The organism is Rhizobium yanglingense, assembly GCF_977109285.1.
This window is the reverse complement of sequence record NZ_CDSAWY010000005.1, coordinates 596,068-652,344: the sequence shown is the minus strand read 5'-3', so window position 1 is coordinate 652,344 and position 56,277 is coordinate 596,068. Positions and strand designations below refer to the sequence as shown.

The 56,277-nt window shown below is 60.4% G+C and carries 52 protein-coding genes and 11 pseudogenes (1 of these 63 only partly in view); 46 read left to right on the top strand and 17 right to left on the bottom strand.

Annotation, left to right across the window (positions count from 1 at the left end; translation table 11 throughout):
* Window positions 1–199: 199 nt before the first annotated feature.
* Both ACW4PC_RS12825 and ppa read left to right on the top strand, forming a co-directional pair.
* Window positions 200–706: an N-acetyltransferase family protein gene (locus tag ACW4PC_RS12825; protein ID WP_455874053.1), complete on the top strand. Its 507-nt coding sequence runs from the start codon at window positions 200–202 to the stop codon at window positions 704–706.
* A 178-nt stretch (window positions 707–884) separates the two neighbouring features.
* A complete protein-coding gene (gene ppa, locus ACW4PC_RS12820; protein ID WP_022717389.1) occupies window positions 885–1,418 on the top strand; it encodes an inorganic diphosphatase in 534 nt (177 codons plus the stop codon).
* Window positions 1,419–1,422: 4 nt separating this feature from the next.
* Here ppa and ACW4PC_RS12815 read toward each other — a convergent pair whose 3' ends face one another.
* The 8 genes from ACW4PC_RS12815 to hemC all read right to left on the bottom strand — a co-directional run bounded on the left by ACW4PC_RS12815 (window position 1,423) and on the right by hemC (window position 8,062).
* Window positions 1,423–1,737, bottom strand: a complete 315-nt coding sequence (locus ACW4PC_RS12815) for a DUF167 domain-containing protein (RefSeq protein ID WP_455874052.1) — start codon at window positions 1,735–1,737, stop codon at window positions 1,423–1,425.
* The gene (locus tag ACW4PC_RS12810) at window positions 1,734–2,024 is read right to left on the bottom strand and encodes a YggT family protein (protein ID WP_028739981.1); all 291 of its coding nucleotides are present in this window, start codon (window positions 2,022–2,024) and stop codon (window positions 1,734–1,736) included. Before ACW4PC_RS12810 ends, ACW4PC_RS12815 begins: the two co-directional genes overlap by 4 nt.
* A 189-nt stretch (window positions 2,025–2,213) precedes the next feature.
* Entirely contained in the window at window positions 2,214–2,972 is a 759-nt protein-coding gene (locus ACW4PC_RS12805; protein ID WP_074069930.1) for a glutamine amidotransferase, read from the bottom strand.
* The gene (locus ACW4PC_RS12800) at window positions 2,962–3,447 is read right to left on the bottom strand and encodes a tellurite resistance TerB family protein (protein WP_074069929.1); all 486 of its coding nucleotides are present in this window, start codon (window positions 3,445–3,447) and stop codon (window positions 2,962–2,964) included. Before ACW4PC_RS12800 ends, ACW4PC_RS12805 begins: the two co-directional genes overlap by 11 nt.
* 17 nt (window positions 3,448–3,464) lie before the next feature.
* Complete coding sequence (locus tag ACW4PC_RS12795; RefSeq protein WP_455874051.1) at window positions 3,465–5,075, bottom strand: heme biosynthesis HemY N-terminal domain-containing protein; 1,611 nt, start codon at window positions 5,073–5,075, stop codon at window positions 3,465–3,467.
* Between the two features lie 3 nt (window positions 5,076–5,078).
* Window positions 5,079–6,353 (bottom strand): COG4223 family protein, encoded by a 1,275-nt coding sequence (locus ACW4PC_RS12790; RefSeq protein WP_455874050.1) that lies wholly within the window; start codon window positions 6,351–6,353, stop codon window positions 5,079–5,081.
* A gap of 68 nt (window positions 6,354–6,421) precedes the next feature.
* Window positions 6,422–7,126, bottom strand: coding sequence for a uroporphyrinogen-III synthase (locus ACW4PC_RS12785; protein WP_455874049.1), 705 nt, complete (start codon window positions 7,124–7,126; stop codon window positions 6,422–6,424).
* A 6-nt stretch (window positions 7,127–7,132) separates the two neighbouring features.
* A complete protein-coding gene (gene hemC, locus ACW4PC_RS12780; RefSeq protein WP_455874048.1) occupies window positions 7,133–8,062 on the bottom strand; it encodes a hydroxymethylbilane synthase in 930 nt (309 codons plus the stop codon).
* 72 nt (window positions 8,063–8,134) lie between these two features.
* Between hemC and tsaD the strand changes: the two genes are divergently transcribed.
* From tsaD to ACW4PC_RS12755, 5 genes are read left to right on the top strand one after another with little or no spacing between them, the layout of a single operon-like run.
* Window positions 8,135–9,232, top strand: coding sequence for a tRNA (adenosine(37)-N6)-threonylcarbamoyltransferase complex transferase subunit TsaD (tsaD, locus tag ACW4PC_RS12775; RefSeq protein ID WP_455874047.1), 1,098 nt, complete (start codon window positions 8,135–8,137; stop codon window positions 9,230–9,232).
* Window positions 9,229–10,212: an NAD(P)H-dependent glycerol-3-phosphate dehydrogenase gene (locus ACW4PC_RS12770; RefSeq protein WP_455874046.1), complete on the top strand. Its 984-nt coding sequence runs from the start codon at window positions 9,229–9,231 to the stop codon at window positions 10,210–10,212. The genes tsaD and ACW4PC_RS12770 overlap by 4 nt, the downstream gene beginning before the upstream one ends.
* Window positions 10,213–10,221: 9 nt before the next feature.
* Window positions 10,222–10,515 (top strand): YciI-like protein, encoded by a 294-nt coding sequence (locus ACW4PC_RS12765; protein ID WP_455874045.1) that lies wholly within the window; start codon window positions 10,222–10,224, stop codon window positions 10,513–10,515.
* 3 nt (window positions 10,516–10,518) lie between these two features.
* Window positions 10,519–10,950, top strand: coding sequence for an EVE domain-containing protein (locus ACW4PC_RS12760; RefSeq protein WP_039846363.1), 432 nt, complete (start codon window positions 10,519–10,521; stop codon window positions 10,948–10,950).
* A gap of 5 nt (window positions 10,951–10,955) precedes the next feature.
* Window positions 10,956–11,603, top strand: a complete 648-nt coding sequence (locus ACW4PC_RS12755) for a class I SAM-dependent methyltransferase (RefSeq protein WP_455875001.1) — start codon at window positions 10,956–10,958, stop codon at window positions 11,601–11,603.
* Here the strand turns inward: ACW4PC_RS12755 and ACW4PC_RS12750 are convergent.
* The gene (locus tag ACW4PC_RS12750) at window positions 11,593–12,069 is read right to left on the bottom strand and encodes a hypothetical protein (protein ID WP_455874044.1); all 477 of its coding nucleotides are present in this window, start codon (window positions 12,067–12,069) and stop codon (window positions 11,593–11,595) included. The two genes, ACW4PC_RS12755 and ACW4PC_RS12750, sit on opposite strands and share 11 nt — an antisense overlap.
* A 311-nt stretch (window positions 12,070–12,380) precedes the next feature.
* On the opposite strand from ACW4PC_RS12750, the gene sdhC reads away from it, so the two are divergent.
* From sdhC to ACW4PC_RS12725, 5 genes and pseudogenes are all read left to right on the top strand, one after another.
* Window positions 12,381–12,776: a succinate dehydrogenase, cytochrome b556 subunit gene (gene sdhC, locus ACW4PC_RS12745; protein WP_455874043.1), complete on the top strand. Its 396-nt coding sequence runs from the start codon at window positions 12,381–12,383 to the stop codon at window positions 12,774–12,776.
* A 10-nt stretch (window positions 12,777–12,786) separates the two neighbouring features.
* Window positions 12,787–13,167 (top strand): succinate dehydrogenase, hydrophobic membrane anchor protein, encoded by a 381-nt coding sequence (gene sdhD, locus ACW4PC_RS12740; RefSeq protein WP_455874042.1) that lies wholly within the window; start codon window positions 12,787–12,789, stop codon window positions 13,165–13,167.
* Window positions 13,168–13,174: 7 nt separating this feature from the next.
* Window positions 13,175–15,016, top strand: coding sequence for a succinate dehydrogenase flavoprotein subunit (gene sdhA, locus ACW4PC_RS12735; RefSeq protein ID WP_455874041.1), 1,842 nt, complete (start codon window positions 13,175–13,177; stop codon window positions 15,014–15,016).
* Window positions 15,017–15,018: 2 nt separating this feature from the next.
* On the top strand, window positions 15,019–15,261 hold the full coding sequence (locus ACW4PC_RS12730; RefSeq protein ID WP_455875000.1) for a hypothetical protein: 243 nt from the start codon (window positions 15,019–15,021) through the stop codon (window positions 15,259–15,261).
* Between the two features lie 9 nt (window positions 15,262–15,270).
* Window positions 15,271–16,052, top strand: a pseudogene (locus ACW4PC_RS12725) (succinate dehydrogenase iron-sulfur subunit).
* On the opposite strand, the gene ACW4PC_RS12720 reads toward ACW4PC_RS12725, so the two are convergent.
* Entirely contained in the window at window positions 15,944–16,426 is a 483-nt protein-coding gene (locus ACW4PC_RS12720; protein WP_455874040.1) for a hypothetical protein, read from the bottom strand. The pseudogene ACW4PC_RS12725 and the gene ACW4PC_RS12720 overlap by 109 nt on opposite strands.
* Here ACW4PC_RS12720 and ACW4PC_RS12715 point away from each other — a divergent pair.
* The 12 genes and pseudogenes from ACW4PC_RS12715 (at window position 16,350) to lpdA (ending at window position 29,068) form a co-directional block, all read left to right on the top strand.
* Window positions 16,350–16,857: pseudogene (locus tag ACW4PC_RS12715) on the top strand (protease inhibitor Inh/omp19 family protein). The gene ACW4PC_RS12720 and the pseudogene ACW4PC_RS12715 sit on opposite strands and share 77 nt — an antisense overlap.
* 48 nt (window positions 16,858–16,905) lie before the next feature.
* Window positions 16,906–18,069, top strand: a complete 1,164-nt coding sequence (gene zapE / locus ACW4PC_RS12710) for a cell division protein ZapE (protein WP_455874039.1) — start codon at window positions 16,906–16,908, stop codon at window positions 18,067–18,069.
* A gap of 178 nt (window positions 18,070–18,247) precedes the next feature.
* A pseudogene (gene mdh, locus ACW4PC_RS12705) lies at window positions 18,248–19,211 on the top strand (malate dehydrogenase).
* A gap of 19 nt (window positions 19,212–19,230) precedes the next feature.
* Entirely contained in the window at window positions 19,231–20,427 is a 1,197-nt protein-coding gene (sucC, locus tag ACW4PC_RS12700) for an ADP-forming succinate--CoA ligase subunit beta (protein ID WP_455874038.1), read from the top strand.
* 3 nt (window positions 20,428–20,430) lie between these two features.
* Window positions 20,431–21,336: a succinate--CoA ligase subunit alpha gene (gene sucD, locus ACW4PC_RS12695; RefSeq protein WP_455874037.1), complete on the top strand. Its 906-nt coding sequence runs from the start codon at window positions 20,431–20,433 to the stop codon at window positions 21,334–21,336.
* A 168-nt stretch (window positions 21,337–21,504) separates the two neighbouring features.
* Window positions 21,505–24,489 (top strand): 2-oxoglutarate dehydrogenase E1 component, encoded by a 2,985-nt coding sequence (locus tag ACW4PC_RS12690; RefSeq protein WP_455874036.1) that lies wholly within the window; start codon window positions 21,505–21,507, stop codon window positions 24,487–24,489.
* Window positions 24,490–24,501: 12 nt separating this feature from the next.
* Entirely contained in the window at window positions 24,502–24,819 is a 318-nt protein-coding gene (locus ACW4PC_RS12685; protein WP_455874035.1) for a YciI family protein, read from the top strand.
* A gap of 29 nt (window positions 24,820–24,848) precedes the next feature.
* The gene (odhB, locus tag ACW4PC_RS12680) at window positions 24,849–26,111 is read left to right on the top strand and encodes a 2-oxoglutarate dehydrogenase complex dihydrolipoyllysine-residue succinyltransferase (protein ID WP_455874034.1); all 1,263 of its coding nucleotides are present in this window, start codon (window positions 24,849–24,851) and stop codon (window positions 26,109–26,111) included.
* 53 nt (window positions 26,112–26,164) lie between these two features.
* Entirely contained in the window at window positions 26,165–26,719 is a 555-nt protein-coding gene (locus tag ACW4PC_RS12675) for a hypothetical protein (protein WP_455874033.1), read from the top strand.
* Complete coding sequence (locus tag ACW4PC_RS12670; RefSeq protein WP_455874032.1) at window positions 26,716–27,468, top strand: SDR family oxidoreductase; 753 nt, start codon at window positions 26,716–26,718, stop codon at window positions 27,466–27,468. The genes ACW4PC_RS12675 and ACW4PC_RS12670 overlap by 4 nt, the downstream gene beginning before the upstream one ends.
* A gap of 24 nt (window positions 27,469–27,492) precedes the next feature.
* Window positions 27,493–27,635 (top strand): annotated as a pseudogene (locus ACW4PC_RS12665) (LysE family translocator); the annotation flags it as partial.
* Window positions 27,636–27,661: 26 nt separating this feature from the next.
* Window positions 27,662–29,068, top strand: a complete 1,407-nt coding sequence (lpdA, locus tag ACW4PC_RS12660) for a dihydrolipoyl dehydrogenase (protein ID WP_455874031.1) — start codon at window positions 27,662–27,664, stop codon at window positions 29,066–29,068.
* Window positions 29,069–29,240: 172 nt separating this feature from the next.
* Here lpdA and ACW4PC_RS12655 read toward each other — a convergent pair.
* Together ACW4PC_RS12655 and ACW4PC_RS12650 are read right to left on the bottom strand one after the other, a co-directional pair.
* A pseudogene (locus tag ACW4PC_RS12655) lies at window positions 29,241–30,318 on the bottom strand (TraB/GumN family protein).
* An 86-nt stretch (window positions 30,319–30,404) separates the two neighbouring features.
* Complete coding sequence (locus ACW4PC_RS12650; protein WP_455874030.1) at window positions 30,405–31,340, bottom strand: tyrosine recombinase XerC; 936 nt, start codon at window positions 31,338–31,340, stop codon at window positions 30,405–30,407.
* A gap of 141 nt (window positions 31,341–31,481) precedes the next feature.
* Here ACW4PC_RS12650 and ACW4PC_RS12645 point away from each other — a divergent pair, with 141 nt between their 5' ends.
* The 10 genes and pseudogenes from ACW4PC_RS12645 (at window position 31,482) to ACW4PC_RS12600 (ending at window position 40,835) form a co-directional block, all read left to right on the top strand.
* Entirely contained in the window at window positions 31,482–32,429 is a 948-nt protein-coding gene (locus ACW4PC_RS12645) for a GNAT family N-acetyltransferase (RefSeq protein ID WP_455874029.1), read from the top strand.
* A 21-nt stretch (window positions 32,430–32,450) separates the two neighbouring features.
* A pseudogene (locus ACW4PC_RS12640) lies at window positions 32,451–32,576 on the top strand (AAA family ATPase); the annotation flags it as partial.
* Between the two features lie 155 nt (window positions 32,577–32,731).
* Window positions 32,732–34,949, top strand: a pseudogene (locus tag ACW4PC_RS12635) (primosomal protein N').
* Between the two features lie 82 nt (window positions 34,950–35,031).
* On the top strand, window positions 35,032–35,328 hold the full coding sequence (locus tag ACW4PC_RS12630) for a hypothetical protein (RefSeq protein WP_455874028.1): 297 nt from the start codon (window positions 35,032–35,034) through the stop codon (window positions 35,326–35,328).
* A gap of 352 nt (window positions 35,329–35,680) precedes the next feature.
* Window positions 35,681–36,250: pseudogene (locus ACW4PC_RS12625) on the top strand (F0F1 ATP synthase subunit delta).
* Window positions 36,250–37,779 (top strand): F0F1 ATP synthase subunit alpha, encoded by a 1,530-nt coding sequence (atpA, locus tag ACW4PC_RS12620; protein ID WP_455874027.1) that lies wholly within the window; start codon window positions 36,250–36,252, stop codon window positions 37,777–37,779. The pseudogene ACW4PC_RS12625 and the gene atpA overlap by 1 nt, the downstream one beginning before the upstream one ends.
* A gap of 29 nt (window positions 37,780–37,808) precedes the next feature.
* Window positions 37,809–38,693, top strand: a complete 885-nt coding sequence (locus tag ACW4PC_RS12615) for a F0F1 ATP synthase subunit gamma (protein ID WP_455874026.1) — start codon at window positions 37,809–37,811, stop codon at window positions 38,691–38,693.
* A gap of 23 nt (window positions 38,694–38,716) precedes the next feature.
* Window positions 38,717–40,189 carry a F0F1 ATP synthase subunit beta gene (gene atpD, locus ACW4PC_RS12610; RefSeq protein ID WP_039847025.1) on the top strand — a complete coding sequence of 491 codons (1,473 nt, stop codon included), beginning with the start codon at window positions 38,717–38,719 and terminating at the stop codon, window positions 40,187–40,189.
* Window positions 40,189–40,428, top strand: coding sequence for a hypothetical protein (locus ACW4PC_RS12605; protein WP_039846341.1), 240 nt, complete (start codon window positions 40,189–40,191; stop codon window positions 40,426–40,428). The genes atpD and ACW4PC_RS12605 overlap by 1 nt, the downstream gene beginning before the upstream one ends.
* Window positions 40,428–40,835: a F0F1 ATP synthase subunit epsilon gene (locus ACW4PC_RS12600; protein WP_455874025.1), complete on the top strand. Its 408-nt coding sequence runs from the start codon at window positions 40,428–40,430 to the stop codon at window positions 40,833–40,835. The genes ACW4PC_RS12605 and ACW4PC_RS12600 overlap by 1 nt, the downstream gene beginning before the upstream one ends.
* A 60-nt stretch (window positions 40,836–40,895) precedes the next feature.
* Here ACW4PC_RS12600 and ACW4PC_RS12595 read toward each other — a convergent pair whose 3' ends face one another.
* On the bottom strand, window positions 40,896–42,080 hold the full coding sequence (locus ACW4PC_RS12595) for an acyltransferase family protein (RefSeq protein WP_455874024.1): 1,185 nt from the start codon (window positions 42,078–42,080) through the stop codon (window positions 40,896–40,898).
* Window positions 42,081–42,302: 222 nt separating this feature from the next.
* Entirely contained in the window at window positions 42,303–42,812 is a 510-nt protein-coding gene (locus ACW4PC_RS12590) for an NADPH-dependent FMN reductase (RefSeq protein WP_455874023.1), read from the bottom strand.
* Window positions 42,813–42,945: 133 nt separating this feature from the next.
* Here ACW4PC_RS12590 and soxR point away from each other — a divergent pair, with 133 nt between their 5' ends.
* Entirely contained in the window at window positions 42,946–43,473 is a 528-nt protein-coding gene (gene soxR / locus ACW4PC_RS12585) for a redox-sensitive transcriptional activator SoxR (protein ID WP_455874999.1), read from the top strand.
* Between the two features lie 180 nt (window positions 43,474–43,653).
* Here the strand turns inward: soxR and ACW4PC_RS12580 are convergent, their stop codons facing one another.
* A complete protein-coding gene (locus ACW4PC_RS12580; protein ID WP_455874022.1) occupies window positions 43,654–44,100 on the bottom strand; it encodes a hypothetical protein in 447 nt (148 codons plus the stop codon).
* A gap of 396 nt (window positions 44,101–44,496) precedes the next feature.
* Window positions 44,497–44,706, bottom strand: coding sequence for a hypothetical protein (locus ACW4PC_RS12575; protein ID WP_455874021.1), 210 nt, complete (start codon window positions 44,704–44,706; stop codon window positions 44,497–44,499).
* 151 nt (window positions 44,707–44,857) lie between these two features.
* Here ACW4PC_RS12575 and ACW4PC_RS12570 point away from each other — a divergent pair, with 151 nt between their 5' ends.
* Window positions 44,858–45,409, top strand: a complete 552-nt coding sequence (locus ACW4PC_RS12570) for a TetR/AcrR family transcriptional regulator (protein WP_455874020.1) — start codon at window positions 44,858–44,860, stop codon at window positions 45,407–45,409.
* A gap of 85 nt (window positions 45,410–45,494) precedes the next feature.
* On the opposite strand, the pseudogene ACW4PC_RS12565 reads toward ACW4PC_RS12570, so the two are convergent.
* Window positions 45,495–46,272 (bottom strand): annotated as a pseudogene (locus tag ACW4PC_RS12565) (DeoR/GlpR family DNA-binding transcription regulator).
* Window positions 46,273–46,366: 94 nt separating this feature from the next.
* Here ACW4PC_RS12565 and ACW4PC_RS12560 point away from each other — a divergent pair.
* The 10 genes and pseudogenes from ACW4PC_RS12560 to ACW4PC_RS12515 all read left to right on the top strand — a co-directional run.
* Entirely contained in the window at window positions 46,367–47,137 is a 771-nt protein-coding gene (locus tag ACW4PC_RS12560; protein ID WP_455874019.1) for an SDR family NAD(P)-dependent oxidoreductase, read from the top strand.
* Window positions 47,138–47,239: 102 nt separating this feature from the next.
* On the top strand, window positions 47,240–47,581 hold the full coding sequence (locus ACW4PC_RS12555) for an ArsR/SmtB family transcription factor (RefSeq protein ID WP_455874018.1): 342 nt from the start codon (window positions 47,240–47,242) through the stop codon (window positions 47,579–47,581).
* 68 nt (window positions 47,582–47,649) lie between these two features.
* The gene (locus tag ACW4PC_RS12550; protein ID WP_039846333.1) at window positions 47,650–48,543 is read left to right on the top strand and encodes a LysR family transcriptional regulator; all 894 of its coding nucleotides are present in this window, start codon (window positions 47,650–47,652) and stop codon (window positions 48,541–48,543) included.
* A gap of 138 nt (window positions 48,544–48,681) precedes the next feature.
* Window positions 48,682–49,161, top strand: a complete 480-nt coding sequence (locus tag ACW4PC_RS12545; RefSeq protein ID WP_368358832.1) for a formate dehydrogenase subunit gamma — start codon at window positions 48,682–48,684, stop codon at window positions 49,159–49,161.
* A complete protein-coding gene (locus ACW4PC_RS12540) occupies window positions 49,158–50,714 on the top strand; it encodes a formate dehydrogenase beta subunit (RefSeq protein ID WP_455874017.1) in 1,557 nt (518 codons plus the stop codon). Before ACW4PC_RS12545 ends, ACW4PC_RS12540 begins: the two co-directional genes overlap by 4 nt.
* Window positions 50,715–50,720: 6 nt before the next feature.
* Window positions 50,721–53,601, top strand: a pseudogene (fdhF, locus tag ACW4PC_RS12535) (formate dehydrogenase subunit alpha).
* A 59-nt stretch (window positions 53,602–53,660) separates the two neighbouring features.
* A pseudogene (gene fdhD, locus ACW4PC_RS12530) lies at window positions 53,661–54,429 on the top strand (formate dehydrogenase accessory sulfurtransferase FdhD).
* Window positions 54,419–54,664 (top strand): formate dehydrogenase subunit delta, encoded by a 246-nt coding sequence (locus ACW4PC_RS12525; RefSeq protein WP_039846328.1) that lies wholly within the window; start codon window positions 54,419–54,421, stop codon window positions 54,662–54,664. The pseudogene fdhD and the gene ACW4PC_RS12525 overlap by 11 nt, the downstream one beginning before the upstream one ends.
* Before the next feature lie 351 nt (window positions 54,665–55,015).
* The gene (locus tag ACW4PC_RS12520) at window positions 55,016–55,720 is read left to right on the top strand and encodes an MFS transporter (protein ID WP_455874016.1); all 705 of its coding nucleotides are present in this window, start codon (window positions 55,016–55,018) and stop codon (window positions 55,718–55,720) included.
* Window positions 55,721–55,904: 184 nt separating this feature from the next.
* Window positions 55,905–56,277: the 5' portion of an MFS transporter small subunit gene (locus tag ACW4PC_RS12515; protein ID WP_455874015.1), read on the top strand. It continues 140 nt past the right edge of the window; 373 of the gene's 513 nt are visible here — the first part of the coding sequence; its start codon is at window positions 55,905–55,907; the stop codon falls past the right edge of the window.

Sequence of the window (56,277 nt, the reverse complement as noted above, 5' to 3'; positions counted from 1 at the left end):
GCAATTCTAATTGCTGACATTTCAAACCCCGGCCTGGTGCCGGGGTTTTTTGTTGTGCGGCGCGCTGATTCCGTCTTGTGACAATCGTTAAAAAAGCGTTAAATTTTGCTCATCGTCCACATGTTAAGTCTGTGGGCAAACGGCCGAAACGCATCATCGCGTATGGTTAATTGCCTGCTGGAAGACCAGAGTAAGCGTTATGAAGACGTTGTCGATCGATGTCCGGCGGGCAGAACCGCATGATGCCCAAGCCATTTCCGAGGTGCATCGCCTCGCCTGGCAGCACACTTATGCCGGGATCATTCCGCATCGCGCTTTGACGCAGATGATCGAACGCCGGGGCGAGAACTGGTGGCGCAAGGCGACGCGCGGCCCGGCAACCCTGCTCGTTCTCGATGTCGCCGGCACGGTCGCAGGTTATGCCACACTTGGCCTCAATCGGGCCCGAGCGCTGCCGCAGGAAGGCGAGATCTACGAGCTCTATCTTCGTCCTGAGTACCAGGGCATTGGTCTTGGGCGCATGCTGTTCGGCGAGGCTCGGCAACTCCTGAAATCACTCGGCTGCAAGGGAATGGTGGTCTGGTGCCTGGAGGAAAACGAGAATGCCAGCCAGTTCTATCGTGGCCATGGCGGCATTGACTTCTGCGAAGGCATGGAAAGCTTCGACCACAGGCAGCTGAAGAAAATCGGCTTCATCTGGAACTGAAAAGCCCAGCCTCCGTCTTTTGAAACAGCGCTGCACCGCTTTGAAGCGGCTGCTGAAAATGGGCGCCCTGCTCCTCGATATTGCAGACGAATCTTCAACATCGCGAACACGCAATGTTGCGTTGCGGGATGAAACGGACTATTTGGCTGCGAACAATTCACCTCGTGGGAGTTTTCGTATGCGCATCGACGCCATTTCCATCGGCAAGAATCCTCCGGAAGATGTCAACGTCATCGTTGAAGTTCCGGTCGGCGGTCACCCCATCAAGTATGAAATGGACAAGGAAGCCGGCACGCTGGTCGTCGACCGCTTCCTCTACACGCCGATGACCTATCCGGGCAACTACGGGTTCGTACCGCATACGCTTTCGGAAGACGGCGATCCGATCGATGTGCTAATCGCCAGCACGCGTCCGCTGGTTCCGGGCTGCGTCATCAATGTCCGCCCGATCGGCGTTTTGAAGATGGAAGACAATTCGGGCAAGGACGAGAAGATCATCGCCGTCCCGTCGCCGGCGCTTACGCTGCGCTACGAGAAGGTGAGGGACTACACCGACCTTCCGGAGATTACCTTGAAGCAGATCGAACACTTCTTCGAGCACTACAAGGACCTGGAGCCCGGCAAGTGGGTGAAGATTTTCGGCTGGGGCGATTCGAAGGAAGCCGGTCAGCTGATCCTCGAAGCCGTTGAGCGTGCCAAGAAGGCGAAGTAAGCCGCTATAGCTTCAGACGCTTTTCGAGCCTTTCCATCAAGTCCTCCGGACCGCCATCGATCCGGAGGACTTTTTTGCGCGATGCATCGCCTGACATCAATTGGATCGAGGATTTCGGAATGCCGAGCGCCTTGGACAGAAGCGCGATCAGCGCCTGGTTGGCTTTTCCCTTCTCAGGAATCGCTGCGACACGGATCTTAATGTGGCACTCGCCTTCGGCATCGGCCTCGATGCCATCGATCGCGTCGCGCCCGCCATTCGGGGTCAACCGAACGGCGAGGCGTATATGATCGTCGAATATCTTCCAGGCGGAGTTCACGCCACCAGCGGGAAGATGGTGTTCCACATCAGGGAGCGCAGGAAGAAGATAATCAGCAGCAGAATGATCGGCGAAATGTCGATGCCGCCGAGATTCGGCAGCAGCCGGCGAATCGGCCGCAGCAGCGGCTCGGTGACATTATAGAGGAACATGCCGACCGAATTGACGAACTGGTTCGAGGAATTGATGACGTTGAAGGCGTAAAGCCAGGAGAAAATGGCACTCGCAATCAGCACCCAAGTATAAAGATTCAAAGCCAAATCAATGGTTTGAAAGAGGGCAATCATCTTGGTCTCCAGTTCGTTGCTGACAGACATGTATCCATTGGCGGCTAAACGGGCAAGTGCCGCGTGAAAACCCGCGGCGAATCACGCTTGGCGAACCCGCCCGTTCATGCGTCCGGCTTTTTCGCAGCAGATAACGAGCAGCGCAATGGGGAAGCAGCAGCGCCTGGTCTCAAGTGGATCGCTGCGCGCCTATGCAGACAGCGCAGCTATAGAGCCCGGTACGGCCTTTGCCGTCTTGCCTTCAAAGACGATATCGAGAAATTCGGTCAGCCACGCCTTGAGCGGGGCATCGAAGAGCATGCGGCCCTCCAGATGTTCCCGTCCCTGCTGCGCGTTCGGCAGAATGAAGCGGTGGGCGCCGTGGACGACCCAGCGATGCATCATCACGCGGGTGAGCTCTGCGTGAAATTGCAGCGCCCAGGCGTTGCCGTTGTAGCGAAAGGCCTGGTTGGGATAGGTATCGCCTTCCGCAAGCAAATGGGCGCCGTGTGGCAGATCGAAGCCCTCGCGATGGAAATGGTAGACCATCTTCGGCCAGTGCATCAGCAGCCGGCCCTTTTCGGTCGGGCGGAGCGGATACCAGCCGATTTCGGTCGAGCCGTCGGCATTCGACTGCACCTTGCCGCCAAGATGGCGCACCAGCATCTGCGCTCCAAGGCAGATGCCGAGGAACGGGCGGTTTTCCTTGAGTGGAATGTCCAGCCAGTTGATCTCGCTCTTTATGAATTCGTCTGGATCATTTGCACTCATCGGCCCACCGAAGACGACCGAACCGGCATGGTTCTCCAGCGTAGTGGGCAGCTTATCGCCCAGAACCGGGCGGCGGATGTCGAGGTTATAGCCCTTGTCGGCCAGGAGCTGGCCGACGCGGCCGGGGCTGGAGCGTTCCTGGTGCAGGATGATCAGTATGGGGCGCTTGTCGCGTTTGATGGGGCGGTCAATCGGCATCGTCTTGCACCACCACCGTATCGGTCACGCGTGCGGCTGCCTCCTGACGTTTCTGGATGCGCTCGCGGGAGGAAACACCCAAGAGATCGGCGATCCGCCAAATAACGTGGTCCTCCATCTCGCTGCGTTCGCCGTCGGCATAGACGATGTCCCAGAGAATGCCGATGAGTTCCAGCCGCTGCTCGGTATCGAGATGGCGTTTCAGGTCGGAGGTGAAGCGGTAATAGTCGACGGCGCTGCTCTCGGCTTCCTGGCCAGCCGCAATCACTGCCTCCAGCGGCTTTCCGTCAAGGCCGTATTGCTCCTTGAGCAGTTTGCGGAGCCGCTTCTTTTCGCTGTCCTTGATCTTACCATCCGCTTCCATCACTTGCATGCAGAGAGCGGCAACGGCAATGCGGGGATCGTCAGGGCTAAAACCCTTCTTGGGGTTGTTTGCAGTGAGATTTTGGAAGAATGCCTGAAAACGTTCGAACATGCGGATTTTATTCCATTTCAGAAAAGGCGGAGTCGTGTCTTGGGTTCCGGTTCCGCCTTCATGTTGCGAACGCCAGGATCGTCCGGCATTCCATAAAAGGGTTTCGGCTCTGCCTGTGCGGCAACCGGCTCTGGCTGTTTGGAGGCCGTCGCGGGCAAGCCAGGCTCCGGTGCGGCAGCAGGAGCCGGCCGCGCCGCCTCTGCAATCGTCGCGGCGCGCTCCAGTTCAATGATGCGATGATCGTTGGCCGGGCTTTCTGGCCGTGTCTCGCGAACGGGCGGCAAGGTCTTCAGCGCGGTATCGATCGAGACGGCGGAGCCGTCCTCGATCGGTCCTTCAAGTTGACCGAAGGGCGCCTTCCATTCGAAGGCGTCGAGACGGCCGGTGACGGGTGAGACGGGAAGCCATTTGTCGGAAACGAAGCCGTCGGCCACCCAGGCCGGATCGCGCGGCGCCTTCAGCGCCTGCGCCAGCCAGTGGCGTACACGGCCCTGGTCGCCGGTCTCGGCTTCCTCGATATCAGCAAGCAGCAGGAAGGCCGCTTCCCGCGGCTGCATGCGCGCTGCCGCTTCGGCCTTGGTCCGGGCCTTGGCGAAATCCTGCGCGTCGAGAGCCGCCTGTGCGACCACGAGCAGTGATTCGACGTTGTTGGGGCGCAGGGCTTCCAGCCGTTCGGCTCGCTTCAGGCGATCGACGGTGGAATCGCCGCTTCGGGCAAGCACATAGGTGCGGCCGATCTCGGGGTGTGGCCCTGCCTTCCAGGCCTGCTCGAGGATCGAGGCGGCCTTGCGCAGCTTGTCCTCACGGAAAAGCGCCTTGGCGGCAATGATCGCGGCCGGTTCGAAATCGGCAATGAGCTTCAGCGCATGCATCGCGTCGTCGCGCGCACCGGCCGGATCGCCTTCGAGCTTGTCACCGGCGCGAGCCGTCAGCAGAACACCGCGCAAGCGTTCCGCATCCTGCTTTTCGACGACACGCGCGGCCTTCTGTTGCTCAAGAAGCAGGATAGCGTCGTCCCAGCGGCCGGCCTGGCTGCGGTATTCGAGCGTCGCCTGTGCTGCCCAGGGCAGATAGGGTGCGTTGTCGGCTGCCTTTTCGGCATATTGGCGTGCGGCCTCGTTGGCGCCGAGGCGTTTGGCCTCGAGATAGAGCCCGCGAAGGCCGAGTTCACGCGTTTCCGGATCGTTGGCCATCGCTTCGAATTTGGCACGGGCTTCGTCATGCCGGCCCTCGATCAGGGCCGCCTGTGCTTCGAGCAGGTTGATCAGCGGCTCCTGATCGGCGCGGATGAGGCCGCGGGACCGGGCTGCCATCTTGCGGGCAAGCAGGGCATTGCCGGCGCCGGCGGCGATAAGGCCGGTCGAGAGGGACTGATAGCCGCGATCACGCTTGCGGGCGCGAAAATAGCGGGTCACGGAATGGGGCGACGTCCAGACCGTGCGGACCAGCCACCAGGCGATCATGACAACAGCAATCAGTGCGATAAGGCCGCTTGCCGCGACGATCAGCTTTGCCTGATAAAGCCGGCCTTCCCACACCAGCGAGAGATCGCCGGGGCGATCGGCAAGCCAGGAGAAGCCGTAGCCGAGAACGACGACGAGGATGACGAAGAGGACGAGACGGATCATCGATCAACCCTCCTTGCCGGCGCCAGAAATGGCCTTGGAGAGCGCACCACCCACCAGTTCCTCGACGCGGATGCGGGCTTTCAATGATTGTTTGAAGGCGGCGGAAGCCTGCTTTGCGTTCGAGGGCAAGCCGTTCCATTCGTTGGCAGCGCCCGGCAGGTCGCCGTTCTTCACCTTGTCTTCCATACGCGCCGCAATGGCCTCGACACTTTCGCCCTCGATGTTGCCGACAGGGCGCACTGTGACGAGCGACTTGGCACTCGCCATCAGCCGGTCCGACCAGCTCTGGTTCGGATCCGCTTGGTTGACGGATTGGATGATGGCGGTCGCGACGTCGGGAACCTGGCGGATCAGTTCGGCGCGCGAGGGTACGCCGGTTTCGGCGAAATTACGGAGGTCGGCGACGGCGGGGTCGTCCGGCGAAACGCCGGCGAAAGTATCGAGCTCGGCCATGAAAGGTCCGCCGCGGTCGATCGCTGCCTTGAGGGCCGCAGCGGCGATCGCCTGCGCAACGGCAACATCCTGGCGTGGTTCGTTGAGCTTCTTCTCTGCTTCCTCCAGGCGCTTGATAATGTCGGCGCCGCTCGACGCCCGCTCTTCGGAGGTTTGAGAAAGAGATGTGCGCAACTGTTCCAGCTGAGTGGCCAAATCCGCGACCTTCTGGTTCAGCGCGTCGACCTGCGGGGTGTCGACTGGCCCCGTCGCGGCAGGCGTCTTTGCCGCCGTTTCGAGAGCAGCGACACGCTTGTCGAGCGTATCGTCGCTGGCGTTCGGCGCTGCGGCGAGGTTCGCGATCGATTGCTTGAGGCCGTCGATTTCAGCCGAAAGGCTGGCCGTTTCATCCAGCGCGGTCTGAGGCGCGGAAGACGTAGGAAGGTAGCCGGCATATTGGATCACGCCAGCACCCAGCAGGGCAACGAGGCCGCCGAAAATACCGGCGGCGATCAGACCCGACGTCGTTCCGCCGCGCGGCTTTTGCCGGACCGGCTCGGGGTCCGTTGCCATTTCCGGCTGACGGGGCTCCTCAAAGGTAGCGGCGTGCTCGGCCGTCTCCTCAGCCGATGGTTCTTTTTCCGGATCGACGGATGCCTCTAGGCCGGTTGTCGCATTGTCTGTGTCGGGCGTGCCGGCGTCAGGGGCGTTTGCTTCTAATTTCTTCTCGGTATCGGCTGCTGCCGCAATTTCCTGCGCTTCCAGATCGATCGTGACCGGCTCGTCGGCGTTTTTCGAATGACGTGGCGGATTTCCCGATACCATGCGTACCTCATTTTCCTGCATCGCAACGAAACTAGTCAGTGATGCCAGTTATGGAAAGAGGTTAGATCAAATTTGGGCGCGTAAGGCCTTCAAAGAAGCGACAGAAGGCTTCCCTCATTCGGCAATGCTGCGATGCGAAGATTTCTGCCGAGTGAAGCCGGGACTGCCGCGGCAACGGATGTGCTGAGGCAAAGGATGAGGGCCTGATTGAGCCAGCTGGGTTCCGATTGGATCTCGGCGAGACGGAAAAAACGCTCTGCGGTCTGGCGGGAATAAAGGAGTATGGCCTCCGGCGGCGGGGTCAATGCTTCTTGCAGGGCCACCGGATCAGGTTCTGCCGGATGCATCCGATAACATTCGACGACATCGATCCTCAGTCCCAGAGCGTGCGCGGTGCGCTCGAACGTCTCGGCGCGCGGCGAACCGGCGAGATAGGTGACGGATTCCTGCGTCTGCTCCGCGATCAACTCCGCCAGTCGCGCGCCATCGCCCGCCGAGGCTAAGACCGAAGCAAACCCCACCGCTTTGGCCTCGTTTGCGCTCGCTTCGCCAACGGCGAACACCGGCCGGCGGCGATAAGGCTTGACGTCTGTTCCTGACGAGGAGAGCGCACGGACAGCTTCCGCGCTCGTGATGGCGATAGGGCCGTGGCTCCTTGCCAGCGCATCCATAGCGGTCTTGCCATCATGCATGGGCTGCGAGAGCGGCAGCAATACGGGCTCATGCCCCATGTCGCGCAACCTTTTGGCGGTTCGCTCCCCCGAACGCAGCGGCCGGGTGACGAGCACACGCATCGGGCGTCAGCTCCAGTCGTCGAAGAAGCTGCTGCCAGCACGGGCGCGGATGTCTTGTCCGGCGCGCGTGCCAAGCGCTGCGGCATCGCGCCGATTGCCATCGATGGTGACCGAGTGCTGGTTGCGACCATCCGGCGTGATGATCAGGCCGGAGAACTTGATCCGATCGCCTTCGCAAATCGCATATCCGCCGATTGGCGTGCGGCAGGAGCCGTCGAGCGCCGCAAGGAAAGCGCGCTCACACGAGACGGCGTCGTGGGTCGCCGGGTCGTTGATGGTGGCCAGCAGATCGTCGGTGCGCTGATCGCCAATACGGCTTTCGATGCAGATCGCGCCTTGCGCGGGAGCCGGCGGGAAGGTGTCGGGATCGAGGATGTCGGTAATCACGTCGACCTTGCCAAGACGCTTCAGGCCCGCGAGCGCCAATAGCGTCGCATCGACCTGGCCTTCATCCAGCTTGCGCAGGCGGGTTTCCACAGCGCCCCGGAAGGTTATCACTTTGATATCCGGCCGCATGCGGCGGACCAGAGCCTGGCGGCGCAGCGATGCCGACCCGACCGTTGCGCCATGCGGCAGCTCGATCAGTTTTGGCGCCGTGCGGCCGATTACCGCATCGCGGATGTCTTCGCGCGGCAGATAGGCCGAGAGATGAAGCCCTTCCGGCAACACCGTCGGCATGTCCTTTGCGGAATGGACGGCCAAATCGAGGTCGCCGCTTGCAAGCTTTTCTTCCAGTTCCTGGGTGAAAAGACCCTTGCCGCCGATCTCGGCAAGCGCACGGTCGGTAATGCGGTCACCTTTCGTGGTCAGCACAACGATCTCGAACATTTCCTCCGCCATTCCGTGCGCCGCCATCAGCCGATCGCGTGCTTCGCGAGCCTGAGCAAGGGCCAGCGGGCTGCCCCGCGTTCCGATCCGGAAAGGTTTTGTTTGCATCCGCTTCGATCCGTTGTTACCGGAAGTTCTCGTAACCGGGTTTTGCACCCATCGCAATCAACGACAGGCTTCATGGCTCCCTTTCTACGCATCCTCGGCATCGAAACAAGCTGCGACGAGACTGCCGCGGCTGTGGTCGAGCGCGATGCGGACGGGCGTTCGAAGGTGCTTTCCGACGTCGTCTTGAGCCAATTGGACGAGCATAGCGCCTATGGTGGCGTGGTGCCAGAGATAGCCGCGCGTGCCCATGTCGAGGCACTCGATACGCTGATCGACGAGGCGTTGCAGCGCGCCGACGTGTCGCTCTGCGAAGTCGATGCGATCGCTGTGACCTCCGGACCGGGATTGATCGGCGGGCTGCTCGTCGGACTGATGACCGGCAAGGCGATCGCCAGGGCCGCCGGCAAGCCGCTTTATGCCGTGAACCATCTCGAGGGCCATGCGCTGACGGCGCGGCTGACGGACGGGCTTTCCTTTCCCTATCTGATGCTGCTTGTGTCGGGTGGTCATACGCAGCTCATCCTCGTGCGCGGCATTGGCCAATACGAACGCTGGGGAACGACGATCGACGATGCGCTGGGCGAGGCGTTCGACAAGACGGCGAAGCTGCTCGGGCTGCCTTATCCCGGCGGACCCCAGGTGGAGGAGGCAGCGAAGACGGGTAACCCCGACCGCTTCGATTTCCCGCGGCCGCTCGTCGGTGAAACGCGGCTCGATTTTTCCTTTTCGGGCTTGAAGACGGCGGTCCGGCAGACCGCGACGGATATCGCGCCGCTGACGGAGCAGGATGTCGCCGATGTCTGCGCTTCATTTCAAAGGGCGATTTCGAGGACTCTGAAGGATCGCATCGGCCGTGGATTACAGCGATTCAGGGCGGAGTTTCCGCATCTGGACGAGCAGCCGGCCCTGGTGGTCGCGGGCGGCGTCGCCGCCAACCTCGAAGTACGCGCCACGCTACAGGCGCTCTGTGATAAATACGCCTTCCGCTTCATCGCGCCGCCGCTGAGATTGTGCACCGACAATGCGGTGATGATTGCCTGGGCGGGGCTCGAGCGCATGGCGACAGGTGTTGCGCCGGATGATCTCGATGTGCAGCCGCGCTCGCGCTGGCCGTTGGATTCGAATGCGGAAGCGCTGATCAGTTACGGAAAGCGGGGAGCAAAGGCATGAGCGAACGGATTGCCGTCGTTGGCGCAGGCGCTTTCGGAACGGCGCTTGCCGCAGTCATTGCGCTCACCGGCCGCAGCCAGGTCACGCTCGTCGGCCGCAACCCTGCGCTGATGGCCGACCTGAAAGCCGAACGGCTGCACGATGCGGTTCTTCCCGGCATTGAGCTGCCGCAAGCACTGGAATTCTCGGCAGAATCCGATTCGATCGACGATGCCGATATCGTGCTTTTCGCCATGCCGTCGCAGGCGCAGGCGGATGCGGCCCGGCAGTATGGCCCTTACCTCGCCAAGGACGCGATCGTCGTAACCTGTGCCAAGGGCATCGAGCGGGCGACCGGCAACTTGTTGACAGACATGCTGGAGCGCGAATTGCCGCAGCATCGCGTCGCGGTGCTTTCGGGGCCGGGTTTTGCATCCGACATCGCCAAAGGACTGCCGACCGCTATGGTAATTGCGGCATCGGACGTGGCCGTTGCCGAGCGGCTGGCGCAGGCGATTTCGGGCAGGACCTTCCGGCTCTATCCGTCGTCCGACCGTATCGGCGTGCAGCTTGGTGGTGCGCTGAAGAATGTATTGGCGATCGCCTGTGGTATCGTCGAAGGCTGCGGCATCGGCGATTCTGCGCGCGCGGCGCTGATCGCGCGCGGGCTGGCGGAAATGTCGCGCCTCGTCGTTGCCAAGGGCGGGCAGGCAGATACGGTGCGCGGGCTTTCCGGGCTGGGCGATCTTGTCCTGACGGCAACGAGCCATCAGTCGCGCAACCTGCGCTTCGGCATTGCGCTTGGACGCGGCGAAAAGGCCGATTCTTTGCAAGGCGAATTGGTGGAAGGTGCCTTTGCCGCGGCCGTCGCTTCGCGGCTGGCGGAAGAACTCGGCATCGCGATGCCGATCACGGACGCCGTCTCGGCGATCATCGAAGGTAAACTCAGCATCACCGAAGCCATCGAACAATTGATGACACGTCCGATTACGACCGAATAGGAGACAGACATGCTATTTGCACTTCTCTGCAAGGACAAGCCGGGGCACCTCAACACACGCATGGAAACGCGCGCGGCGCATTTGGAATATCTGAACAAGCTGAATGCCGAAGGCACGCTCAGCATGGCCGGACCGTTCCTCGACGGTGAAGGCAAGCCCTGCGGCAGCTTGGTCATGGTAAAGGCCGATACGGCGCAAGCCGCCAAGGCACTAGCCGATGCCGATCCCTATGCGAAGGCTGGTCTTTTCGAGAGTGTCGAGATCAAGCCCTTCAACTGGGTCTTCAACAATCCGGAGGCATAAGGGATGGCCCATTGGCTCTATAAATCCGAACCTTCCTCCTGGTCTTGGGAGCAGCAGAAGGCCGCAGGCGAGAAAGGTACGGAGTGGACGGGCGTCCGCAATTATCTCGCCCGCAACAACATGCGCGCCATGCAGATCGGCGATAGAGGCTTCTTCTACCACTCGAATGACGGCCTGGAGATCGTCGGCATCGTCGAGGTCTGCGCATTGTCGCATCCGGATTCGACGGCGAAGGGCGACGATCGCTGGGATTGCGTCGATATCCGCGCCGTGCGCGATTTGCCCAAGCCCGTGACGCTGAAGGATGTCAAGGCGAATGAGAAACTTTCGAAGATGGCGCTGGTGACCTCGATGCGCCTTTCGGTCCAGCCGGTGACAGATGACGAGTGGCTCGAAGTCTGCCGCATGGGCGGCCTCGACAATCCGCCACGCTGACCGCATTGAAGACCGACCCGGAAATCTTCATCCGCGCCAATACGAAACTGATTACGCCGCCGCATGTGCCGGAGATCCGGTTGCATCTGGCGAACGAAGCGCATGAGCTTTGGCTTAAGACGGAGGAAGAGCTGGCGGAGATCGGCCTGCCGCCGCCGTTCTGGGCCTTTGCCTGGGCGGGTGGCCAGGGACTTGCGCGTTATGTTCTCGATCATCCGGAAACGGTACGAACTAAGCGCGTTTTCGACTTCGCGACAGGTTCGGGGATCGTCGCGATCGCGGCGAGGATGGCGGGTGCGGTGGCGGTAAAGGCGGCGGATATCGATCCATGGGCTGAAACGGCCGTGCGGCTCAATGCTGCTGCCAATGGGATCTCGGTTGATTTTAGCGGCGCCGATTTCGTCGGCAAGCCTGTCCATGCCGATATCGTCCTGGCGGGCGATGTGTTCTATGACCGCGTCTTTGCGGACGCCCTCGTTCCGTGGTTCGACCGGCTGGCCAGCGAAGGCAAGGAAGTTCTGGTCGGCGATCCGGGGCGGGCCTATTTGCCAAAGGAGCGGCTGGAGTTTTGTGCCATCTACGAAGTGCCGGTAACGCGGGCGCTCGAAGATAGCGAGAACAAGAAGACGACGGTCTGGCGGTTCAAGGCCTGATGACGCAGACGCTGGCCTCGTAGCTGCAAGGATCGGCTTGCACCGCAACGTCGATCACTTTGGGCCCGGGTGCGAGCGACTTGGCCTGCGGCGCACCGTAAAGTGCATAGCCGTCCGCACCGAAATAGGTGCCGCCTTCCGTTTCGTAAGCATAGGAGCCGGCGTAAGTGCCATTGTAATCATAGCGCAGACGCTGTGGCGATCCGGCGATAGCGCTGCGGATGCGGTAGCCGTTCGATGACGGCGAGAAATGCTTGAGGCGAACATAACGGTTATGGCCGTGGCCATGGTGGCGATGATGGCGACGATGACCGCCGAACCAGGGTTTGGCGCTGTTTGCCCACTTGGCGTTGTTTGCCCAATGGGTCACGCCACGATGATGCCCAGCACGCTCGCCCGCCGTGGCAGGAAGCGCAATCAGGGCACACAACACCAGCGCAAAGACTTTCGACAGCCGCTGGAACATCAGACGCAACCTCCGGAAATCCGATCGTTAACAAATCGTTAACGCCAGCTTGCGTCAAAACTACCTATGTGTCCACTTGAGCGATGAAAAATCAGCATAAAATTTGATTCGAAAGGGCCAGTTTCGATTTCCGGCAACTTCCCGGTAACGCGAATCGATTAAATTAAAAACAGACAGCAATTGTGCTTGTCGTCGGGGGCTTCGGTGATTAAACGTCGCCGTTGATGCAATGCACACAGACAAATTTGTCATTCCTGTGGTTGCCTCGAAATGCTCCGAAATCCGGGAGCGCAAGACGCCGCGAGGTTCTGATGGCGAATGTGACAAATAACCGGCCTCTGTCGCCGCATTTGCAAGTTTATAAACTAATTCCTACCATGGTCATGTCGATCGTCCATCGTATCACGGGGGCTGCTCTTTATTTCGGCACGCTGCTGATCGCCTGGTGGCTGATTGCGGCTGCGACCGGTCAGGCTTATTACGACTGGGTGAATTGGGTGCTCGGCAGCATCATCGGCAAGGCCGTCCTGCTTGGTTACACCTGGGCACTGCTTCACCACATGCTCGGCGGTCTGCGCCACCTGCTGTGGGATCTCGGCTATGGTTTCGAGAAAGAATTCTCCACCAAGCTCGCCATCGCCAACATCATCGGATCGCTCTGTCTTACCGTGCTGGTCTGGGTGATCGGCTTTATCATTCGCTTCTGAGGTCGCTCACATGGATATGCGTACCCCTTTGGGTAAAGTTCGCGGCCTTGGCTCGGCCAAGGAAGGCACCGAACACTTCTGGCGTCAGCGCCTGACGGCTGTCGCCAACCTCCCGCTCATCGTCTTCTTCGTCATCTTCATGATCGTTTATGCCGGCGCGCCTTATGCCGATGTCGTGCATGCGCTGTCGAACCCCTTCGTGGCTGTCATCATGGGACTGATGGTGATTTCAGGCATCATTCACATGCGTCTTGGCATGCAGGCCATCATCGAGGACTACGTGCACAGCGAAATCGGCAAGCTCGTCTTGCTGATGCTGAACTCGTTTTTCGCAATCGCGGTCGCAGGGCTCTGTCTCTTTGCCATTCTGAAAATTGCTTTCGTAGGATAACCGTATCATGGCACCGACTTCACCCGCTCAGAATGGGAAAGCCTACAAATATGTCGATCACTCCTATGACGTGATCGTCGTCGGCGCCGGCGGCGCCGGTCTTCGCGCAACGCTCGGCATGGCCGAACAGGGTTTCCGTACGGCCTGCATCACCAAAGTATTCCCGACCCGCTCGCACACGGTCGCGGCCCAGGGTGGCATCGCCGCCTCGCTGCAGAACATGACGCCGGACAGCTGGCAATGGCACCTCTACGACACGGTCAAGGGGTCCGACTGGCTGGGCGACGTCGATGCCATGCAGTATCTCGCCATGGAAGCGCCGAAGGCGGTCTATGAGCTCGAGCACTACGGCGTGCCCTTCTCGCGTAATGAGGAAGGCAAGATCTATCAGCGCCCATTCGGCGGCCATATGCAGAACTACGGCGAAGGCCCGCCGGTGCAGCGCACCTGCGCGGTTGCCGACCGCACCGGCCACGCCATCCTGCACACGCTTTACGGCCAGTCGCTGCGCTACAACGCCGAGTTCTTCGTCGAATATTTCGCGCTCGACCTCATCATGTCGGAAGACGGTAGCCGTTGTACCGGCGTTGTTGCCTGGTGCCTCGATGACGGTTCGATCCATCGCTTCGCCGCGAAAATGGTGGTGCTGGCGACCGGCGGCTACGGCCGTGCCTATTTTTCCGCGACCTCCGCCCATACCTGCACCGGCGACGGCGGCGGCATGGTGGCGCGCGCGGGGCTTCCGCTGCAGGACATGGAGTTTGTGCAGTTCCATCCCACCGGGATCTACGGGTCCGGCTGTCTGATTACCGAAGGCGCGCGCGGGGAGGGCGGCTATCTCGTCAACTCCGAAGGTGAGCGTTTCATGGAACGCTACGCGCCCTCGGCCAAGGATCTTGCCTCGCGCGACGTCGTTTCGCGCTGCATGACGTTGGAAATCCGCGAAGGCCGCGGCGTCGGCAAGAACAAGGATCATATCTTCCTGCATCTAGACCATCTCGACCCGGCTGTTTTGCATGAACGCCTGCCGGGCATTTCCGAGAGCGCGAAGATTTTTGCCGGCGTCGATGTGACGCGCGAGCCGATCCCGGTGCTGCCGACCGTCCATTACAACATGGGCGGCATTCCGACGAACTATTGGGGTGAGGTGCTCAACGCCGACAGCTCCAATCCGGAACGCGTGATCCCCGGGTTGATGGCAGTCGGCGAAGCGGGCTGTGCTTCGGTGCATGGCGCGAACCGCCTCGGGTCGAACTCACTGATCGACCTCGTCGTTTTCGGCCGTGCTGCGGCAATCCGTGCCAGCGAGGTCATTGACCGCGCTGCGCCGACACCGCATCTGAACATAGCTGCCTGTGACAAGATCATGGATCGCTTCGATGGTCTTCGTCACGCCAGTGGCGCAACGCCGACGGCGCATCTGCGCGAGAAGATGCAGCGCGCCATGCAGGAAGACGCCGCCGTCTTCCGCACCCAGGAGTCGCTGGAATCCGGCTGCGGGCGCATTTCCGCGATCTGGCAGGAAATGTCGGACATCAAGGTCACTGACCGTTCGATGATCTGGAATTCCGATCTCGTTGAGACGCTCGAACTGCAAAACCTGATGGCGAATGCGATCACAACGATCTACGGCGCTGAGGCGCGCAAGGAAAGCCGTGGTTCGCATGCCCGCGAGGATTACACCGAAGGCGCATACGCCGGCCGCGACGACGGCAACTGGCGCAAGCACACGCTTGCCTGGGTCAGCAATGCCGGCGAGGTCAAGCTCGACTACCGTCCGGTTCACACCGAGCTCATCTCTGAAGGCATCGATCCCAACAAGATCGCGCCGAAGGCTCGCGTGTATTGACGATGGGAAAGTATCTCGGATTAGCTTCGTTCATTGCCGCGGTGCGGGCCGTCTCGCCCGTCATGGCGGCGGAGCGCTACAAATTGCGTGCTCCCGGCGGCTTGGCTGCCGCGGTCAGCAACGAGGTCGGTGTGTGGAAGACAGCGAATGCCGCGCAGCGTGCTCGCTCTTCGCTCGCAGCCGGCAACGCTGCTTTCGGTGGTTGTAGGGGTTGCGTGAAAACGGAACTCCTGTCGGCAAACTAGGATTTTATCATGGTTGAACTCGCTCTCCCCAAGAACTCGCAGATGACGCGAAGGCAAGGTCTGGCCGAAGCCGGCGGGTGCGAAGAACACCCGCGAATTCCGCGTCTACCGCTGGAGCCCGGATGACGGCCAGAACCCGTCGATCGACACCTTCTATATCGATGTCGACGACTGCGGCCCGATGGTTCTCGACGGCCTGCTCTACATCAAGAACAAGATCGATCCGACGCTGACGCTGCGCCGCTCCTGCCGCGAAGGCATCTGCGGTTCGTGCGCGATGAATATCGACGGCACGAACACGCTTGCCTGCACCAAGGGCATGGATGACATCAAGGGCACGGTTAAGATCTATCCGCTGCCGCATTTGCCGGTGGTGAAGGATCTCGTTCCGGACCTGACGAATTTCTATGCGCAGCACCGCTCGATCGAACCCTGGCTGAAGACCGTATCTCCGGCGCCTGCCAAGGAATGGAAGCAGAGCCACGAGGATCGCCAGAAGCTCGACGGCCTCTACGAGTGCATTCTGTGCGCCTGCTGCTCGACCTCCTGTCCGAGCTACTGGTGGAACGGCGACCGCTATCTCGGCCCGGCCGTCCTGCTGCAGGCCTATCGCTGGCTGATCGACAGCCAGAGACGAGGCGACCGGCGAGCGGCTTGACGACCTCGAAGATCCGTTCCGGCTTTACCGCTGCCACACGATCATGAACTGCGCGCAGACCTGCCCTAAGGGTCTCAACCCGGCCAAGGCCATTGCCGAGATCAAGAAGATGATGGTTGAGCGCCGGTTCTGATAGCCGATGCTCGCCAAATGTCCGGCGCAGACAGAGGCTGCGCCGGATTCTTCCGAATTTTTGCTGGCAGCGGTCTGAATCGGGCGAAGGATTGTGCAGATCATCACCTTGCTGACAAATTCTATCTGCAGGAAGTTCTCCGGCAGGCAAGTTGAATTGCTCCATTTCCGGCATAAGCACTGTCGCGAGCAATTTATGGCTGTGCCGACTTGATTAACCAAAGTGAAATACGCTAATTCGAAAATCAGTCTGATGACCAATTCTGTGCTGCAAGAGCGGACAATCGGGAGCATGATGATGCAGTTGCGATATGCGATGACGGGTGTGGCGGTTGTTCTGTCATTGGCGGGCTGCCAGCGCACGGCATATGACAATGCGAGTTACAGCTCGCCGGCACCGCTAACCGGCGCAGCCTGTTCCTTCCGTCCAGGGCGGACAGCTTCCGCCACCGGCAGGCGCCTCGCAGTTTCCCGCCGCTCCGACGGCCGCGCCTGCGGTTCCGGGCCAGCCGGGTGCCATGGCGTCCAATGCGCTTGACGTCTCCAAGGAATCCATGGTCGGCAGCTGGCGCGTCAACGGCAGGTGCGACATGTTCCTGACGCTGACCAATCTCGGCAGCGGCTCACGCGGCGGCACGCGCGGCTGCGTCGGCGAGCTGACGGCGATGGGCTCCTGGGAAGTCTCCGGCAAGCAGGTTCTTCTCAAGGATCGCAGCGGCAACCAGATCGGCAGCGTCTACAAGACCGCCGACAACAGCTTCAGCGGCCAGACGAGCACCGGCCAACCGATCACCCTCAGCCGGTAAGACAACCGGCGGCCACCCCGCCGACGACGCGTAGGCGGACTCCTCCTCATGCAGCCTATCCCCGACTACACTTCGAGCGTCAGCGAGCACTTGAAATCGCTGACGGCCTCCGGCGCTCTCCAGATCGATTCAGCGCAGATGGATGTGGCAAAAAGCCTCGATCGGGTGCTTTTTGAACTGAAGCGCCGCCGCCCGGCTGCTAAATCGAGCTCGCTCGGCTGGCTCTTCGCTTCGAAGAAAAAGGCAAACGAAGGCATCAAGGGACTCTATATTCACGGCAGCGTCGGGCGCGGCAAGACGATGCTGATGGATATCTTCTACCGCATGGCGCCCTGTTCGAAGAAACGCCGTGCGCACTTCCACGAATTCATGGCCGATGTCCACAACCGCATCGCCGCGCACCGGCTCAAGCTGAAGAACGGCGAGATAAAGCAGGCCGATCCCGTGCCGCCCGTGGCGGCCGCACTTTACCAGGAGGCCGAACTCCTCTGCTTCGATGAGTTTACGGTGACGGACATCGCTGATGCGATGATCCTCTCGCGGCTGTTCTCCGAGCTTTTTGCGCGTGGCTGCGTGCTCATCGCGACCTCGAATGTCGAGCCCGACAATCTCTACAAGGACGGCCTCAATCGCGGTCTCTTCCTGCCTTTCATCGGTCTCCTGAGGAAGAATGTCGAGGTCGTGACGCTGGACTCCCCGACGGATTACCGGATGGAGAAGCTGAACAGCCAGCCGGTCTATCTGACGCCGATCGACGAGCGGACGGATATGGCCATGGACGCGTCCTGGGCGCAGGCGCTGGATGGGCGCAAGGCGCAGCCTTTCGATATCCCGATGAAAGGTCGGTCGATCCATGTGCCGCTCGCAGTCGATCGCATGGCGCGCTTTTCCTTCGCCGATCTTTGCGAGAAGCCGCTCGGTGCTGCTGATTTTCTCGCGATCGCCAAGCGTTTCGATACGATCTTTGTCGATCGCATCCCGATGCTCGGTCCGGACAAGCGGAACCAGGCGAAGCGTTTCATCATTCTTGTCGACACGCTCTACGACCACGGCGTTCGCCTTCATGCGTCGGCTGCGGCAATGCCGGAAGATTTGCTGATCGAACGGCGCGGAACGGAAGGCTTCGAATTCGATCGTACCGCATCGCGCCTTTTTGAGATGCGCAGCGCGGAATATCTCGCGACGCACCATAAAAGGCACGCCGCCGAGTAACAGTTTCGCAACAAAATATCTTACGTTTACGTAAGATATTTTGTATCTAAACGATTGAAATTGCTGATCCAAAAATAACACGTTGCCATTTTTGGGCTTTAGGGCTATGCGATTGCGTCATTGGACGACGCCCTGGACGCGCCGCCCGACTGATTTTGATCGCAAAGGAAACAGCGAAATGGCGCGTAACAAGATCGCACTTATCGGTTCTGGCATGATTGGTGGCACGCTGGCGCATCTCGCCGGCTTGAAGGAGCTCGGCGACATCGTCCTCTTCGACATCGCCGACGGCATTCCACAGGGCAAGGGCCTCGATATCGCCCAGTCGTCCCCGGTCGAAGGCTTCGATGCCAATCTGACGGGTGCCAGCGACTATTCTGCGATCGAAGGCGCAGACGTCTGCATCGTCACCGCCGGCGTTGCCGCGCAAGCCAGGCATGAGCCGCGACGACCTTCTCGGCATCAACCTCAAGGTCATGGAGCAGGTCGGCGCCGGCATCAAGAAATATGCCCCGAACGCCTTCGTCATCTGCATCACCAATCCGCTCGACGCCATGGTTTGGGCGCTGCAGAAGTTTTCCGGCCTTCCGGCCAACAAGGTCGTCGGCATGGCGGGCGTTCTCGATAGCTCGCGCTTTCGCCTCTTCCTCGCCAAGGAATTCAACGTTTCCGTTCAGGACGTCACTGCTTTCGTTCTCGGCGGCCACGGCGACACGATGGTGCCGCTTGCTCGCTACTCCACCGTTGCCGGCATTCCGCTCACCGACCTCATCACCATGGGTTGGGTCACCAAGGAACGGCTCGAGGAAATCATCCAGCGCACCCGTGACGGCGGTGCCGAAATCGTCGGCCTCCTGAAGACCGGTTCGGCCTACTACGCTCCGGCAGCCTCGGCAATCGAGATGGCCGAGGCCTACCTCAAGGACAAGAAGCGCGTTCTGCCCTGCGCGGCGCATCTCTCCGGCCAGTACGGCGTCAAGGACATGTATGTCGGCGTTCCGACAGTTATCGGTGCCGGCGGCGTCGAGCGCGTCATCGAGATCGACCTCAACAAGGCGGAGAAGGAAGCCTTCGACAAGTCGGTCGGCGCTGTCGCCGGCCTGTGCGAAGCCTGCATCAACATCGCGCCCGCGCTGAAGTAATCAAAACAGGAATAAACCCATGAACATTCATGAATATCAGGCCAAGGCTCTGCTGAAGAGCTATGGTGCACCGGTCGCTGAAGGTGTGGCCGTCTTCAAGGCCGAGGAAGCCGAGGCTGCGGCAAAAGAATTGCCGGGTCCGCTCTACGTCGTGAAAAGCCAGATACACGCCGGCGGCCGCGGCAAGGGTAAATTCAAGGAACTCTCGCCGGAAGCCAAAGGTGGCGTTCGCCTTGCGAAGTCGATCGACGAAGTCGTCGCCAATGCCAAGGAAATGCTCGGCAATACGCTGGTCACCAAGCAGACCGGCCCGGCCGGCAAGCAGGTCAACCGCCTCTACATCGAAGACGGCGCCGATATCGACCGCGAACTCTATCTCTCAATTCTCGTCGACCGCTCCGTCGGCCAGGTTGCCTTCGTCGTTTCGACGGAAGGTGGCATGGACATCGAGACCGTTGCGCACGACACGCCCGAGAAGATTATCACCGTCGCTATCGACCCCGCAAAGGGCGTAACGGCTGAAGACAGCAAGAAGCTTGCGGATGCGCTGAATCTCCAGGGCGAAGCTCGCAAGGATGGCGACACGCTGTTCCCAATCCTCTACAAGGCTTTCGTCGAAAAGGACATGAGCCTGCTCGAAGTCAATCCGCTGATCGTCATGAAGGACGGTCGCCTGCGCGTCCTCGACGCCAAGGTATCCTTCGACGGCAATGCGCTCTTCCGTCACGACGACATCGTCGCTCTGCGCGACAAAACGGAAGAAGACGAGAAGGAAATCGAAGCCTCCAAATATGACCTTGCCTACGTTGCCCTCGACGGCAATATCGGCTGCATGGTCAATGGTGCGGGCCTTGCCATGGCGACCATGGACATCATCAAGCTCTATGGCGCCGAGCCTGCGAACTTCCTCGATGTCGGCGGCGGTGCGTCGAAGGAAAAGGTCACCGCGGCTTTCAAGATCATCACCGCCGATCCGGCCGTGAAGGGCATCCTGGTCAATATCTTCGGCGGCATCATGCGCTGCGACGTCATCGCTGAAGGCGTGATCGCGGCGGTGAAGGAAGTAGGCCTCCAGGTGCCGCTCGTCGTCCGTCTCGAAGGCACCAATGTAGAACTCGGCAAGAAAATCATACGAGAGAGCGGGCTGAACGTGATCCCTGCCGACGATCTTGACGACGCGGCGAAGAAGATCGTCGCTGCTGTGAAAGGGAACTAAGGCATGTCCATTCTCGTCAATAAAGACACCAAGGTCCTGGTCCAGGGGCTGACCGGCAAGACCGGCACTTTCCACACCGAGCAGGCGCTTGCCTATTACGGCACCAAGATGGTCGGCGGCATCCATCCGAAGAAGGGTGGCGAGACCTGGGGGTCGCTCGAAGGCGAAGCACATCTGCCGATCTTCGCCTCCGTCGCCGAGGGCAAGGAAAGGACCGGTGCCGACGCATCGGTGATCTATGTGCCGCCGGCCGGCGCCGCCGAGGCGATCATCGAGGCGATCGAGGCGGAAATTTCGCTCATCATCTGCATCACGGAAGGCATTCCGGTCGAGGACATGATCAAGGTCAAGTCCAAGCTCGACAAGTCGAAGTCGCGCCTGATCGGTCCAAACTGCCCGGGTGTCCTGACGCCTGAGGAATGCAAGATCGGCATCATGCCGGGCTCCATCTTCAAAAAGGGTTCGGTCGGCGTTCTCTCGCGCTCCGGCACGCTGACCTATGAAGCCGTCTTCCAGACCTCGAATGAAGGTCTCGGCCAAACGACGGCAGTCGGCATCGGCGGCGACCCGGTCAAGGGCACCGAGTTCATCGACGTACTCGAGATGTTCCTGGCCGACGACGATACCAAGTCGATCATCATGATCGGCGAAATCGGCGGATCGGCTGAAGAAGACGCGGCTCAGTTCCTCAAGGACGAAGCCAAACGTGGACGCAAGAAGCCGATGGTCGGCTTCATCGCCGGGCGAACGGCACCTCCCGGCCGCACCATGGGCCATGCCGGCGCCGTGATTTCCGGCGGCAAGGGCGGCGCGGAAGACAAGATCGCGGCTATGGAAGCGGCCGGCATCACGGTGTCGCCGTCTCCGGCTCGCCTCGGCAAGACGCTGGTTGAAGTCCTCAAGGGCTAAGCCAACTTATATATCCGGGCGGAAGAAAGCACCTGCGCTTCCGCCCGGCCCCAGGTTTCGACAGCAGGTGTGCCGCGGACAGGCGGCAAATTCGAAATGCGGCAGCCGGGTAGAGCCGGCAAATTCATCAAAAGTCAGGAGGCGGGCGGAAAGCGTCCGCGTAAAACCATGGCACGGCAAGAAGCCAACGAGCAGTTTCAGATCACCTCGTTTCTGGATGGCGCCAATGCTGCCTATATCGAGCAGCTCTATGCGCGCTACGAAGAGGATCCATCATCGGTCGACGATCAGTGGCGGACCTTCTTCAAGGCGCTGGAAGACGATCCGAACGATGTGAAGAAGGCGGCCAAGGGCGCTTCCTGGCGCAAGAAGAATTGGCCGATTCAGGCCGGCGGCGATCTTGTATCTGCGCTCGACGGTGATTGGGGCACGGTCGAGAAGGTCATCGAAACCAAGGTGAAGGCCAAGGCCGAAGCTGCCGGCAAGCCGACCGACGGCGCTGACATCCTCCAGGCTACGCGCGATTCCGTGCGTGCCATCATGATGATCCGCGCCTATCGCATGCGCGGCCATCTGCATGCCAAGCTCGATCCGCTAGGCATCGCAGTACCGGTCGAAGACTACAAGGAACTGTCGCCGGAAGCTTACGGTTTCAGCGCGGCCGACTATGATCGCAAGATCTTCATCGACAACGTGCTCGGTCTCGAATACGCGACCATTCCGCAGATGATCGAGATCCTCGAGCGAACCTATTGCTCGACTCTCGGCGTCGAGTTCATGCACATGTCCAATCCGGAAGAGAAGGCCTGGATTCAGGAACGCATCGAAGGGCCGGACAAGGGCGTTGCGTTCACGCCGGAAGGCAAGAAGGCGATCCTTGCCAAGCTCGTCGAAGCGGAAGGCTACGAGCAGTTCCTCGACGTCAAGTTCAAGGGCACCAAGCGCTTCGGCCTCGATGGCGGTGAATCACTGATCCCGGCACTTGAGCAGATCCTGAAGCGTGGCGGCCACCTCGGCCTGAAGGAAGCCGTGTTCGGCATGGCGCATCGCGGCCGCTTGAACGTGCTCAGCCAAGTCATGGGAAAGCCGCATCGCGCCATCTTCCATGAGTTCAAGGGTGGTTCCTATGCGCCCGACGAGGTCGAAGGTTCAGGCGACGTGAAGTACCATCTCGGTGCATCTTCCGACCGCGAATTCGACGGCAACAAGGTTCACGTTTCGCTGACGGCAAACCCTTCGCACCTTGAAATCGTCGACCCCGTCGTCATGGGCAAGGCGCGCGCCAAGCAGGACATGAGCGCTACCGTCTGGGAAGGCGATGTCATTCCGCTCTCCGAGCGCGCCAAGATTTTGCCGTTGCTGATCCACGGCGATGCGGCTTTCGCGGGCCAGGGCGTCATTGCTGAAATTCTCGGCCTTTCGGGTCTTCGCGGCCACCGTGTCGCCGGCACGATGCATGTCATCATCAACAACCAGATCGGCTTTACGACGAACCCGGCCTTCTCCCGTTCGTCGCCCTATCCGTCCGACGTTGCGAAGATGATCGAGGCCCCGATCTTCCACGTCAATGGCGACGATCCGGAAGCTGTGGTCTACGCCGCGAAAATCGCGACCGAGTTCCGCATGAAGTTCCACAAGCCGGTCGTGATAGACATGTTCTGCTACCGCCGCTACGGCCACAACGAAGGCGACGAACCGTCCTTCACCCAGCCGAAGATGTACAAGGTTATCCGTGGCCACAAGACGGTGTTCCAGCTTTACGCCGAGCGTCTTGTTGCGCAGGGCCTGCTGAGCGAAGGCGAAGTCGAGAAGATGAAGGCCGACTGGCGCGCTCATCTCGAGCAGGAGTTCGAGGCCGGGCAGTCGTACAAGCCGAACAAGGCCGACTGGCTGGACGGCGAATGGTCTGGTCTGCGCACGGCCGACAACGCCGATGAGCAGCGCCGTGGCAAGACGGCCGTGCCGATGAAACAATTGAAGGAGATCGGCCGCAAGCTCTCGGAAGTGCCGGCGGGCTTCAACGCGCACCGCACGATCCAGCGCTTCATGGAAAACCGGGCCAACATGATCCAGACGGGCGAAGGCATCGACTGGGCAATGGGCGAGGCGCTCGCTTTTGGCGCACTCTGCCTCGAAGGCCATAAGATCCGCCTTTCGGGTCAGGATTGCGAACGCGGCACTTTCTCGCAGCGCCATTCGGTCCTTTACGATCAGGAGACCGAAGCGCGTTATATCCCACTCGCCAACCTGTCGCCGACGCAGGCCCGCTACGAGGTCATCAACTCGATGCTCTCCGAAGAGGCGGTTCTCGGCTTCGAATACGGCTATTCGCTGGCGCGCCCGAACGCGCTCACGCTCTGGGAAGCGCAGTTCGGCGACTTCGCAAACGGTGCGCAGGTCGTCTTCGACCAGTTCATTTCGTCGGGCGAACGCAAGTGGCTGCGCATGTCGGGTCTCGTCTGCCTGCTGCCGCATGGTTACGAAGGTCAGGGTCCGGAACACTCTTCGGCCCGCCTGGAACGCTTCCTGCAGCTTTGTGCGGAAGACAACATGCAGGTCGCCAACGTCACGACGCCGGCGAACTACTTTCATATCCTGCGCCGTCAGTTGAAGCGCGACTTCCGCAAGCCGCTGATCCTGATGACGCCGAAGTCGTTGCTGCGCCACAAGCGGGCGGTTTCGAGCCTCGCAGAGATGGCCGGCGAATCCTCTTTCCACCGCCTTCTCTGGGATGATGCAGAGGGCATCAAGGACGGACCGATCAAGCTGCAGAAAGACAACAAGATCCGCCGCGTCGTCATGTGCTCCGGCAAGGTTTATTATGATCTTCTGGAGGAGCGCGAAAAGCGCGGAATCGACGATGTCTATCTGCTGCGCGTCGAACAGCTCTACCCGTTCCCGGCCAAGGCGCTCATCAACGAGCTCTCCCGCTTCCGCAATGCGGAAATGGTCTGGTGCCAGGAAGAGCCGAAGAACATGGGCGCATGGTCGTTCATCGATCCGTATCTCGAGTGGGTTCTTGCCCATATCGATGCGAAGTATCAGCGCGTCCGCTACACCGGACGTCCGGCTGCCGCTTCGCCGGCAACGGGCCTTATGTCCAAGCATCTGTCGCAACTCGCTGCATTCCTCGAGGATGCGCTGGGCGGCTGAGGAGTTGGGGCGATGGCATATTTCTTCTTGAGACTTGTGCCGCCTCGTTCCCGCTTTCCGAACGACGCGACCGGGGAGGAAATGGCTGCGATGGAACGGCATGCCGACTATTGGCGCCACAACGCAGAAGCGGGATCGGCAATTGCTGTCGGCCCCGTCTTCGAGGGCGAAGGCGCGTGGGGTATGGCGGTCGTCTCAGTCGAGGATCGGGAGGCCGCAAAGGCGCTTGCCGATGCCGATCCGATCGTCCGCTCCAGTTTCGGTTTCCACTTCGAAATTTTGCCAATGCCCTCGATCATTCTCCGGCCGTCTTCTGCCGGAAACGAATAAACGAAAACAAGCAAATCAGGATTTGAACAATGGCCACAGAAATCCGCGTTCCAACTCTCGGTGAATCCGTCAGCGAGGCAACCGTCGGCACCTGGTTCAAGAAGGTTGGCGACGCCATCAAGGCCGATGAGCCGATTCTCGAGCTTGAAACCGACAAGGTGACCATCGAAGTACCGGCACCGAGCTCCGGCACGCTGTCCGAAATCGTTGCCCAGGCCGGCGAAACCGTGGGCCTCGGCGCTCTGCTCGGCCAGATCGCCGCAGGCGCTGCAGCCCCGGCTGCCGCTCCCGCCAAGGCTGCCGAGCCGGCCATCGCTGCTCCTGCCCAGGCAACACCTGCTGCTCCGGCTGCAGCCGCTGCGGCACCGGTTGCTTCCGCCCCGGCCCCGGCTTCCACCATGCCGGCGGCGCCGGCTGCCGCCAAGATGCTCGCTGAGAACAATCTCTCGGCCGATCAGGTCGAAGGCAGTGGCAAGCGTGGCCAGGTGCTGAAGGGCGATGTAATCGCTGCCGTCGCCAAGGGCCTTTCCGCCCCGGCTGCTGCGCCTGCCGCTCCCGCTGCAGTCCGTGGCCCATCGACAGTTGAGGACGCCGGCCGCGAGGAGCGCGTGAAGATGACGCGCCTGCGCCAGACGATTGCCAAGCGCCTCAAGGATGCGCAGAACACCGCAGCCATGCTCACCACGTACAACGAGGTGGACATGAAGGCAGTCATGGACCTGCGCGCCAAGTACAAAGACGTCTTCGAAAAGAAGCATGGCGTCAAGCTCGGCTTCATGGGCTTCTTCACCAAGGCTGTGACGCACGCCCTGAAGGAACTGCCGGCCGTCAACGCCGAGATCGATGGCACCGACATCATCTACAAGAACTACTGCCACATCGGCATGGCTGTCGGCACAGACAAGGGCCTGGTCGTTCCGATCATCCGCGATGCCGACCAGATGTCGATTGCCGAGATCGAGAAAGACCTTGGCCGTCTTGCCAAGGCCGCACGCGACGGCACGCTCTCGATGGCCGACATGCAGGGCGGCACCTTCACGATCACCAATGGCGGCGTCTATGGTTCGCTGATGTCCTCGCCGATCCTCAATGCGCCGCAGTCGGGCATTCTCGGCATGCACAAGATCCAGGAGCGTCCGGTCGTTGTCGGCGGCCAGATCGTCATCCGTCCGATGATGTATCTGGCACTCTCCTACGATCACCGCATCGTCGACGGTAAGGAAGCCGTGACCTTCCTCGTCCGCGTCAAGGAAAGCCTGGAAGATCCGGAGCGTCTGGTTCTCGATCTCTAAGAGAATGATGGGGCCGCGCGAGCGGCCCTGTTTTTCGCGGCAAGGAGTGCCTTATGGCGCGTGGAGTTCCGGCAGCGGACGGCCGTTCGCTTCTAATCGTTAGGCTGAAATTGGCGGCTGCCCTGGCGGCGCCACTTTTCCTGTGCGCAATGACGGGAGCTGCGCTTTCGGCCGAGTGCAAGCAGTCTGATGCCGTCTATGCCGATCGCGACGGCGCTTATGAACTCCGCTTTTCGCCGCTCGGTTCCGAAGCCGCTGCGGCAAGCAATCAGTTCAAGATCAATGTCTTGAAGACCTCGATCGTTCTGGACGGCTTTGTGATGCCGTCGGAGGATCCTGATCGTGCTATCGGCATCGTCATGTTCAATTGCCCGGATGGTGATGTGACGGGTGCGGATCTCGATGCCTGCACGATCTGGCAAGGGCCGGTCTACAGCGTCCGTGCCGCGGGCGAGCTGGATAATCTTCAGCCGGAGGCAGAGCGCGCTGCTGACAGGATCGTGCTACCTGGTCTCGGTCCGGCGATCCGCGAGTCCTCGATTTGGGGCGAAGGCAAGGCGACGGTCGCGCCCTGGGATGTCCTGACCTTCAAGGAATGCGCGAAATGAGTGATGTGCCTGTTCTGCTCGTGACCGGGGCAAGCCGCGGTATCGGTGCTGCCGTCTCAAGGCTTGCTGCCAAGCAAGGCTGGCGGGTTGCCGTGAATTATGTCTCGAACAAGGCAGCCGCGGATGCCGTCATTGAAGCGATCACGGCGGACGGCGGCGAGGCGATTGCCGTCAAAGGCGATGTCGGCAACGCCGCTGATATCACCTTGATGTTCGAAACCGTTGATCGCTATTTCGGGCGGCTTGACGGGCTGGTGAACAATGCCGGTATCATCGATACGGCTCAGCGCGTCGACGAAATGAGCGTCGAGCGCATCGAGCGGATGATGCGCGTCAATGTCACCGGCTCCATTCTCTGCGCGGCGGAGGCCGTTCGCCGCATGTCGAGCAAGCATGGCGGCAAGGGCGGAACGATCGTCAACATTTCGTCGATGGCGGCGATCATCGGATCACCGTCGCAATATGTGGATTACGCCGCTTCGAAGGCGGCGATCGATACCTTCACGATCGGGCTCGCCCGCGAAGTCGCTGCGGATGGCATCCGGGTGAATGCGATCCGCCCGGGAATTATCGACACCGATATTCACGCCTCCGGCGGACTGCCAGACCGTGCGCGCGACATGGCGCCGAATATTCCGATGCAGCGGCCGGGAACGGCAGACGAGGTGGCCGATGCCGTCCTCTATCTTCTTTCTCCTGCGGCCTCCTATGTCACGGGTGCGATCCTCAACGTCAGCGGTGGGCGGTAGGTCGCAAAGGGTAAACGATGCAAATTCTTCGCCGGCGTCTCGATCTTCTTCACCGTCAAGCCCATCGCGACCGCTTCATTGCCAGCGGCAAATGGTTCAACCGCATCACCGGCGCCGCATTGGTCGGCTTCGGCGTTCGCCTCGCACTCACCCGCGCGGCCGACTAAACGATTAAAGCAAAGGAAAAGAAACAATGTCCTATGATGTGATCATTATCGGAACCGGCCCCGGTGGCTATGTCGCCGCGATCAAGGCGGCCCAGCTCGGCCTCAAGGTTGCGGTCGTCGAAAAGCGCGCGACCTTCGGCGGCACCTGCCTTAATGTCGGATGCATTCCCTCCAAGGCGTTGCTGCATGCTTCCGAAATGTTCCATCATGCCGGTCACGGCATGGATGCGCTCGGCATCGAAATACCGCGTCCGAAGCTTAATCTCGAAAAGATGCTGGCGCACAAGGATGCGACGGTGAAGTCGAATGTCGACGGCGTCGCCTTCCTCTTCAAGAAGAACAAGATCGACGCCTTCCAAGGCACCGGCAAGATCGTTTCCGCCGGGAAAGTTTCCGTGACCGCCGACGACGGCAAGGTCCAGGAGATCGAAGGCAAGAACATCGTGATAGCCACAGGCTCCGATGTTGCCGGCATCCCGGGCGTTCAAGTCGAGTTCGATGAAAAGGTGATCATCTCCTCGACCGGTGGTATTGCGCTGGAGAAGGTGCCGGAAACAATGATCGTCGTCGGTGGCGGCGTCATCGGTCTCGAACTGGGCTCTGTCTGGTCGCGCCTCGGTGCGAAGGTGACCGTCGTCGAATATCTCGACACGATCCTCGGCGGCATGGATGGCGATGTAGCCAAGCAGTTCCAGCGCATGCTCGCCAAGCAGGGCATCGAATTCAACCTTAGCGCCAAGGTCGTCGGCGTCGAGAAGGACGGCACGGGTGCCAAGGTGACCTTCGAACCGGTCAAGGGCGGCGACAAGGTGACGCTCGAAGCGGAAGTCGTTCTCATCGCCACTGGCCGCTTGCCCTATACGGCTGGCCTCGGCCTTGAAGAGGCGGGTGTCAAACTCGACAATCGCGGTCGCGTCGAGATCGACGGCCATTTCAAGACCAATGTCGCCGGCATTTATGCAATCGGCGACGTCGTGAAGGGTCCTATGTTGGCGCACAAGGCGGAAGACGAAGGCGTGGCGCTTGCCGAAATCCTTGCCGGCCAGGCCGGTCATGTGAATTACGACGTCATCCCGAGCGTCGTCTACACACAGCCGGAAGTCGCTTCCGTCGGCAAGACCGAGGAAGAACTGAAGGCTGCAGGCATCGCCTATAAGGCTGGCAAGTTCCCGTTTACGGCAAATGGCCGCGCTCGCGCGATGCTCGCGACAGACGGCTTCGTAAAGATCCTGTCGGACAAGGCAACGGACCGCGTTCTCGGCGGTCATATCGTCGGCTTCGGTGCCGGCGAGATGATCCACGAGATTGCCGTTCTTATGGAATTCGGCGGTTCTGCCGAGGACCTCGGCCGCACCTGCCATGCGCATCCGACAATGTCGGAAGCAGTGAAGGAAGCGGCACTCGCTGCCTTCTTCAAGCCGATCCATATGTAAATCCCGAAGACCGAAGCCGCGGTTCGCAAGGACCGCGGCTTTTTTAATGGGCTTCGGCCAAAGGCCTTCACCTTACTGGTCTGAAGAGCGATTAAGTCTGGCTTCGGTCCCGCGAGCACGGGCAACCGGATAAAACTGAAATGAAGGATAAACCCGCGCTTTGCGCGTAGCTTCAATTCGCTTGGGTGACGGTGAAACCCTGTTTGCGCAGAAGTTCGATCACTCCGCCATCGCCCGGCAGATGCAGGGCGCCTACAGCCATGAAGACATTGCCGCTGGCGAGAATCGGAGCTGCGCGCTCGGCCATTATTTTGTTGCGGTCGAGGATGATGCGCTGCTCGAAGCTGGCGTAATCGCTCTCCTCGTCCTTGCCGTCCGGCGAAACTGTTTTCAGCATCGGTATCGTCATGCCGATGTCGCCGGAGAGATAGAGATCGGTCATCGTTTCCACGACGTCGTTCATCTTGGAGCCGAGCTCCAGGGTCTCGATCAGTGACTTCAGATGGAATTCGACCGGAAGTTCGGCCATTGCCTGCAGTTGTTCGGCAAGCGTTTCGAGCCCGCGCACCTGCTTGCCTTCGGCGGCTGCGTCGGTTGCGATCTTCTGATCGAGGAAGGGGATACCCTTCGCCTTGCGGGAAATCTCGCAGGCGGGGAGCGCGACGGCGCTCGCAATCATCCAGGGTCGCATGCGCGAAACGGCGGAGATCGGAATGCCGCGTTGCTGGAGGCCAGCACCGAGACGGGCGTAATCCTCGCGCGACAGGAGTTTTTCGATCGTCGTCCCATCAGTGAACATGGTGAGATCCGGCCGGGCGAGGAGAGCGGCGGCCGCCTTTTTCTCACTCAGGATCTCATCGGATTCGATGACGATCGTATCGGCGCCATCACGGGCGGCCTGGGCGTAGAGCGGCAGGTTCAGCACGCGCGGATCAGTAACATGCATGCTGCCAAGCAGCCACGAGGTCTTCAGGCCGGGCTTTTCGATCTTCCAGAAAATGCCTTTGCCGTTCGGCGTCGCATCCGCTTCCTTGACGACCTCTGCATAGCGGGTAGGATCGTTCTGCTGCAGCTCGGTCATCAGGTTCTTGCCGGTGCAGGTATCGTCGGCGAGCCTGCGCCGAAGACACCGCAAGGAGCACGGCGAGAAGCGCGGCGGCAAGCAGCATATGGAAGGCTGCAATCAGCCCGAGCAACATATTGCCCGGTGTCGCAACGCGCAGACTACGGTGGCCGACGGTGATCGTCATGATGATGTTCCGGTCACAATGTATGAGAGCTCATGCTCTACGCCTCGCATGCGCATATTGCCTTAAGAGAATGCGTTAACAAAAGATTACGCCCTCGGATGGGCACGATCGTAAACTTCCAGCAAACGCGATGAATCGACGCCGGTATAGACTTGGGTCGTGGACAGACTTGCGTGACCGAGCAGTTCCTGGATCGTCCTCAGATCGCCGCCGCCAGCCAGCAGATGGGTTGCAAAAGAATGCCGCAGCGCATGCGGTGTTGCCGTTTCCGGCAATCCGAAGGCGCTGCGCATCCGCTGCATCGTGCGCTGGATGATCCCAGCCTGGAGCTTGCCGCCGCGAGCGCCGCGGAAGAGCGGTTCTCCGTTCTCCAGATGGTACGGGCAGAGAGAGCGGTATTTCTCAACGGCTTCAAGAACAACGGGCAGCAGCGGAACCAGGCGCGTCTTGTTGCCCTTGCCGGTGATGCGCAGTGTCGTGGCGCCTGCATGCAAGCTGTCCGCAGTCAGGTCAAGTGCCTCGGCAATGCGCAGACCGCAGCCATAGAGGAGCGTGAAAACGGCGGCGTCGCGCGCAGCGATCCATGGTTCCTCGTGAAGCTGTGCCTCGTCGCTGGCGACATTGATCGCCTGCTTGTCGGAGAGTGGTTTCGGTAGCGATTTCGGCTGTTTCGGTGAGCGAACGGCTCCTGCTCCGGCGGCGTTCACCAAACCTTTTTTTTCCAGATATCGCAGCAGCGACCGAAGACCGGCCAGATTGCGGCCAAGCGATCGCGCCCCGGAACCTTCTTTTCGGCGGGCAGCCAGGAAGCCGCGGAAATCGGCCGGGCGAAGAGATTCAATGTCCTTCAACGTCGCCGGGCCGCCGATATGGCCGGTCAGGAAGGTGAGGAACTGGCGGCTATCGCGCTCGTAGGCGTCGAGCGTGTGTTCAGAAAAGCGCCGCTCGCGCTCGAGATTTTCAAGCCAGGCGCTGCGTTCCGCCATCAGGCGCGGGTCGGCGATAATCAGGAGTTCGTTCACTGGCGCGGGCCTTGATTTTGTTCTTGCCTTTGCCAAGTTTGAAGGAGGGACCGTTAGGGAATTGCTAATATCGGCCAAGCTCTTGTCATGCTTCCATCATAATAGGTTGCGATAGCTGTTCCGAACGAAACAGGACTTTGCATGGCACGGCGCCAATCCACGACGGCTTTCGGACAGCTCGCGGAAGCGATCGCTCTGGTTTCCCACGGCAACCCCGGACACATCGTTGATACTCTGATCGCCGAGCGCGGCCAGCGCATCGTCCACCACCCGCTTTGGCCGGTGATGCGGCCCTTTCTCTATGCTCTTTTGCGCTATAACAAGGCGCTTCAGTTCGCCAATGACGTAGCGAACATGCCGGGCTTCCAGTGCTTCGAATATATGAGCAACCTGCTGACGCTGGATATCGCGGTTAGAAATGCCGAGCGTATCCCTGCTTCCGGCGGCTTCATTCTCGTCAGCAATCATCCGACCGGCATTGCCGATGGCGTTGCAGTTTTCGACCTCCTGAAGAACCGCCGCCCGGACATGATGTTCTTTGCCAACCGGGACGCGGTGCGCGTCAATCCGCGTTTTGCGGAAATGGTGATCCCTGTGGAATGGCGGGACGAATACAAGACGAAACTCAAGACCCGTGAGACGCTGCAGCTCACGAACCACGCCGTGAAGGAAGGAAAGGCAACTGTATTGTTTCCCTCGGGCCGCATCGCCTATTGGGCGAACGGCCGGCTGAATGAAAGGCCGTGGAAAAACTCTGCCGTCGGCCTTGCTCGCAAATACAATCTGCCGATCTTGCCGGTCCACATGACCGCGCGCAACTCCGGTCTTTTCTACTGGTTTGCAAAGTGGTCGACCGAACTGCGCGACATGACGGTTTTTCACGAACTTCTCAACAAGCGCGGCGATCGTTTTGATTTCATCATCGGCAATCTCGTTCCGGTGGGACATCTGGACGGCGACATAAACGAAGTGACCAAGGCGCTTGAAAAACACACGCTACATGATCTGCGTGCCGACAGCGATGCACGGTTCCTGCCGCTCATGCAGCCGCCGGCGCCGGAGATAGTGGCGGCCCATTCATTTCGTTGAGCGGATAGGTTAAAGCGAGGCATGCTGCTCCGCTCGATGTTCGCCCAAAACGAAAGGTCACTGCGATCGATCCGCATGGATCTTTCGGTCATAAATCTTTTCGTCGGCGAAAACGGCGCGGGAAAAGGCAAGCTCCGGCGCGCTATCGATGGCTGGCGCTTCTTTCATGGATTGAGGGCCGACCGATTGTCGCCGCTGCGCACGCCTTGTCTGGCGGTCACGGACCCGATGCTCGATGAGGACGAGCAGGCGATGTTCTCGCAGGTTTTCTTTTTGCTTTATAGCGGGCATGGTCACGCCCGATGAGCACAGATTCGTCCGATCTCTTTGGCGCGTTACTCGAGGCACCAGCTGGAACCCGCACGGTTCCGGTTCTCGTGCCCATGCCTGCACCGAAACCCTATTCCTATTCCGTGCCGGATGGCATGGCGGTCGAGCCGGGTTCGCTCGTGCAGGTGCCGCTCGGCCCCAGACAGGTGATCGGCGTTGTCTGGGACGGTGGTGAAGATGGCGTCGATCCGAAGAAGCTTAGACCGATCACGCATGTCTTCGATTGCCCACCGCTATCCAAGGAAATGCGGGAGTTCATCGACTGGGTGGCTGCGTACACGCTATCGCCACCCGGTCTTGTTGCCCGAATGGCGCTTCGTGCGCCGAATGCCTTCGAACCGGAGCCGATGGCGGAAGGATTGCGCTTCGTCGGCGGCGAGCCGGAGCGGATGACGCCCGCGCGTGCCCGAGTGCTCGATACGGCATCGGACGGTGTCTCGTGGACACGGACCGGACTTGCACATGCCGCCGGTGTTTCCACCAGCGTTGTCGATGGCCTCATCAGCCAAGGGCTTTTCGAGACAATTTTCCTGCCTCCGCCTCCGGTCGTGGCAAAACCCGATCCGGAATTTGCCTCTTCGCGGCTGCAGGGGCCGCAGAAGGATGCCGCCGAAGAGATTTTGAACGAAATCAGAAAAGATGAGTTTGCCGTTTCGCTGATCGATGGCGTGACGGGATCCGGCAAGACCGAGGTCTATTTCGAGGCGATCGCCGAGACGCTTCGCCGCGGCAAGCAGGTACTGATCCTTCTGCCGGAAATCGCGCTCACCGCAAGTTTCCTAGAGCGCTTCCAGGACCGGTTCGGCGCAAAGCCGGCCGAATGGCATTCCGATCTCGCGCCGCGCATGCGCGAGAAAGTCTGGCGGCAGGCGGTGACCGGCGAGATTCGCGTAGTTGCCGGCGCCCGGTCGGCATTGTTTCTGCCGTTCGAAGACCTGGGGCTCATCATCATCGATGAGGAGCACGATCCTGCCTACAAGCAGGAAGACCGCGTCTATTATAATGCCCGCGACATGGCAGTCGTGCGCGGTCGCATCGGCAATTTCCCGGTTGTTCTCGTGTCGGCGACACCTTCCGTCGAAAGCCAGGTGAACGGTCAGAACGGACGCTACAGCACCATCCATCTGCCGACACGCTACGGCGAGGCGGCGCTGCCCGATCTGCATCTCGTCGATATGCGGCGGCACGCGCCGAAAAGGGAAGGTTTTCTCTCGCCGGTCTTGATCCGCGCGATCGGCAAGACGGTCGAAAAGGGCGAGCAGGCGCTGCTCTTCCTCAATCGCCGCGGCTACGCACCGCTAACACTCTGCCGTGTGTGCGGCCACCGCTTCCAGTGCCCGCAATGTTCGAGCTGGCTCGTCGAGCACCGTTTCCGCAGCCAGCTGCAGTGCCATCAATGCGGCCATACGGAGCGGACGCCGGAGGCTTGTCCGGAATGCGGAACGCTCGATCACCTCGTTGCCTGTGGGCCGGGGGTCGAGCGCATCGCGGAAGAAGTTGAGCGTCATTTCCCCGACGCGCGCACCATCGTGTTATCCTCGGACATTATGGGCGGCGTCAAACGCCTGCGGCTGGAACTCGAGGCGATCGCCAAGGGCGAAGCGGATATCGTCATCGGCACGCAGCTCGTCGCCAAGGGGCATAACTTTCCGTTGATGACACTGGTCGGCATCGTCGATGCGGATCTCGGTCTCGCCAACGGTGATCCGCGCGCGGCGGAAAGAACATTCCAGCTTCTTTCACAGGTCACGGGCCGCGCAGGGCGAACGGGTCTGAAGAGCCATGGTCTGCTGCAGACGTACCAGCCGCAGCATCCCGTCATGCAGGCGATCGTTTCAGGCGACGCGAGCGCGTTTTACGAGCGGGAAATCGCCGAGCGCGAGCGGGCAATGTTTGCCGCCTTTCGGACGCCTTGCGTCGATTATCGTCTCGGCCGAAACGCGCCATGACGCGGAAAGCCATGCCCGCGGCATGCGGAGCGCGGCGCCGCAGGTTTCCGGCATTTCCGTGCTCGGCCCCGCCGAAGCACCGCTGGCGCTGGTGCGCGGCCGCTACCGTTTCCGGCTCCTCGTACATGGGCGGCGGAGTTCCGACATGCAGGCATTTCTGCGCAGTATGCTTGCGCATGCACCGAAAGAGCGTGGCTCGGTGCACGTCCAGCTCGATATCGACCCGCAAAGCTTCCTGTAGATCGGCGATTGACAGCCGTTTTCCACCCGGCGCAATCATGCCATAAGGGGCAAGCATTCGCAGCGTGATTTGGGGTTGATCCATGGAGTTTTATTTTCCCGAGACCTTTGCCGAGCAGCTCGCATTCTGCTCGGCGGCGTTCACGGCTCTTGCGGGTCTCGTCATCATGTTCGCGCCCGGATATGCGATGCAGCTTTTCGGCCTTCAGCCGCGTGGAGAGCGCCGGGATGGTTTCGCCGAGCAACGCTCCGTCGGCGGTTTCTATCTCGGACTTGGACTGGCGGCGATCATGCTGGCGCAGGATTTCATCTACATGGCGCTTGGGGCGGCATTTGCGATCGGCGGCTTTCGCCCGGGTCGTTTCGCTCCTTTCCGATAAGGGGAGCACGATCTCTCAACTATTTACTTCCTGGTTGTGCAGGCCGTTCTAGCGGCACTCCCGCTCGCCTATTCCTTGGGCTTCTTCGCAGCCTAGATTACAGCGCCGCGAGCCGCTCGCTCGCCGGGCTTTGCGCCATTTCACGATTTTGCCGATAGAAAAGCATTCGAAAGGCATATTCGGGCATTACGCGTGTTGCGAGTCCCGACGTATCCTACGTTAGACGGACCCCGAATTTCGGAAGAAGCAAGAGGCTTCTCTTGCGATTTCTGGGGGAAATCAATACGAATTCAAGAACATAGGTCAGGCGCCCGCCAAAGGCCGGATTCTTGGGTTGAAATCAGGGAAATTTGTGCCCGTGGCAGACACGTCCCAGCTTGCTTCTGGTGTTGCAGAACGATATGCGTCCTCGCTGTTCGAACTGGCTCTTGAAGAAGGCGCCGTCGAGAGCGTCACTACAGATCTCAATCGTTTCCAGGCGATGCTGGACGAGAGCGACGACCTGAGGCGCTTCGTTGCAAGCCCGGTATTCTCCGCAGGCGATCAGCTCAAGGCGGTCGCTGCAATCAGCGAGAAGGCAGGCATCAGCGGCTTCTTTGCCAATTTCCTGAAGGTTGTGGCGCGTAACCGCCGCCTCTTTGCCCTCCCGGGCATCATCAAGGCCTTCCGCATCATTGCTGCTCGCCAGCGTGGCGAAATTTCTGCCGAGGTCACCTCGGCCCATGCGCTGACCGCAGCGCAGGAAACCGAATTGAAGGCGGCGCTGAAGGGCGTCACCGGCAAAGACGTGACGATTGCCGTACACGGTTGATCCGTCAATTCTTGGTGGTCTGATCGTGAAGGTCGGGTCCCGTCAGAGATTGATACGTCGCTTCGTACCAAACTTTCTACCCTCAAGCTTGCATTGAAAGAGGTTGGCTGATGGATATCCGCGCCGCGGAAATTTCCGCAATTCTCAAAGATCAAATTAAAAATTTCGGCAAAGAGGCGGAAGTCTCGGAAGTCGGCCAGGTGCTTTCTGTCGGTGACGGTATTGCTCGCGTTTACGGTCTGGACAACGTTCAGGCGGGTGAAATGGTCGAGTTCCCCGGCGGCATCCGCGGCATGGCGCTGAACCTCGAGTCCGATAACGTCGGTGTCGTTATCTTCGGCTCCGACCGCGACATCAAGGAAGGCCACACCGTCAAGCGGACCGGCGCCATCGTTGACGTTCCGGTTGGGCCGGAACTGCTCGGCCGGGTCGTTGACGCTCTCGGCAATCCGATCGACGGCAAGGGCCCGATCAACGCGACGCGCCGTGCGCGTGTCGACGTCAAGGCTCCCGGCATCATTCCGCGCAAGTCGGTTCATGAGCCGATGTCGACCGGCCTCAAGGCTATCGATGCTCTGATCCCCGTCGGCCGCGGCCAGCGTGAGCTTGTCATCGGCGACCGCCAGACCGGCAAGACCGCGATCCTTCTCGATACGATCCTGAACCAGAAGGCCATTCACGACTCCGGTCCGGAAGCTGAAAAGCTTTTCTGCGTCTACGTCGCCGTCGGCCAGAAGCGCTCCACGGTTGCCCAGTTCGTCAAGGTTCTCGAAGAACGTGGCGCCCTGAAGTATTCGATCATCGTTGCTGCGACGGCTTCCGATCCCGCTCCGATGCAGTTCCTGGCTCCGTTCGCCGGCTGCGCCATGGGCGAATATTTCCGCGACAACGGCCAGCATGCGCTGATCGGTTACGACGACCTGTCCAAGCAGGCTGTTTCCTACCGTCAGATGTCGCTGCTGCTGCGCCGCCCGCCGGGCCGCGAAGCCTATCCGGGCGACGTCTTCTACCTCCATTCGCGTCTCCTCGAGCGCGCTGCAAAGATGAGCGACGCAATGGGCGCCGGTTCGCTGACGGCTCTGCCGGTCATCGAAACGCAGGGCAACGACGTTTCGGCGTTCATTCCGACCAACGTGATCTCGATCACTGACGGCCAGATCTTCCTCGAAACCGACCTATTCTATCAGGGCATCCGTCCGGCGGTTAACGTCGGTCTGTCGGTTTCGCGCGTCGGCTCGGCCGCCCAGATCAAAGCGATGAAGCAGGTTGCGGGCTCGATCAAGGGTGAGCTCGCCCAGTATCGCGAAATGGCCGCCTTCGCCCAGTTCGGTTCGGACCTTGACGCTGCGACGCAGCGCCTGCTGAACCGCGGTGCCCGCCTGACCGAACTTCTGAAGCAGCCGCAGTTCTCGCCGCTGAAAGTGGAAGAGCAGGTCGCGGTCATCTTCGCAGGCGTCAACGGCTACCTGGACAAGATCGCTGTCGCTCAGATCGGCAAGTTCGAGCAGGGATTGCTCTCGTACCTGCGCTCGGAAGGCTCGGCCATCCTCGACACGATCCGCACCGAAAAGGCAATCAGCGACGATACCAAGGGTAAGCTTGTGGCTACTCTCGATACCTTCGCGAAGTCTTTCGCCTGATCGCACCGTAATTAGGGAACGGAAAACGGATGCCTTCACTTAAGGATCTGAAAAACCGGATCGCCTCCGTCAAGGCGACGCAGAAGATCACCAAGGCGATGAAAATGGTCGCCGCGGCGAAGCTTCGGCGTGCGCAGGAGGCGGCCGAGGCCGCCCGGCCCTATTCGGAGCGCATGGCGGCTGTTCTTTCGAACATCTCCAAAGCGATGACGGATGCCGATAGCGCACCAGTGCTCATGACGGGTACGGGCAAAGATCAGGTTCACCTGCTCGTTGTCTGCACCGCCGAGCGCGGCCTATGCGGCGGCTTCAATTCACAGATCGCGCGCTTTGCCCGCGACCATGCCCGCAGGCTCATCGCCGAAGGCAAGACCGTCAAGATCTTCACCGTCGGCAAGAAGGGCTACGACGTTCTTCGTCGCGAATTTGCTTCGCTTATCGTCGAGCGCAAGGAGCTTCGCGACGTGAAGCGCATCGGCTTCGAGAATGCCGACCAGATCGGCAGGCGCGTTATCGAGATGTTCGAAGCCGGCGAATTCGACGTTTGCACGCTGTTCTACTCGGAGTTCAAGTCGGTCATCTCGCAGGTGCCGACGGCTCAGCAACTCATCCCGGCTTCTGCTCCGGAAGCTGTTGCTGAAGACGTTGTGCATGCAGGTGCCGTCTATGAGTACGAGCCGGATCCGGCATCGATCCTGAACGATCTGATCCCGCGCAACATTTCGGTCCAGATTTTCCGCGCGCTCCTCGAGAACGTCGCCGGCGAAATGGGCGCGAAGATGAGCGCGATGGACAGTGCGACGCGCAACGCTGGTGAGATGATCAACAAGCTGACGCTCAGCTACAACCGGCAGCGTCAGGCTCAGATCACCAAGGAACTCATTGAAATCATTTCGGGCGCGGAAGCGCTCTGAGGTTAGAGAAAGAGGGTATGAAAATGGCTAGGGCAGCTACCCCGAGGGCGGCAGCGAAGACCGCTGCTAAGAAGACCGCCACAGGCTCTGTCGGCAGGGTCACACAGGTTATCGGCGCCGTCGTCGACGTTGCTTTCGAAGGCGAACTGCCGGCGATTTTGAACGCGCTCGAAACCACCAACATGGGCAACCGCCTGGTTCTGGAAGTCGCGCAGCATCTCGGTGAAAACGAAGTCCGCACGATCGCCATGGACTCGTCCGAAGGCCTGGTCCGCGGCCAGGAAGTCGTGGACACCGGCGCTCCGATTTCGGTTCCGGTCGGCCCGGAAACGCTCGGCCGCATCATGAACGTCATCGGCGAGCCGGTTGATGAAGCCGGTCCGCTGGTTACCGCTTCCAAGCGTGCGATCCACCAGGATGCACCGTCTTACGTCGAGCAGTCGACGGAAGCACAGATCCTCGTCACCGGCATCAAGGTCGTCGATCTTCTGGCTCCTTACGCCAAGGGCGGCAAGATCGGCCTCTTCGGCGGCGCAGGCGTCGGCAAGACGGTTCTCATCATGGAACTGATCAACAACGTTGCCAAGGCGCACGGTGGTTACTCGGTGTTTGCAGGTGTTGGTGAGCGCACGCGCGAAGGCAACGACCTCTATCACGAAATGATCGAATCGGGTGTCAACAAGCATGGCGGCGGTGAAGGCTCGAAGGCAGCCCTCGTTTACGGCCAGATGAACGAACCGCCGGGCGCTCGCGCTCGCGTCGCTCTGACCGGTCTGACGGTTGCCGAAAACTTCCGCGACCAGGGCCAGGACGTTCTGTTCTTCGTCGACAACATCTTCCGCTTCACGCAGGCAGGTTCGGAAGTGTCGGCTCTGCTTGGCCGTATTCCTTCGGCCGTCGGTTATCAGCCGACGCTCGCAACCGACATGGGCCAGATGCAGGAACGCATCACGACGACGACGACCGGCTCGATTACCTCGGTTCAGGCAATCTACGTTCCGGCCGACGACTTGACCGACCCTGCTCCGGCAACTTCGTTCGCCCATCTTGACGCGACGACCGTTCTATCGCGCTCGATTGCCGAAAAGGGTATCTACCCGGCCGTCGACCCGCTCGACTCCACCTCGCGCATGCTCGACCCGATGGTCGTCGGCGAAGAGCACTATGAAGTTGCTCGCAAGGTTCAGTCGACGCTGCAGCGCTACAAGGCCCTGCAGGATATCATCGCCATCCTTGGCATGGACGAACTGTCCGAAGAGGACAAGCTCGCCGTCGCCCGTGCCCGCAAGATCGAGCGTTTTCTGTCGCAGCCGTTCTTCGTTGCCGAAGTCTTCACCGGTTCGCCGGGCAAGCTGGTTGCGCTCGAAGACACGATCAAGGGCTTCAAGGGTCTCGTCAACGGCGAATACGACCACCTGCCGGAAGCTGCCTTCTACATGGTCGGCTCGATGGACGAAGCCATCGAGAAGGCCAAGAAGCTCTCCGCAGCTGCTTGATGAACGAAGCTCGTGACGAGATTTTCTGCTGCGACTCCTTGAAGGAAGTCGTGGCAGGACTTCCCGCCCCGGCGGCACCGACCGTTTACAGAGCAGATAACGGCGTGCTGATGATGGTAGTGGGTTTGGTCCAGACCGAGGAAGGTCTGGGATATCTCGATCAGGCGATAATGCACTGCCCGTTCTGCGGGACCAAACTGCAAGATGCAAAGGCCATAGCCGAGAAGGTGAGTCACTGATGGCTGACAATTTCAATTTTGAACTCGTATCTCCGGAGCGCCTGCTCCTGTCGGAGATGGTGACGGAAGTTGTCATTCCGGCAACCGAGGGCGAGATGACCGTCATGGCGCACCACGCCCCGACGATGACGACCATCAAGCCGGGCATCGTCAGCGTCCGCTCCAGCGGCGGCTCCAAGCAGGACTACGTTGTTTTCGGCGGCTTCGCCGACATCCTGCCGACCGGTTGCACGCTGCTTGCAGAATCCGCTGTCGCGGTCGAGGACCTGAGCAAGGACGAGTTGACCCGTCGTATCGAGGCTGCGAAAAAGGAGCTTGAGGATGCCCTGCATCACGAGCACAAGTCCAAGCTCGAGCATTTCATCATGGAACTGACGCATCTGCACGGCATCGTCCAGCCGGACTGATCGGGATTGAAACGAAATGACCTAAAGCGGCCTCAGCGGGCCGCTTTTTGTTTTGCCGGCTCAACGTGGAACGGCATGGGCTCTCAGTAGCACCGGCCGTTCTATGAAAATATAGCTGAGGCTTGCGATGACGAACACAAGGGCTGCTGCGAGGAGCGACCAGAGCAGCCAGCCGTAGAGGAGATCGTCGCTGATTGGGCCGAAGGCGGAAGGAAATTGCGCCTTCACGGCTGAAATGACCGGATCCTGCCAGATATAGATGCCGAACGAGATTTTCGCGGTGAAGCGGACCGCTCGACTATCAAGACAGTTCCCAAGCCATAGCGAGCGCGACAGCGAGACAAGCGCCACTGCAATAGCGATCGGAAAGAGCGGAAAGCAATAAGGAATTCCGAGCCAGCCATAGGCCTCCCAAGGCCCGCCCGCGGACGAGACGAGAGCAGCGGCGCTACCGGCTATGGCGATACAGGCGAGGACATCGAAGAGAGCTACCCTTCGCTTCGGCAGGATTGTCTCGACGCCCGAAGCAAGGATACCGATCGCGAAAATCGCAAAGAAGCCGATCGGATTGTAACGCGGCATCCATTCCTTCGCACCGCCCGCCATGCCGAACTGCCAGCCGCGCTGCACGTGGTCCGGCTGCAAGGCGTTGACGATTAACCAGTGCAAGGCAAGAGCGGTCGCTATGGCGCCAAGCCAAACGAGACGCGTAGAAAAGCGCGGCAGCGGGCGGCTGAAGTGATGAAGAGTGAACATGAACGCCGGCAGCAATACATAACAGGTCGCTTCGAATGGAATCGACCAAAGCGGCCCGTTCCCTTCGACCGGAAACAAGGTGCGCCAATGCCACTGGCTCATCAAAAGGAAGCCTGCGGCATAACGCATGCCGAGCTCGGCCGTTGGTGGATCTCCGAGCAGCGTGATGCTCAAAACGAAGCCTGCGGTCAGCGCCACCCAGTAGCCAGGCAGGAGGCGTGCCGCACGATGTATGGCGTAAGTTTTCAGACCCGGCAATGGGCGGTGCTCATCGAGAGCTCGCCAGAAGGGTCGCGCAAGCAGGTAGCCGCTTAGAACAAAGAAGATCGACACGCCGAAATTGCCGAAGCGGGCAATGACCAAGGCCGATTGCGCGGCGGGATCCACCTGATTGATGTCGATGCGCAGGACAAGATGATGAATGAGCACGAGCAGGCACGCCGCCGCACGCATGGCATCGGCACCCGCTAGCCTCCGATCTCTCTCCATTCGTGCCTCGCCTGTCTGCTTTTCCTCAGGCCTAGGACATGATGGCGCGTAGGACAAGGGCGCTGCTTTGGGCGGCCGGGCCTGAAACGGGCGCGCGATCCATCTTCGCTGGCCATCGGGCGCGAATGCTAACATATGCACCGGGCGAACACCCGGACATAGGCCAGCCCGGGTGCTCGCCGGGGTTTCCGTACCTGCCGGAAACGGAAACAGGCGTAGGTTTCAGGCGGCGATGTTTCGATAAGGTCGCTCGGCGCGCGCGGCGGACAATGCATGCGCCCACCATTGCAGCCTTGCCATCATCCGGGCGAGAAGCTTGAGCGCGTCTTCGGGCCGCTCGAGGTTGCCGTCTTCATCGAAACGGCTCCAAGGTGCCGCAATGCTCACTGTGTCCCGTATGGTGACGGCATGGAGTTCGGCGAAGACAAGCCGCAGCTGTTCGACAGCACGCAGACCGCCCGAGATGCCTCCATAGGATACGAAGGCGACAGGTTTGCCGTGCCAGGGTTCGTTGAACGAATCGAGCACGAATTTGAGTGCCGCTGTGAAGCTGTGATTATATTCCGGCGTGACGACGATGAAGGCATCTGCCGCATTCAGGCGAGAGGCGAGACGCTCTATTTCCGGATGATCGCTATCATGCCGGGCAGGCAGATCGAAGTCGAGCGGATCGATGATATCGAGGTCGATCAGCGGGTAGAGCGTGAGCTGCCGGGTCAGCCATTTCACCACCCGGTCGCATATCCGGCCCTCACGTATGCTTCCGTATAATGACGCCGATTCTGATAGCGGTTTGCATATATTGCCCCTTCTTTACGCTGCAAGGAGCTTGGCTTATAAAACCTCAACCAATCTTGAGGTCAATATGGAAACAAGTTCACCGACCAATTTCAGCAAGCTTCTGACTGTAGGCGAAGTGGCAGAACGTAGCGGACTGGCAGTCTCGGCGCTGCATTTCTACGAGGCGAAAGGCCTGATTTCGAGCATGCGGTCGCGCGGAAACCAGCGGCGTTACGGGCGCGATGTTCTGCGCCGTCTCGGCATCATCAAGGTGGCGCAGAGGGTCGGCATACCGCTGGCTGAAATTCAGGCGGCCTTCGATACGCTGCCGCAGGGGCGCACCCCAACTGCCGGTGACTGGCAGAAGCTCTCGCAGGGGTGGAAGGACGATCTGGATTCGCGGATCAAGCGACTGACGTTGCTTCGCGATCGTCTGACCGGTTGCATCGGCTGTGGTTGCCTGTCGATCGAAAGCTGCCCGTTGCGAAATCCCGGCGACAAGCTCGGGAAAGAGGGAACCGGCGCGCGCCTGCTGGAGGAGCCTTACGGCGGCCGCTGCAATCGCCCGTATGTAGCTGTCCAGGGCAGCGGCTTCATCCATTTGCAGATATAGCCCGTTCTTGGTCCGTCGCCGCAGGATGTCCTGAGCGGTGACGACCCATTTCGGGGTCGTTTGCGGGAGCGGGCGATTTACTACCTTAAGGCCCCGTCGGCCCGAAGCTGCGGATACGCGGGAGAATTAAAGTCCCCCACGCCATTGTGAGGGACTTTCTGAAAATCTGAGGTTTCCGAACTAAGTTTTCGATATCTCGACCGACAGATCCGGGCCGAGCGCCTGCAGGAAGCTGGCGGCATTGAAAATGGCCGCCGGCGGCTTTGCGCCGACATCGCGGATATCCCTCGACAGGATACGCTGGACCGCTTCGCAGATAATCGGCGCCGAGACGGCGTAGATGTCCTGCCCCTGCGCGACGATCCGGCGGCGCACGTCACCCTGCGCGACGATCACCTCTACCGCGAAGCGCTGCGCCGAACGCCCGGTTTCGTCGACCGCTTGCGGCGGAGGCGTCGATGGATCACGAACATCCCGCAGGGCGATTGTGCTGAGAAAGGTGTGCAGCTCCTTCGTCCGGACGTGACGGGCTATCAGCGGCACCTCCGAAAAGGGAAGCTCGACAAACGTCTGCCGGCCGAACGGGGCCGGTAGGATCGACACCCTTTCCGCAGGCGGTTGATGCACCGGCTCCAGACTGCCCGCCGCTAACGGCCAGGCGCCGCGCGGTGTTTTTTTCTCCGGTCACACGCGTGCCTCTCGTCGGCAGCCAGCTGTCGAGCGCAACTCGAATTTCGATAGTGTCGGCGTGCTTCCACTCCGTCCATGACGGCCGCCACGAGCAGGTCGGCCAGGCCGCCATAGAAGCCCATGGCCGGGATGATGGCTCACGCCTGCTTTTTGGGCTGCGACCTCGTGGCGCTCGAACGTGGCTTGTACGCTCGGCTGCTCTGCCGTCACGTCGAGATAATGAATCCCCGCCCGCAACGCGGCGCGCGCCGACCGCGTCGGCCGTATCCATGAACGGGCCCGCGCAGTTGATAACCGCCGCCGCGCCGGCGAGCGCCCTGTCTAACGCCTGCATCATCCTCGATCAACTGCTTCGACGGCATTGGATGCCGCGCTCCGGAAAGCCCGGCCAGCCGCCAGCCTCTCGGCATTCCGTCCGATGGCGATCGGTTTCAGACCGCGCCGCAACAGCTCGGTCACAACAAAACGACCGGTATGGCCGTTCGCTCCCAAGACCGCGACGGATTGGGTTGTCTTCGCGATGTCGGTTTTATCGATGGTCATTGCTCTCTCCTTCGCTACAGACCTGTCTGTACTCCACTTGAAACATACAGGTCTGTAGCGTGTCAATCCGTTTGCTGTTATGGTCGCGGAATTGGAGGTGCACGAATGACGAAAAGCACAAACGAACTCCCCTTCCTCAGGCAGCAACGAGGTGCGGGACAGGATTCTCGAGACGGCGTCGGAACTCTTTTACCGGCGCGGCGTGCGCGCCGTCGGCGTCGACCTCGTGGTCGAAAAGTCCAGCGTGGCCAAAACCAGCCTCTATCGCCATTTCGGCACGAAGGACGACCTCATCGCGGCCTTCCTCAAGCGCGAGGACCTGGACTTTTGGAGCACCTGGGATCGAGTGAGGGAACGGCATCCGGACGATGCCTGGGCCGAGCTTGATGCCCATTTTGAGTGGATCGGCGAACGGGTCGGGCGGGAAAATTACCGGGGCTGCCCGCAGATCAATACCGCGGCGGAGTTCCCCGAAGCGGATCACCCCGCCCGCAAGGTCGCCGAAGGCCACATGCGCGAGATGCGGCGGCGTCTGAAGACCATCGCCGAGAGGCTGGCGGTTGCCGCGCCCGATCGGCTCGCCGGCCAACTGGCGGTTCTGATCAACGGCGCGTTTGTCAGCATGCAGCTGTTTGAACCCGGCGAGGCAACTGGATTGCTCCGTGATGCAGCGCATGCCCTCGTCGCCGCCAGCCGTAGCTGATTACACTGATTGCTCTCCAAGTCTCAGGCTATCAAACGAAACAATTAGCGCTAGAACGAAGAAAAGCGAATGTCAAACGAACGCTCTACGACAATGCCTTTTCCGAGGTTTCGATCAAGTTGATGCCGCTTTCCGCGCAGACCTTCCTGAAGGGATTCGACATTGCAGTCGTCGGTGACGAAGGTGTGGACCTGTGACAGATGGCCGATGCGCACCGGAGCTGTGCGCTCGAACTTGGTGGAGTCGGCAACGAGGACGACGTGGCGCGCATTCGCCATGATTGCCTGTGCGACCTTCACCTCGCGGAAATCGAAGTCGAGAAGCGCACCGTCCGGATCGATCGCCGAAGCGCCGATGACGGCGTAATCGACTTTGAACTGCCGGATGAAATCGACGGCTGCTTCGCCGACGATGCCGCCATCCGAATGGCGCACCACGCCGCCCGCGATGACGACTTCGATCGAGGGAAAAAGGCGCAAGCGGCTGGCAACGTTGATGTTATTGGTGATCACCATCAATTCCTGGTGGTCGACGAGCGCTTCCCCGACGGCCTCGGTCGTCGTTCCGATGTTGATAAAGAGCGAGGCTTTGTCGGGAATAAGATCAGCGGTCGCGCGGCCGATCGCAAGTTTTTCGCTGGCGGCGATCGAGCGGCGCGCCTCGTATTTCACGTTCTCCGTCCCGCCCGGAAAGATCGCTCCGCCGTGAATGCGCGTCAGCACATGCCCATCGCAAAGATCGTTCAGATCCTTGCGGATGGTCTGCGGCGTGACAGAGAAGCGCGCTGCCAGATCTTCGACCAGCACGCGGCCTTCCGCTTTGGCGATATCGAGGATCTCCGTCTGCCGTCCGGACAGAAACATGGTTTCGCTCCCTTTCTTTCGTTGGGCCGGATCATATGTTAAAGCGAAAATTGCGCAATCGGCGACTGGCGGCCGGAGCCGGGAGGGTTCAAGCGTGTTTCATCCAAAGCTTTTTGAGAATCGCAATGTTGTGGTGACCGGAGCAGGACGTGGAATCGGCCTCGAAGTCGCGCGGCAGTTCCTGGATTGCGGCGCGCACGTCCTGGTTCATACTGGCCGCACGAGCGAAAGGGACTTGCCGGATTTCCTGCTGACGGCAGAGCAGGAGCGGCGTGCGATTCTCGTTGCAGCCGATTTTCTCGCGCCGAACGGCACTGCCGCTTTCGCAGCGAAAGCTCTGGATACTTTCGGCATCGTACACGCACTCGTCAACAATGCCGGCACCATGGTCGGCCGGTTTTTGGCAGGCGAGTTGACCGACAGGGAATACGACACGATCGTCAGACTCAACCAGACATCTGTCGTCGAACTCACGCGTGCGCTGCTGCCGGCGTTGCGGGCAGCCCACGGGGCGGCGATCGTCAATACGGTTTCCATCTCGGCGCTGACCGGCGGCAGTCCCGGTTCGGCAATCTATTCCGCCTCCAAGGCTTTCGTCGCCACTTATTCTAAAGCGCTCGCACGTGAGCTGGCGCCGGATGCGATCCGGGTCAATTGCGTCTCGCCGGGCACGATCGAAACCGACTTCCACGGACGTTATTCCTCGCCGGAAAAGCTGGAGCAGACCCGCAAGGGCATCCCGCTGCAGCGTCTCGGGACTGCCGAGGATTGCGCGCCCGCCTATCTCTTTCTGGCTGCGCCATCGCTCTCCGGCTACATCACGGGCCAAGTGCTCGAAATCAATGGTGGCCAGCTTATCTGCTGATTTGTTTGGACTTTTTTTGGTATTTCGCCAATTGGGTACAATGCCGGCGTGTGGATATGTTATCGTTGCGGCTACCTGAAGTGCATCCAGCAGAGATTCAGAATGCCCTTGCCCAAGACCGAACCGGGAATAGCCGGCCAGGAACTGCAGAAGCTTGCTGTAAAAGCCCACGAAGCAAGCGATCTGCTGAAAGCAATGGCGCATCAAACCCGGCTTCTCATTCTCTGCATCCTCGCCGAGGAGGAAAAGACGGTCAGCCAAATCGAAGGATTGCTCGGTATACAGCAAGCGATGGTTTCACAGCAGCTTGCGCGGCTGCGCATGGAGGGCCTCGTCAACACGCGCCGGGCAGGCCGGCTGGTCTATTACAGCATCGGCAATGCCAAGCTGACGATTTTCCTGGATTCTCTCTTCGGCTTGTTCGAAGCAACCGACCCCGACTGATTCCTGCCCTTGCGATTATTGGCAGCTAGCGCCAAAGATGGCTTGTCCCGAAGCGGGCGGAAGGCCGGATGATCGACAAACTTGAATTCTTCATTGCCCTTGCCAACGAAAAGCACTTCGGCCGTGCTGCCGAGGAGTGCGGCATCTCGCAGCCCACGCTATCGGCTGCAATCCGGCAACTTGAAGATCAACTGGGCGTCATGCTCGTGCAGCGGGGCTCACGATTCCAGGGTCTGACGCCGGAAGGCCAACGTGTCCTCGAATGGGCAAGGCGCATCGTCGGTGACACGCGCACCATGCGCGAAGAGATGCGCGCGGCGCGCAAAGGTCTTTCCGGCCATCTGCGCCTTGCTTCCATTCCGACAGCTCTGGCGATGCTACCGCGTATTACGACGCCTTTTCAGGAGCGGCACCCGGACGTCACCTTCTCCATCGTTTCGCGCAATTCGCTGCAGGTGTTGAGCATGCTCGAAAATCTCGAGATCGACGCCGGGGTGACTTATCTTGAAAACGAGCCGCTTGGGCGTGTAACGACCGTGCCGCTTTATGCCGAGCGCTATCACCTGATCACTGCCGCTGGAAGTCCGCTTTCCGATCGCGAGACCGTGACCTGGCGCGAAGTGGGCGACCTTCGGCTTTGCCTATTGACGGCTGACATGCAGAACCGCCGCATCATCAACCGGCACCTCGCGGAAGCCGGCGCGAGCGCGCATCCCACTTTGGAATCCGGTTCGATGATCGTGCTGTTTTCTCATGTCAGAACCGGGCGCTGGGCGAGCATCATGCCGCGTAATGTGGCTGAATCCTTTGGATTTCCGGCCGAAATACGCATGATTCCGATTGTCGAGCCGGCGGCCCATCATTCGGTCGGGTTGGTCGCCACACATCGCGAGCCTTTTACGCCCCTCGTGTCTGCGTTGCTGCACGAGGCAAGAATACTCGCAGAGAGCGAAAGTCTCTGATAGAAATTTCCTATCAGTCGACGGAACAGCTTTATTGATCGCTCGATGTTTCCCTGAAAGACTTCCTTCGAGATACCGGATCGGCATGGGAGGCCGGTGCGGTGAGCGACACAGCAAAGCCTCGGGAGGCCTGCCGAAATGAATGCTCATGTCGCCAATGGCGATATTGCCGAACGCACGCGCGCGATTGTTGGTGCCTTGCGCTCTCTTGAAGGCCCGCTCCTTCCAATCCTTCACGAAGTCCAGGATGAATTCGGCTATGTGCCGCACGAAGCGCTGCCGGTTATTGCGAGCGAGCTCAATCTCTCGCGCGCCGAAGTGCATGGGGTGATGACGTTCTATCACGATTATCGCGATCATCCTGCCGGCCGCCATGTCCTGAAGCTCTGTCGTGCCGAGGCCTGTCAGTCGATGGGCGGCGATGCCGTCGCCGATCGTATGAAGACACTGCTCGGTGTCGATTTCCATCAGACCGCGCTCGACGGCAGCGTGACCTTGGAGCCAGTTTACTGTCTCGGGCTTTGCGCTTGCGCGCCCGCAGCCATGCTGGACGGCGAGCTCTATGGGCGGGTCGATGATGAGACAATTGCCGACCTCGTTGCGGAGGTGCGGCGATGAGCGTGACGATTTATGTTCCGCGCGACGCCGCAGCGCTAGCGCTCGGTGCCGAGAAGGTGGCTGAAGCGGTTACCCAGGAGATCGCAGCCCGCGGCATCGATGCGAAGATCGTGCGCAACGGCTCGCGCGGAATGTTCTGGCTAGAACCTCTGGTAGAGGTCGAGGTATCCGGCAAGCGCATCGGCTACGGGCCGGTAAAAGTGAAGGATGTCGCTGCACTTTTCGATGCGGGGTTGGTCAGCGGCGGCGATCATGCGCTCTGTCTGGGGGAGGTCGAAGGCCTCCCATTCCTCAAGGAACAGACCCGCCTGACCTTCGCCCGCTGCGGCGTCATCGATCCGCTTTCTCTGAAAGATTATGAGGCACATGGCGGCCTTGCCGGCCTTCGCCGCGCGGCGGCCATGGCTCCCGCAGACGTCGTCAAGGAGGTGACCGATTCCGGTCTTCGCGGCCGCGGCGGTGCTGGTTTTCCAACCGGCATCAAATGGAAGACGGTACTGGATACCGCGGGCGAGCGGAAATACATCGTCTGCAATGCAGACGAAGGCGACAGCGGCACCTTCGCAGACCGCATGATCATGGAGGGTGATCCTTTCGTGCTGATCGAAGGCATGGCAATTGCCGGTCTCGCGACGGGTGCGACGAAGGGCTTCATCTATATCCGTTCGGAATATCCCCATGCGATCGCGACAATGGCGGAAGCGGTCGAGATCGCCGGCGGCGCCGGCATTCTCGGCGCTTCGGTACTCAGTTCTGGCCGCGCGTTCGATATTGAAGTCAGGACCGGTGCGGGCGCTTATGTCTGCGGCGAGGAAACGTCGCTGCTGAACAGCCTGGAAGGCAAGCGCGGCGTCGTTCGCGCCAAACCGCCGCTGCCGGCGCACCAGGGACTCTTTGCCTGTCCCACGGTCATCAATAACGTGATCTCGCTGGCCTCCGTGCCGGTCATCCTGGACAAAGGGGCTGTTTTTTACCGCGATTTCGGGATGGGCCGGTCGCGCGGCACGATCCCGCTGCAGATCGCCGGGAACGTCAAGCATGGCGGTCTTTATGAGACGGCGTTTGGGCTATCACTCGGCGACATCGTCGACAGGATCGGCGGCGGGACGGCAACGGGCCGGCCGGTGAAGGCGGTGCAGGTCGGCGGTCCGCTTGGTGCCTATTTCCCGAGGACACTCTTCGATACGCCTTTTGACTACGAAGCCTTTGCTGCCAAGGATGGCCTTATCGGCCATGCGGGCATCGTCATATTCGACGACACCGTGGACATGCTGAAACAAGCGCGGTTCGCCATGGAATTCTGTGCGGTCGAAAGCTGCGGCAAGTGCACGCCCTGTCGCATCGGCTCCACGCGCGGCGTCGAAACCGCAGACAAGATCGCGCAAGGAATCGAGCCGGAGAAGAACCGGGCATTACTCGCCGATCTCTGCAACACCATGAAATTCGGCTCGCTTTGCGCACTCGGTGGCTTCACGCCCTATCCGGTGACGAGCGCGATGACGCACTTCCCGGACGATTTCGCGCCAACACCCCTCATCGAAGCGGCGGAGTAAGGATCCATGTCTCTCGTTCATGAAATCGACTACGGCACCCCGGCTCTAGAAATCCGAAACAAGCGTGACGCTGACCATCGATGGCCGTCAGATCAGCGTGCCGGAGGGTACGTCCGTCATGCGCGCCTCGATGGAGGCCGGAATTCAAGTGCCGAAGCTTTGTTCGACCGATATGGTCGACGCCTTTGGCTCCTGCCGCCTCTGTCTCGTGGAGATCGAAGGCCGTAATGGGACGCCCGCATCCTGCACGACGCCGGTTGCAGCGGGCATGGTGGTCCATACGCAAACCGGACGCCTCAAGGATATTCGCCGCGGGGTGATGGAGCTCTACATCTCCGATCACCCGCTCGACTGTCTGACCTGTGCTGCCAACGGCGATTGCGAGTTGCAGGATATGGCAGGTGCCGTCGGCTTGCGCGACGTTCGCTACGGTTATGAAGGCGACAATCACGTCAAGGCACGCAACAACGGCGACAACAATCTTAAATGGATGCCGAAGGACGAGTCGAACCCGTATTTCACCTATGATCCGTCAAAGTGCATTGTCTGCTCCCGCTGCGTGCGTGCCTGCGAGGAAGTGCAGGGAACCTTTGCGCTGACGATCGAGGGCCGCGGTTTCGGCTCGCGTGTTTCGCCGGGCATGCACGAGCACTTCATCGATTCCGAATGCGTTTCATGCGGTGCCTGCGTGCAGGCCTGCCCGACGGCGACGCTGACCGAAAAATCGGTCATCCAAATCGGCCAGCCGGAACATTCGGTGGTGACCACCTGTGCTTATTGCGGCGTCGGCTGCTCGTTCAAGGCGGAGATGCGCGGTGAGGAGCTGGTGCGCATGGTGCCGTGGAAGGACGGCCAGGCCAACCGTGGGCATTCCTGCGTCAAGGGGCGTTTTGCCTATGGCTACTCGGCGCATAAGGACCGGATCCTCAATCCGATGATCCGCGAGAAGGTCACCGACCCTTGGCGTGAAGTGACCTGGGACGAGGCTTTTGCGCACGTGGCGTCGGAATTCCGCCGCATCCAGTATCAGTATGGCCGCGATTCGATCGGCGGCATAACCTCGTCGCGTTGCACGAACGAGGAGACGTTCCTCGTTCAGAAACTCGTGCGCGCGGGCTTCGGCAACAATAATGTCGATACCTGCGCTCGCGTCTGCCATTCGCCGACGGGTTATGGCCTCGGCCAGGCCTTCGGCACCTCTGCCGGTACCCAGAATTTCGACAGTGTCGAGGATTCGGATGTCGTCATCGTCATTGGCGCCAATCCGACGGACGGCCATCCGGTCTTTGCCTCGCGACTGAAAAAACGGCTGCGTCAGGGCGCCAAGCTGATCGTCATCGACCCGCGGCGCATCGATCTCGTCAAAACACCGCATGTCGAGGCTGCCTATCACCTGCCCCTGAAGCCTGGCACCAATGTCGCCGTCATGACGTCGCTGGCGCATGTGATCGTGACCGAAGGGCTCTATGACGAAGCCTTCATTCGCGAGCGCTGCGATTGGTCTGAATTCGAAGATTGGGCGGCTTTCGTCTCGGAGCCCTATCACAGCCCGGAAGAGACCGAGACGTTCACCGGCGTTCCGGCGCAATCCGTTCGTGGCGCAGCGCGCCTTTATGCGCGCGGCGGAAACGGGGCGATCTACTACGGCCTCGGCGTCACCGAGCACAGCCAGGGTTCCACGACCGTTATGGCGATCGCAAACCTGGCGATGGCGACCGGCAATATCGGCCGTCCGGGCGTCGGCGTTAACCCGCTGCGTGGCCAGAACAATGTGCAGGGCTCCTGCGACATGGGCTCCTTCCCGCACGAGCTGCCGGGTTACCGCCATATCTCGGACGATGCGACGCGCGATATCTTCGAGAAGCTATGGGGCGTCAAACTCAACAACGAACCCGGACTTCGCATCCCGAACATGCTGGACGCTGCCGTGGATGGCACGTTCAAGGGTTTGTATGTCCAAGGCGAGGACATTCTCCAATCCGATCCGGATACGAAGCACGTGGCGGCCGGTCTTGCTGCAATGGAATGCGTCGTGGTTCAGGATCTCTTCCTGAACGAGACGGCGAACTACGCCCATGTCTTCCTGCCGGGCTCGACCTTCCTGGAAAAGGACGGCACTTTTACCAATGCCGAACGTCGTATCAACCGCGTGCGCAAGGTCATGACGCCCCGCAACGGTTATGGCGATTGGGAGGTGACGCAGAAGCTGGCACAAGCCATGGGGCTCAGCTGGAATTACCAGCATCCGTCCGAGATCATGGATGAGATCGCGGCAACGACACCGAGCTTCGCGCTGGTTTCATACGACTACCTGGAAAAGATGGGATCGGTGCAGTGGCCCTGCAACGAAAAGTCCCCCCAAGGTTCGCCGATCATGCATGTGAACGGCTTTGTTCGCGGCAAGGGCAAGTTCATCCGGACGGAATATGTCGCGACCGATGAACGAACCGGACCGCGCTTCCCGCTTCTGCTGACGACGGGCCGTATCCTCAGCCAGTATAATGTCGGCGCCCAGACGCGGCGCACCGACAACGTCGTCTGGCATGCCGAGGACCGGCTAGAAATCCATGCGCATGATGCCGAAATGCGCGGAATTCGCGATGGCGACTGGGTGAAGCTTGCCAGTCGCTCCGGCGATACGTCACTGCGGGCGCTGATTACCGATCGCGTTGCACCCGGTGTCGTCTACACGACCTTCCATCATCCGAATACGCAGGCAAACGTCATCACCACCGACTTTTCCGACTGGGCGACGAACTGCCCGGAATACAAGGTGACGGCGGTACAGGTCTCGCCATCGAACGGCCCTTCAGAGTGGCAGACCGAATATGACGAGCAGGCACGCCAAAGCCGTCGCATTGCCGGCAAGCTGGAGGCGGCCGAATAATGGAAAGGCGGGCGGCGCGCATTTCCGTCAAACGCATCGCCCGAAAGGGCGGGGTCGTGATGCCGGGTGAGCGCGTCGTGCCGGAGGAGATACCGGTTGCCTTTTCCTACGGCGGCACGGCGCATGCGGTAATGATGGCGACGCCGGAGGACATAGAAGACTTTGCGATCGGATTCAGCCTGACGGAAGGCATAATCCAGGACGCGGGCCAGATCTGCGCAATCGAAATCGTCGATCAGCCGCAGGGTATCGATGTCCAGGTAACGCTGACAGACGATGTCGCCGACGCGTTGCGTGCGCGCCGACGCAGCATGGCTGGACCGGTTGGTTGCGGGCTTTGCGGCATCGAATGGATACGATCAGGCTGTCCGTCAGGTGCCCGATGTTTCCTCAGCGGATCTCAAGCTGACGCATGGCGACATCGTCCGAGCCGTCTCGCTCCTTAATGACGCTCAGCCGCTTCACAGGGAAACACGTGCGGTCCACGGAGCGGGCTTCTACATTCCCGGTAAAGGCTTGCTCGCCGTTCGCGAGGATGTCGGCAGGCACAATGCGCTCGACAAGCTCTGTGGGGCTGTCATTGGCACCGGAACGCCCGGCTCAAAGGGGGCTGTAGCCGTCGCGAGTCGGCTGTCGGTCGAGATGGTGCAGAAAGCCGCGATCCTGGGAAGCTCTGTCCTCATCGCGATTTCTGCGCCGACGGCTCTTGCCCTCCGAACTGCCGAGCAAGCCGGCATGACGCTCGTTGCGCTTGTGCGCGGCGATGACTTCGAGATTTTCACCCACCCGCACCGTATTTTGCCTGAAAGCATTGCCGATGTCGCATGATCCGCATTCAAAGCTCGTCTACATGGCCAACCAAATTGCGACCTTTTTCAAGAGCCAGCCTGAGAGCGAGGCAGCTCAAGGTGTTGCGACGCATATCAACAAATTCTGGGAGCCGCGCATGCGGCGGCAATTGTTTGAAATTCTCGAAAAGGACGACAACCGCTTGAACGCGCTCGTCATTCAAGCCGCACCTCTGATCCGCAGGCCCGAACCGGCCGAATCAATCCGGAAATAAATAACGATTTCACGCTGGAGGGGGGCACAGGCGTTTCGCCTGCTCAAGCATGAATTATTGCAAGAAAAGTCTTTAATCAGGAGGAATTATTCATGACTGCTGCGGAAACAGATACCACAGGTGATTTAGCCGGACTTGGCCTGCTTGATCGGGAGAGGATCATTGCTAAGCCGGGTTTCAATCGCTGGCTTGTGCCGCCGGCAGCGCTCGCCATACATCTTTGCATCGGCATGGCTTACGGCTTCAGCGTCTTCTGGCTGCCGCTTTCGAAATCGCTCGGGATCACGGCATCGACGGCATGCCCCGATCTGACGCTTGCGTCTGCGCTGTTCACGACGATATGCGATTGGCGTGTCGCCGATCTCGGCTGGATCTATACCCTCTTCTTCGTTCTGCTCGGTTGCTCCGCCGCCATCTGGGGCGGCTGGCTGGAGCGAGTCCGGACCGCGCAAAGCGGGCTTTGTATCCGCTTGCTGCTGGTGCGGCGGCATTCTCGTTGCTGCCTTGGGCGTGATGACGCATCAGCTGTGGCTGATGTGGCTCGGCGCCGGCGTCATCGGCGGCATCGGTCTCGGCCTCGGGTACATTTCGCCGGTGTCGACGCTCATTAAGTGGTTTCCGGACCGCCGCGGCATGGCGACGGGCATGGCCATCATGGGGTTTGGCGGCGGGGCGATGATCGGCGCACCGCTCGCCAACCTGCTGATGAACTATTTCAAGACCGACACCTCGGTTGGTGTCTGGCAAACCTTCATCGTTATGGCGATCATTTATTTCGGCTTCATGATGGGCGGTGCGTTCGGTTATCGCATTCCACCCGCCGGCTGGCGTCCGGAAGGCTGGACCGCCCCTGCAGCCAAGAGCACGATGATCACCACCAAGCACGTTCACCTGCGCGATGCGCACAGGACGAAGCAGTTCTGGCTGATCTGGGCGGTGCTCTGCCTCAACGTGTCGGCAGGTATCGGCGTTATCGGCATGGCCTCGCCAATGTTGCAGGAAATCTTTGCTGGTTCGCTGATCGGTTTGCCTGGATGTTGGCTTTGCGCAGCTTGACGCGGCGCAGAAAGCGTCCATCGCCACGATCGCTGCCGGGTTCGCCGGACTTCTGTCGCTCTTCAACATCGGCGGCCGCTTCTTCTGGGCCTCGCTCTCCGACAAAATCGGCCGCAAGAACACCTATTATTGCTTTTTCATCCTCGGTATCGCGCTTTATGCACTTGCGCCAACCTTTGCGGGCATGGGCAACAAGGCGCTCTTCGTCCTCGCCTTCGCCATCATACTCTCGATGTATGGCGGCGGTTTCTCGACAATTCCGGCCTATCTTGCCGATATTTTCGGCACGCAATTCGTCGGCGCTATTCACGGCCGCCTACTGACAGCGTGGGCAACCGCCGGCATCGTTGGTCCTGTGGTCGTGAACTATATTCGCGAAGCGCAGATAACAGCCGGTGTTGCGCCGGGACCGGCTCTCTACACAGGCACCATGTATATCCTGGCTGGCATGCTGGCGCTGGGTCTGATTGCCAACGCCCTCGTCCGGCCGCTTGCCAGCAAGTGGTTCATGTCCGATGAGGAGGTCGCAGCACTTCAGGCGAAATCTGCAGCCGCAA

Bases quoted from the DNA above. Each gene is read 5' to 3' on its own strand.
- atpD (WP_039847025.1), top strand. From the start codon at position 38,717: ATGGCTAGGGCAGCTACCCCGAGGGCGGCAGCGAAGACCGCTGCTAAG.
- hemC (WP_455874048.1), bottom strand. From the start codon at position 8,062: ATGCAAACAAAACCTTTCCGGATCGGAACGCGGGGCAGCCCGCTGGCC.
- ACW4PC_RS12615 (WP_455874026.1), top strand. From the start codon at position 37,809: ATGCCTTCACTTAAGGATCTGAAAAACCGGATCGCCTCCGTCAAGGCG.
- lpdA (WP_455874031.1), top strand. From the start codon at position 27,662: ATGTCCTATGATGTGATCATTATCGGAACCGGCCCCGGTGGCTATGTC.
- ACW4PC_RS12805 (WP_074069930.1), bottom strand. From the start codon at position 2,972: ATGCCGATTGACCGCCCCATCAAACGCGACAAGCGCCCCATACTGATC.
- ACW4PC_RS12800 (WP_074069929.1), bottom strand. From the start codon at position 3,447: ATGTTCGAACGTTTTCAGGCATTCTTCCAAAATCTCACTGCAAACAAC.
- ACW4PC_RS12750 (WP_455874044.1), bottom strand. From the start codon at position 12,069: ATGTTCCAGCGGCTGTCGAAAGTCTTTGCGCTGGTGTTGTGTGCCCTG.
- soxR (WP_455874999.1), top strand. From the start codon at position 42,946: ATGGAAACAAGTTCACCGACCAATTTCAGCAAGCTTCTGACTGTAGGC.
- ACW4PC_RS12670 (WP_455874032.1), top strand. From the start codon at position 26,716: ATGAGTGATGTGCCTGTTCTGCTCGTGACCGGGGCAAGCCGCGGTATC.
- sucD (WP_455874037.1), top strand. From the start codon at position 20,431: ATGTCCATTCTCGTCAATAAAGACACCAAGGTCCTGGTCCAGGGGCTG.
- sdhC (WP_455874043.1), top strand. From the start codon at position 12,381: ATGGCGAATGTGACAAATAACCGGCCTCTGTCGCCGCATTTGCAAGTT.
- zapE (WP_455874039.1), top strand. From the start codon at position 16,906: ATGCAGCCTATCCCCGACTACACTTCGAGCGTCAGCGAGCACTTGAAA.
- ppa (WP_022717389.1), top strand. From the start codon at position 885: ATGCGCATCGACGCCATTTCCATCGGCAAGAATCCTCCGGAAGATGTC.
- ACW4PC_RS12630 (WP_455874028.1), top strand. From the start codon at position 35,032: ATGGAGTTTTATTTTCCCGAGACCTTTGCCGAGCAGCTCGCATTCTGC.
- ACW4PC_RS12785 (WP_455874049.1), bottom strand. From the start codon at position 7,126: ATGCGTGTGCTCGTCACCCGGCCGCTGCGTTCGGGGGAGCGAACCGCC.
- ACW4PC_RS12760 (WP_039846363.1), top strand. From the start codon at position 10,519: ATGGCCCATTGGCTCTATAAATCCGAACCTTCCTCCTGGTCTTGGGAG.
- ACW4PC_RS12795 (WP_455874051.1), bottom strand. From the start codon at position 5,075: ATGATCCGTCTCGTCCTCTTCGTCATCCTCGTCGTCGTTCTCGGCTAC.
- ACW4PC_RS12690 (WP_455874036.1), top strand. From the start codon at position 21,505: ATGGCACGGCAAGAAGCCAACGAGCAGTTTCAGATCACCTCGTTTCTG.
- ACW4PC_RS12645 (WP_455874029.1), top strand. From the start codon at position 31,482: ATGGCACGGCGCCAATCCACGACGGCTTTCGGACAGCTCGCGGAAGCG.
- ACW4PC_RS12550 (WP_039846333.1), top strand. From the start codon at position 47,650: ATGATCGACAAACTTGAATTCTTCATTGCCCTTGCCAACGAAAAGCAC.
- ACW4PC_RS12600 (WP_455874025.1), top strand. From the start codon at position 40,428: ATGGCTGACAATTTCAATTTTGAACTCGTATCTCCGGAGCGCCTGCTC.
- ACW4PC_RS12545 (WP_368358832.1), top strand. From the start codon at position 48,682: ATGAATGCTCATGTCGCCAATGGCGATATTGCCGAACGCACGCGCGCG.
- sdhA (WP_455874041.1), top strand. From the start codon at position 13,175: ATGGCACCGACTTCACCCGCTCAGAATGGGAAAGCCTACAAATATGTC.
- ACW4PC_RS12575 (WP_455874021.1), bottom strand. From the start codon at position 44,706: ATGACCATCGATAAAACCGACATCGCGAAGACAACCCAATCCGTCGCG.
- ACW4PC_RS12540 (WP_455874017.1), top strand. From the start codon at position 49,158: ATGAGCGTGACGATTTATGTTCCGCGCGACGCCGCAGCGCTAGCGCTC.
- ACW4PC_RS12555 (WP_455874018.1), top strand. From the start codon at position 47,240: ATGCCCTTGCCCAAGACCGAACCGGGAATAGCCGGCCAGGAACTGCAG.
- tsaD (WP_455874047.1), top strand. From the start codon at position 8,135: ATGGCTCCCTTTCTACGCATCCTCGGCATCGAAACAAGCTGCGACGAG.
- ACW4PC_RS12675 (WP_455874033.1), top strand. From the start codon at position 26,165: ATGGCGCGTGGAGTTCCGGCAGCGGACGGCCGTTCGCTTCTAATCGTT.
- ACW4PC_RS12770 (WP_455874046.1), top strand. From the start codon at position 9,229: ATGAGCGAACGGATTGCCGTCGTTGGCGCAGGCGCTTTCGGAACGGCG.
- ACW4PC_RS12730 (WP_455875000.1), top strand. From the start codon at position 15,019: ATGGGAAAGTATCTCGGATTAGCTTCGTTCATTGCCGCGGTGCGGGCC.
- ACW4PC_RS12765 (WP_455874045.1), top strand. From the start codon at position 10,222: ATGCTATTTGCACTTCTCTGCAAGGACAAGCCGGGGCACCTCAACACA.
- ACW4PC_RS12525 (WP_039846328.1), top strand. From the start codon at position 54,419: ATGTCGCATGATCCGCATTCAAAGCTCGTCTACATGGCCAACCAAATT.
- odhB (WP_455874034.1), top strand. From the start codon at position 24,849: ATGGCCACAGAAATCCGCGTTCCAACTCTCGGTGAATCCGTCAGCGAG.
- ACW4PC_RS12790 (WP_455874050.1), bottom strand. From the start codon at position 6,353: ATGCAGGAAAATGAGGTACGCATGGTATCGGGAAATCCGCCACGTCAT.
- atpA (WP_455874027.1), top strand. From the start codon at position 36,250: ATGGATATCCGCGCCGCGGAAATTTCCGCAATTCTCAAAGATCAAATT.
- ACW4PC_RS12810 (WP_028739981.1), bottom strand. From the start codon at position 2,024: ATGATTGCCCTCTTTCAAACCATTGATTTGGCTTTGAATCTTTATACT.
- ACW4PC_RS12595 (WP_455874024.1), bottom strand. From the start codon at position 42,080: ATGGAGAGAGATCGGAGGCTAGCGGGTGCCGATGCCATGCGTGCGGCG.
- ACW4PC_RS12825 (WP_455874053.1), top strand. From the start codon at position 200: ATGAAGACGTTGTCGATCGATGTCCGGCGGGCAGAACCGCATGATGCC.
- ACW4PC_RS12605 (WP_039846341.1), top strand. From the start codon at position 40,189: ATGAACGAAGCTCGTGACGAGATTTTCTGCTGCGACTCCTTGAAGGAA.
- ACW4PC_RS12685 (WP_455874035.1), top strand. From the start codon at position 24,502: ATGGCATATTTCTTCTTGAGACTTGTGCCGCCTCGTTCCCGCTTTCCG.
- sdhD (WP_455874042.1), top strand. From the start codon at position 12,787: ATGGATATGCGTACCCCTTTGGGTAAAGTTCGCGGCCTTGGCTCGGCC.
- sucC (WP_455874038.1), top strand. From the start codon at position 19,231: ATGAACATTCATGAATATCAGGCCAAGGCTCTGCTGAAGAGCTATGGT.